Source organism: Heliorestis acidaminivorans (assembly GCF_008933955.1).
Classification (GTDB): domain Bacteria; phylum Bacillota; class Desulfitobacteriia; order Heliobacteriales; family Heliobacteriaceae; genus Heliorestis; species Heliorestis acidaminivorans.
In genome coordinates, this window is sequence record NZ_WBXO01000004.1 from 173,015 (window position 1) to 230,685 (window position 57,671).

The window sequence follows — 57,671 nt, forward strand, 5'->3', positions numbered from 1 at the left end:
AAATCGAGCCCTCAATGCAGACTTGTGGGCTCGATTACTTACTATTAATGAAAAGCATGATGTTGACTATCGTTGGGTACGAGGCCATGCGGGAGATATAGAAAACGAACGTTGTGATGCTTTGGCTACTGAAGCGGCTAGAGGTACTAATCTTCCTAAAGACGAGAGAGAAGAACCAAAATAATATTAAGTAACTGCTCTGTCCTTCAAGCTGAGCTTAAGTTAAGCTGAGAAGAGATTCATACCTTCTCGTTGGAATTGAAGAACTTTGGGAACATAGGCGATCGTTTCTGCAAAAGGCGGGATACCTCCGTATTTTAAGACATTGCCTGGTCCAGCATTATAAGCGGCAAGAGCATATTCTACATTACCATCAAAGCGATCAAGCATTTGACGAAGATAGCGCACTCCGCCATCAATGTTTTGGATAGGATCAAAAGAATTTTGTACACCTAAAGAACGGGCTGTGGCGGGCATGAGTTGCATCAAACCTTGTGCCCCAGCGCTTGATTGAGCTTTGGCGTTAAAGTTAGATTCGGCTTTCATTACAGCCCATATTAAAGAAGGATCTATGTTGTATTTTTGAGCGGCATCTTCAATAAGGTTGTTGAACTGCTTCATTGAAGAAGGCAATTGATTGCTTCGGTAGGCTTCCTGTGCTTTTTGCACTGTCGTTCCCGAACCTACATCTACTGCCAGATGGTTGGCCCTATCTATGTCAAAGCCTAATGATTCTTGAAGTAGCGGCAGAGAAGCAGGGGGGACAAGCTTTTTACCTGGTAAGGCCATGAGAGCTTGGGTTTTTATCGCACTTTCTAAAGTAGCAGAAAAGTTTGCGAAGTTTTCCCTTTTGGGTAACTGAGCACGAATTTGCTCTTCTATGGCCGCAATGGCATTTATGTGCATGCAAAACACCTCCTGCCATAATATAACAGAATGAAATATTTTTGTAAACAGGCTCTAGGTTTCCTTTTGACTAAGCCCTATAAAGCTTGTTCTGGTGGAATGAGCAGATAAGGCGGGAGGCGAAGCTCTGGGCGTTGAAGGACATCGGCAGGATGGGGAACAGGAAGTACGATATCATATATTTCGTTTCCTGCTTCGTCTAAATGTACTTGGATTAAAGACATTTTCAAAAGTAAGTCTAGACAATGGGCAACAGTAGTTGGCATAGGCCAACCTTTGTTGGTACAAAGGTTTTGAAAAAGTAGTTGATTAATTTCTTCCTCTGAGTTATCGGCTGGCCAAGGTTCATAAGGGCGGTCTAAGAGCTCATAGCGAGCAGTAGGACCACGCAAGTCTCCTTCTGCAATGCGGCAAATGGCTCTATAGAGCGAAGTAGCTGATGGTGGCAGGTAGTGAGGCCAACGATAATCAAAAAAAGTAGTAGGAATTCGAACAAGTCCTTCTTGCTTGTAGCCTGGTTCATTGCGAAGGCCAGGGTAAGATGTTGGCAAGGACATGGAAGGCATCAACCTCTTTTCCCAATAAGGATTTTTGTCTTCTTGCACATCTTTACTTTTTCTCGTTTTGATGCGGAAAATCCTGCCGGACAAGATACGATTAAGCTATAGATAGCATATGATGAAGTCACGATAAGGGAAGGTGCGTGAGTAACGATGACTACAAGATCTTTACTGCCCCGCTGTGCGGCCTGTCAGGAAACGCCTGAAGGAGGACTCCATGATGGTCTCTGGCTAAAAGGATTGTTCATCTGTTCTCGCTGTTGTCATCATCTAACTGATTGGTCTAATGACGAAAACAAGTATAAAACACTCCATGAAGCGCTGAAACGCACCTGGGCCTCTAATCCTGCTTGGCGTAAGTATTTGGCTATTGCCGGAAACACGTGATAGAATGATATTATAAAGTCTCCATGGAGGATAAAACTTTGAAGGAAAGACCTTTATGGCAGGCTCTAAAAAAGTATGAACAGGAAAACATAAAAGGATTTCATATGCCGGGCCACGGTCAAGGGCGTGCATTTGCTAAATGGCCTCTTGACAGTGCTCTTGATATGACAGAAGTCCCTGGGCTTGATGACTTACACAGTCCTGAAGGTGCCATTTTAGATGCGGAAGTTCGAGCGGCTGGTGCCTTTGGTGCTGAGAAAACTTTTTTTCTTGTGCAAGGTGCTACAGTAGGTCTTCAGGCTCTTTGTCTTGCCAATTTAAGAGAAGGCGATGAAGTGATTGTGCCTCGCCATTGTCATCGCTCTATTTACGGAGGTCTTGTTTTGTCAGGAGCAAGACCTTCTTATCTATCTTCTATCTTGGAAAAAGAAACGGGACTACCTATAGCTACTGATCTGACTGCTTTACAAAGCTTGCCTATAAGTCAATACGGTGATATTAAGGCTTTACTCGCTTTACGTCCTACTTATTGGGGGACGGCAGAAGATTTGCATAGCTGGCGAGAATGCTCTCAAGCTCTGCAAAAACCTTTGTGGGTTGACGAAGCTCATGGTTCTGCTTATGCATTTTCCTCTCTCTTGCCTACGAGCGCGTTGAAATTAGGGGCTCAGGCTGTTGTTCATGGGAGTCATAAAAGCTTACCTGCTTTGACACAGGCGGCAATGCTTCATCTCGGACAAGCATTGCAGGGCCAAGAGGAAGAGCATTCAAGGCAAGGTATAATGTTACGAAATGCTTTAACAATTCTCCAAACAACGAGTCCTTCTTATTTACTTATGACTTCTCTTGATTTAGCGCGAGCTTCTATGGAAGAAGAGGGCGAGCTATTATGGCAAAAAACTGTAGAGCGAGCTTCTTTTTTACGTAGAGAGCTTAACCAGATCAAAGGAATTTATTGCTGGAGTGAAGAAATAAAGGCCTACTCAACTGTTTCTGAATGGGATCAGACGAGGTTGCTCGTGGTGCTTCGAAATCCTTATGTTACGGGCTATCAATTGCGCCAGTTATTACGGGAAAAAGGTGCTATCGAAGCGGAGTTGGCAGGACCGAATTACTTACTATTTTTACTATCTCCATTCGATCATCCTGAAGCAGATGGTCATCTTATTGAAACTTTTAAGCAGGTTGATTTTTCCTTGGAAGGTACCGGGAAAGAAGACGGACAAGTTCTAGCTGAACTATTTCAGCAGGGACATAGAGAAGCTATTGAAGTTCGTTGCACGCCTAGAGAAGCTTTCTACGGACCTCGACGAATCGTTCCTTTTAAAGAAGCTCTTCATAAAATAGCGGGTCAGTTTATCTGTCCCTACCCGCCGGGGATTCCTTTAATTGCACCTGGTGAAGTGATTACGCCTGCTCTGCTGGAAGTTGTACACGCCCTAGAAAGGGCCGGGGCAAAGTGGCAAGGTGCTATAGACGGTAAGATGGAAAAGATTGCAATCCTTGATCTTTGAATGGTGGTTTTATAATGAAAGGAATTTTGCTTACTTTTGAAGGCGCAGATGGTGCTGGTAAGACGACGCAGTTAGAACTATTGGCCACTTTTTTTCAGTCTAGGGGTCGCGAAGTGATCAAAACTAGAGAACCTGGCGGGACTGTAGTTAGTGAATCTATTCGTCAGCTTTTGTTAGATCCAGCTATGCACTCAATGGTGTCGTCAACAGAGCTACTTCTATATGAAGCGGCTCGAGCGCAACTAGTGTCCGAAGTGATCAAGCCAGCTTTAGAAAGTGGCAAAGTTGTGCTCTGTGATCGCTTCACTGATTCTACGCTCGCTTATCAGGGTTACGGGAGAGGCCTCGACAGAAAGATAATTGAAAAGCTCAATGACCTAGCCACAGGAGGACTTAAGCCAGATAAAACTATTCTGCTTGATTTGCATCCTGAGCTAGGCTTGCAGAGAGTGCAATTAAAACGAGGTGCCGACCGATTAGAACAGGAAGATCTTCTTTTTCATCTTCGAGTAAGAGAAGGTTTTTTAGATATAGCAGATCAAGATAGAGCTAGATTTATCGTTATATCAGCAGAAGAAGATGCTCAGCAAGTACATCAAAAAATTGTTGAAGCGTTACAAGAATAGGTAACGTTTAGAAAGGCCGATTGAGGTGAAACTATCTCAGATAAGGGGTCAAGAGCGAGCAACGGAACAATTATTACGGGGAATTAGACAAGAAAGGGTCGCCCATGCCTATCTTTTTGCCGGTCCTCCTGGTGTGGGAAAGACCATGACAGCTCGAGCTTTTGCTTTGTCTGTTCTTTGTATGAACATAGAAAATGGTGATGCCTGTCTGGTCTGCTCCTCTTGTCAGCAATTTGCCAGCGCCAATCACGCCGCTTTCTATGATCTAGAACCTGATGGGGCCACCATAAAAATAGAGCAAATTCGAAAACTGCAGAAATGGTTGCGTTATCGACCTTATGTAGGCTTATATAAGGTGGTTTTGTTACATCGAGTAGAAGCTATGCAAGATCCGGCGGCTAACGCACTGCTCAAAGTTTTAGAAGAGCCGCCTGGTTATACGATTTTTATCCTTGTCACTCATCGAGGTCATGGTCTCTTGCCGACTATCTTATCAAGATGTCAGCCTGTTTATTTCAACTCTTTGCCAGATGATGTAATTGCCGATTTTCTCCGTGAAAAGGGCCTCTCTAATGATAAAATTGCTCTGTTAACACTATTAGCAGATGGACGGTATGATAAAGCGGCTGAGCTTGCCACTGCAGGATTGCCAGAAAATCGCGATAAAGCGGCCGAGCTTTTGCAGAGAATCGGGCAGATGAGTGATAGCGATATCTTCCGTATGGCTGAACAGTGGGATAAAAACAAAGAAGGTCTGACCGAATTATTTGATTATCTCGCACTTTTATTGCGCGATAAGCTCTTACTCCTCGAAGGAATTGAAAAGCTAGTCATCAATTATGATCAAAAAGAGTATTCTTCGCGATATAATAGGAAGCAATTACTTGAGGCCATGGATGAAGTTTTACAGGGACGGCGCCTCTTAGATAGTAATGCTAGTGGTAGGTTAATATTCGAGGATCGCATGATGAAGATAAAGAAAGTTATGGAGTCCTGAAAGGAGTTGAAAGATTGGTTAAAATAGTAGGCGTTCGCTTTAAGAAAACAGGTAAAATTTATTACTTCGATCCCGGTGACTGGGAGATAAATGTGCATGATCGTTTAATTGTAGAAACAGCACGAGGTATTGAGTTTGGTGAGGCTGTTATTGCGCCACGTCAAGTGCCTGAAGAAGATGTAGTCAATCCGCTCAAAAAGGTACTGCGTGTTGCTACGGAAGAAGATATACATCAAGTTGAAGAGAATCGTGAAAAAGAATCAAAAGCTTATGAGATTTGCCAGAAAAAGATCATTCAGCATCAACTGCCTATGAAGCTTGTAGATGTTGAGTACACTTTTGACTCTTCCAAGATTATTTTCTACTTTACAGCTGATGGGCGCGTTGACTTCCGTGAACTTGTCAAAGATCTAGCGGCTGTTTTCCGCACTCGTATTGAATTACGTCAAATAGGTGTGCGTGATGAAGCTAAGATGATTGGTGGTATTGGTTGTTGTGGAAGAGTGCTTTGTTGCTCTTCTTTCCTTGGAGATTTTGAACCTGTTTCGATCCGTATGGCTAAAGATCAGAACCTTTCTCTGAATCCAACTAAGATTTCTGGTATTTGTGGTCGTTTGATGTGTTGTTTGAAGTTCGAGAACGACTGTTATGGCAAGAAAGAAGGTTGTAAACGGAAAGAGAAAGGCGCGGAAAAAGACGACGAAAGTTTTGAGGGATGTGGAGCTAGCGAGTAGGGAGTGTTTGAGGTGAAAAAGATCACGAGCCGATTGATTGCTCTCGAAGAACAGGTGCGAAAAATACTCGCTGAAATTGAAGCCTTAAAGATGGAGTCTTATGCTTTAGAAGAAGAAAACGATCGTTTGCGAGCAGAAAAAGCGGCTAACTTAACAGTAGAAGCGCTAACGCAAGTAGAAAGCAACGTACAAAAGTTACAGGGTGAAGGATATGATACTTTAAGTCGTCTATATAAAGAAGGCTTTCATATTTGTCATGTTCACTTTGGACAACCTCGAAGCGGAGAAGATTGTCTTTTCTGTATGAGTTTTTTGCATAAAGAATAGTGACTATAGGGAACTTGAGTATTTTAAGGATTTTGGGGGAGGAATTAAGCTGGTCGGGAAACTAAGAGTCTGTGCCACTCCGATTGGCAACCTCGAAGATATTACCTTGCGAGTCTTACAAGCATTGCGAGAAGCAGATCTAATCGCCGCAGAGGATACGCGACATACACGCAAGCTTTTAAGTGCCTATGAGATTCACCGTCCTCTAACGTCTTATCATGAGCATAACAAAAAAGCTAAGGGTCAGGAAATTGCTAACAAAATTGCCGAGGGTGCTACGGTTGTATTAGTTTCTGATGCGGGCTTACCAGGCATCTCTGATCCTGGCGAAGAACTTGTAGGTCTCTGTATTGAAAGAGGTTTACTTGTGGAAGTCTTGCCGGGACCTTCTGCTTCCCTTACAGCCCTTGTACTATCAGGTTTACCGACGAGCCGCTTTGTCTTTGAAGGCTTTCTTCCACGACAGAAAAAAGCTTACCGTGAGCGGCTAGAGGAGCTGGCTAAAGAGGAGCGGACGATGATCCTCTATGAATCACCTCACCGTGTAAAAGCAACACTTCAAGATTTGCAAAAACTTTTAGGTGACCAGCGACCTGTGGCTTTGATCAGAGAGTTAACCAAAAAGTTTGAAGAAGTTCGACGAGGCACGATTGGCTCTTTGCTAGAAGCAATGACAGAGCCAATTAAAGGAGAGTGCACACTAGTAGTCGGTGGTTCTCCCAAAGAGCAAGAGCATCTGATAGCTCAAAGTTATGATGAAGAAAGTCTTTCGGAGCTTTTGTTCCAAGAGATAGAAGCATTTATGGCAGAAGGCATAGATCACAAAGAAGCCTTAAAAAAAGGTGCTCATAAGCTAGGTTTACCTAAACGAGAAGCTTATCGCTTAAAGCTTCTTTATGAAGAGAAAAAAAAATATCAAGGGGACGGGTCTGACCCGTCCCCTTGATATAAAATATTTTAAAGGGCAAAAAGAAAAAATGAGAAAAAAGCCCTTTCTTTTGATTGCTTTGGGAATAATGGAATTATGTAGTCAATTAGCTAGCGTTTTGCGCCATCGTGATAGCACATTCTTTACAGACGATTTTACCTCGAAAGTTTTGAACTTCTACTGCACTACCACAGAAAACACAAGCAGGCTCGTATTTTCTTAAGATAATTTTTTCATGGTCCACATAGATTTCTAGAGCGTCTTTCTCATCAATTCCAAGGGTGCGACGCAGTTCAATGGGAATGACTACACGACCTAGTTCATCTACTTTACGGACAATACCGGTTGACTTCATCTTCCTACCTCCTTTTTTCTACATTTTTCGACATCAAACAAACTGATGATACCAAGCCATAAAGTAACAGGTCAACCCCTTTGTTTCAAAAAAAGAAGTTTTCATATAGAGTTTTCTTATGGACGATTATTTTTTTGGGTGTATGACCTTTTCAAATGATGGCAAGAGAGTAGCTAAAACTAAATAGTATTTTTATGAGGAGGAAACCTTTCGTGACTCAAGGGAAACCAACTTTCTACATTACTACACCAATCTATTACCCTAGTGACAATCTGCATATTGGTCACGCCTACACAACAGTAGCGGCTGATACGATGGCTAGATACAAGCGGCTACGAGGCTATGATGTGCGCTTTCTAACTGGTTCTGATGAACATGGTCAGAAGATAGAAAGAAAAGCAAAAGAAAAAGGACTTAGTCCTAAAGCTTATGTAGACCCAATTGTAGATTCCTTCAAGCATCTCTGGAATCGATTGGAGATTACTTATGATGATTTTATCCGTACGACTGATGAACGTCACATTAAAGGTGTGCAAGAAATCTTTCAAAAGATTTATGATCAAGGCGATATTTACAAATCAGAATATGAAGGTTGGTACTGTACGCCCTGTGAAGCCTTCTGGTTAGATCGCCAACTACAAAAAAATGAAGAAGGCGCTTGGCTTTGCCCCGACTGCAATCGTCCTGTAGAACTGCTCAAAGAAGAAAGTTACTTTTTCCGTCTTTCTAAGTATCAAGATCGTTTGCTCAAACATATTGAAGAGCATCCTGAATTTATTCAACCAGCTAGTCGCCGTAATGAAATGGTGAGCTTTATTAATCAGGGCCTAGAAGATCTTTGCGTTTCTCGTACAACCTTCAAATGGGGCATACCTGTTCCAACGAATCAAGATCATGTCATTTACGTTTGGTTTGATGCCTTAAGTAACTATATTACAGCTCTTGGCTATGGTCAGGCTGAGCAGAAAGACTATCAACGCTACTGGCCTGCGCAAATCCATCTAGTAGGTAAAGATATTGTTCGCTTCCATACCATTATCTGGCCAATTATCTTAATGGCTCTTGATGAGCCTTTGCCTCAAAAGGTTTTTGGTCATGGTTGGGTGCTTTTGGATTCAGGAAAAATGTCTAAGTCCAAAGGCAATGTAGTCGACCCTCATGTGCTGATCGATCGTTACGGTGTTGATGCCTTGCGCTATTACTTGCTACGTGAAATGCCTTCAGGACAAGATATATACTACTCTGAAGAGGCTTTTGCTAGCCGTCTGAATACTGATCTTGCCAACGACCTAGGGAACTTACTGCATCGCTCCCTATCGATGGTAGAAAAATTTTCCGGTGCCATCTTCCATGTGCCTTTGAAAGAAGCTGAAGGTGCTTTCGAGCAAGAAGTACAAGCACTAGCTCAGAAGACTATTGATGATTATGAAGCTTATATGGAGCGCTTTGATCTAGCTAATGCCCACGGTGCTATTATGAAGCTAGTCAGCCGCATGAATAAGTATGTAGATGAAAGAGCGCCCTGGGCACTAGCTAAAGATAGTGCCAAAGCGGAAGAACTTAAAGCAGTGCTTTATCATATGGGTGAAAGTTTGCGTATCGCTACAATTTTAATGCGAAGCACGATGCCCAACGTACCTAGCAAGATTTTTGAGCAATTAGGACTGGCAGAGAGAAAGGACCTACAAGGCTGGGAGGCACTGCGCTGGGGCTTGCTTCCAGAAGGCACGAAGACGCAAAAGGGGCAACCTGTCTTTCCACGTATAGATCTCTCTGCTTTGCGCGCTGAAATAGAAGCGCAAGCTCAAGCGGACAAAGAAGAAGAAGCTGTAGACAAAGAAAAAGAGCTAAAACCGATAGAACCATTAAAACCAGAGATTTCCATTGAGGACTTTGCGAAGCTAGACTTACGGCTTGTTGAGGTCTTAAAAGCAGAAAAAGTACCGAAAACTGATAAACTGCTTCAGTTAACAGTACGATTAGGCGATGAAATCCGTACTGTCGTTTCTGGCATTGCCCTACATTATGAACCAGAGCAGTTGATCGGCAAAAAGGTAGTACTAGTAGCTAACTTAAAACCAGCTAAGTTAAGGGGCATTGTGTCACAAGGTATGATCTTAGCCGCTTCACATGACAACTCTTTAGAAGTCTTAATGGCACAGACCGATCTTCCTGCAGGAAGTCAGGTGAAGTAAGTGAGATTTTTTGATACCCATGCCCATATGGATGACAAAGCTTTTCGGGAAGATCGAGGAGAACTGTTGTGGCAGGCCCACGAAGCTGGCTTAGCCTTAATGGTTAATGTAGGCTTTGATCTACTTTCTTCCCAGAGGTCTATTGCTCTAGCTGATGAATATCCTTTTGTATATGCTTCTGTAGGCATTCACCCTCATGATGCGAAGACTGTTACTGATGAGACTTATGAGAAATTAGAAAAACTAGCTTCTCATCATAAGGTTGTAGCTATTGGTGAAATGGGTCTCGATTATTATCGCGATTTGTCTCCTCGAAATGTGCAAATGCAAGTTTTCAAGGAGCAATTGAAATTAGCTCGTAAGCTGAAGAAGCCTGTCATTATACACGATCGTGATGCTCATGGTGACATCATGGACATTTTAGACAAGGATACCAAAGGTATGACGGGGGTACTGCACTGCTTTTCAGGCAGTTGGGAGATGGCGCGCTTTTGTTTAGAACGAGATTTTTATATCTCCATAGCAGGTCCTGTTACTTATACAAATGCCCGTCAACTGCTAGAAGTAGCTCAAAAAGTTCCCCTTGAACGTTTGCTGGTGGAAACAGATTCTCCTTATTTGTCACCTCATCCTTTGCGTGGTAAGAGAAATGATGTAAGTAAAGTTACTATGATTATTCAAAAAATTGCTGAGCTTCGTCAGGAAGATGCTGAAATGGTGGCAGAACAGTGTCTCCAAAATGGTTGTAAGCTCTTTGGAATTCCTCAGCCTGCTTAAGCTTCTACCTAAATACTTTTCCTATATGCTCAGAACCCCCTTGGGTTTGATGGATTTAAGTCCATCTGAACTAAGGGGGTTCTTTTTTTATGCATTTTTCCATAAATATGGAAAGGTAGGCGCAGTTTGTCCTTGCTTAGGGCAACAGATGGTAGAGGAGGTTCTAAGTTGATCAAAGAGGAGTCTAAGGAAGAAAAAAGGGCACCCTTTTCTTTATCTTTTCGAACAGGAATTTTTATAGTTGCAGTATTGTTTCTCACAGCTCTTTTTCCTTATTGGACCTACGGGCAGCAAACGAAAGAAGTTCAGCTAGTTTTAGAGGGCTTGGCGTCACCTTACCAAAGCAAGGCAAAATCAGTAAAAGCCTTTTTGCGTGAACAGGATATTGATTATGGGCCTCAGGATATGATTATTCCTGATCTAGCTATGCCTTTAGAGAACGGAATGGTTGTGGAAGTACGAAAGGCAGAAGAAGTAGAAATTCAAGTTGGTAACCGTAGCTATAATGTGATGGCTTACAGGCCTATTGAAGCAGGAGCATTAAAAAAGAATTTAGCAGAACAAGGTATCTACGTAACGGCAGAAGATCGAGTCGAACCTCTGCAAGACGATAAGATATGGGAGTTTGTAAGGGTACAGCGTCTGATTGAAAAGAGGGAAGAAAAGATACCTTATGAACAAGAGGTTGTCCTAGATAGTACTCTTCCTGCCGGAGAAACAAAAATCTCTGTGCCTGGGAAGGAAGGCCGATTGATCTTAGAAGAAGAAGTTATTCTTGAAAATGGTCAGTTAGTGGAACGAAGGATTATATCGGAGCAATTATTGACTGAGCCTCTCAATGAAGTGATTGTAAGAGGAACGGGCCATCAAGAAAGAAGGACTACTATTGCCTCTAGAGGTGGTACTAGGGAGCTAGTCAATGATGAAAAAATCAAGTCTATTGAGGCTATGACAGGTTCATCTATTGCTCAAACTAAGCATGTAGAATCAACAGCTTATACGCACACAGGAAACCGAACAGCTTCAGGAAAATGGCCTCGCGTAGGTTTAGTTGCCGTAGATCCCCGAGTTATTCCTTTAGGAACTAAGCTTTACATAGAAGGTTATGGTTTAGCCGAGGCCGCTGATACAGGAGGAGCTATCAAAGGTAACATTATAGATGTTTTCTTTGATACGCGAGAAGAGTGCATTCAATGGGGTAGACGTCAGGTGGTCATACATATTCTAGAGTAGGATATTTTATTGAAGGCTGAGCATCAAGTCCCCCTTTCATTAGTTAAAACCTCGTCATAGGAAATAAAAAACATTAATGGCATTCTTTATCTTTGACAAACTTTTCCTATGAAGATACAATGTAAAAGTCCAGAGAGCTTGGACTTGTTTGAAAGGGGGACCTGTCATGCCTGAGGAGGCTACCGGCCAGGCCGATCAACAAGGAGAATCTTTATCTTGGATAGAGAAATGGAATCAAAAGTTAGATAAGAATGCAAAAATCGGCACGATACTAGGAGCGGTCGTAGTATTTTTTCTTTTGACCTTTGGCGTCTACTCCTGGCTAGAGAATGAAGTTACCATTCATGTTGATGGCGAAGAAGTTATTGTGAACACATTTTCAAAAACGGTGTCTGCTTTGTTGGCAGAAGCGTCCATTGATTTAGGTGAGATGGACAAGGTAGAACCAGCACTGAGTGCGACGATAAGTGATGGTATGGTTGTACATATTGAAAGGGCCTTTCCAGTTACGGTTATAGCTGATGGTGAGAGTCATTCCTTGTTGACAACAACAGTTGCTGTAGAAGATTTATTGGAACAATTACAGATTGAGTTAGGCACTTCTGATCGAGTTGAGCCACCTCTTGTTCAGTTGGTCACAGAACCAGAAGAAGTTAGGGTTATTCGAGTTACTTTTGAAGAAGTACGTGAAGAACAATCTATTCCTTACACAGTTGAGCAGACTGCAGATCCTAACTTAGAAAAAGGACTTCGGCGAATCGCTTCACGTGGACGTAATGGGGTAGCACAGTCTGTTGTTCGTGTTACATACGAAGATGGACATGCTGTACATAGAGAGGTACTATCTCAAAATATTGTTCGAGAGCCTGTGAATCAAGTAGTCGCTATGGGAACTATTGATCGTGTTTCTCGAGGTGGCATGAATTTCCGCTTCCGAGAAGCTCGTCAGATGCAAGCGACAGCTTATACGCATACAGGCAGAAATACAGCTTCTGGTGTCTACCCTCAAGTTGGCATGGTTGCTGTAGATACTTCGGTGATTCCAATGGGTACAAGGCTTTATGTAGAAGGCTATGGTTTTGCTACTGCCGCTGATCGAGGAAGTGCTATTCGAGGCGATAAGATCGATCTATTTATGGAGACCCATGCCGAAGCTCGACGCTGGGGCATTCGGACTGTGAAGGTTTACGTACTAGAGTAACTTAACGCACTAGAGTAACTTAACGATATAATTACCCCGTCCTATAGGGCGGGGTTTTTCGTGTTATAATGGTAATAGACCCAGAGGCTTGAGGAGATGAAAAGGTTGCCAAAAGAAAAAATTGCTGAAGTAATTGTAGTGGAAGGTCGCGATGACTTAATCGCTGTCAAAAAAGCTGTCGATGCTCAAGTAATCATTACACAAGGACTTGGTCTTAGCCCCAAAACGCTAGCCTTAATTCAGGAGGCTGAAAAAAGATGTGGCCTTATTGTTTTTACTGATCCCGATGGACCGGGCGAAAGAATTCGACGGTGGATTACAGACGCTGTTCCAGGTGCCAAACATGCTTTTTTGCCAGTAGCACAAGCTAGAGAAGAAGCAAAGGTTGGCATAGAACACGCTTCTACAGAAGATATACAAGAGGCTTTGCGACAAGTCCGTTCTCCAGGAAGAGAACAGGGCTCTTTTACTAAAGAAGATATGCGGAACTGGAAGTTAGAAGGACATGCAGAAGCTTCCTGGCGTCGCCATGCTCTTGGCGAAAGATTGGGAATCGGTCAAGCTAATGCCAAGCAGTTCTTACAGCGGCTTAACCACTTTGCCCTGCTTAGAGAAGATGTGGAAAAAGCTCTGCAAGAGATAGGAGAGAAAAGGTGACAAAAGAGATAAGAGAACGGCTTCAACGGTACGGAATACGTGCCAAAAAAGGACTGGGTCAAAACTTCTTAGTTGACTCTAATTATATAGATAAAATTTTAAGAGCGGCCCAGTTAAAAGAAGGCGCTGTAGTCGTAGAAATAGGACCAGGACCGGCTACACTAACTCCCTTTCTAGCTGAAGCAGTAGGCACTTCTGGCAAAGTTATTGCTATTGAGGTAGACTCAGCATTGCAAGAATTATTATCAGACTTGGCTCGCCAATATAAACAGGTGGAGATTCACTGGCAAGATGCACTTCAAGTAGATTACGATGCTGTCACGAAACCTTACTTGCCAGCAGACGAATCTTTTGCACTCGTAGCTAATTTGCCCTATTATATTACTACGCCCATTATCATGCATTTGTTAGAAGGCAAGTTTAACTATTCTCATCTTGTGGTGATGGTGCAAAAAGAAGTAGCGGAACGGATTGTGTCACCACCAGGAAACAAAAGCTATGGTGCTCTATCGGTAGCTGTACAGTATTATTGTCAGGCCGAGATAGTTACGACTGTGCCGCCTGGAGCTTTTGTTCCTGCACCAAAGGTAAGTTCTGCAGTTCTACGTTTACAGCGTCGAGCGGTAGCACCAGTAGAGCTTATTGATGAGCGCCTTTTCTTCCAAATTGTGCGCGCCGCCTTTAACCAGAGGCGAAAAACTTTACTCAATGCTTTGTCAGCTTTAGAGCACAATATCTCAAAAGCTGAATTAGCTACGATGTTGACGAGATTGGAAATTGACCCTGTTCGTCGGGGAGAAACGCTGACGCTTGCTGAGTTTGCTCGTATTGCCAACGCTCTCGTAGAAGAGAGGAAAAAAGTTTTGAAATTAGAAAAATAGGGTATTGCCAAAGTCTGAGAGAATCTCTATAATAAAAGCAAGACAGAGACGTCTGGTGCATAACATCGCATCGACTTCTCTGTCTTTTTTGTTTTCTGATGACAGTTCTTCATCAATGCTGGGAAGGTTCAAAAGGTGGTGATAGCACTGTCTACAGAGTTAGGAGCATCTGTACTTACAGAACTCAATATACTGAGAAGGGGTGAGGATGTTGAAGAAGATAGAGGCTATCATTCGTCCAACCAAATTGGATGACGTGAAGGAAGCTCTCAATCAGTTTGGAGTCCGTGGTCTTACTGTAACGCAGGTTGCCGGCTGTGGTTTACAGAAAGGTAAAAAAGGTTTTTACCGCGGTTCCGAGTACACTATCGATTTACTACCTAAGATCAAGATTGAAGTTATCGTGCAAGATCATGTGGTAGAAAATATTGTCAAGATAATTACCGATGTTGTGCGAACTGGTGAGATTGGTGATGGGAAGATCTTTATCTATCCTGTAGATGATGTGGTTCGCATTAGAACAGGAGAAACGGGCGAAGAAGCTCTTTAAGGACTTATAAGGCTTTATTAAGGAATTGTTGGTTCTGTAGTTTTTGCCGGGGGAGCAAAGAAGCTCTCGAAGAAAGCGTTTTGCGTGCTTTCTTCGAGAGCTTTTTGTTTTTGTTTTTTCAATTAGAAGGAGGAGAAATATTATGATGATGAGTAGAGTGAGGAATCGTATAAAAAAAGCCTCATGGTTTACATTATTTTTGGTTAGTACTTTCCTGTTGTTAGGACTTTTATCGCCCTTAACAGCTATGGCCGCTGAAGAAACTGCTCTGGCTATCGACACAGGTGATACAGCTTTCATTATTATTTGTGCCGCTCTCGTTATGTTAATGACACCAGCCTTAGCAATGTTCTATGGCGGTATGGTACGTAAGAAAAACGTCTTAAGTACTCTAATGCATGGTTTTATAACTATTTGCGTTGTTTCCATTATCTGGGTTCTCTATGGTTATTCTCTCGCTTTTGCGCCTGATGTCGCTGGCATTGTTGGTAACTTAGACTGGGCTGGATTTATCGGAGTTGGACTTGACCCCAATCCCGATATTGTAGAAACTATTCCACATCAGCTTTTCGCAGTCTTTCAGTTGATGTTCGCTATTATTACAGTAGCCATTATTAGCGGTTCTTTTGCTGAACGGATTCGCTTCCCTGCTTTCTTGCTTTTCATCGCTATCTGGGTCACTGTTATTTATGCACCTCTAGCTCACTGGGTGTGGGGTGGCGGCTGGATTGATGAAATGGGCGCTCTTGACTTTGCTGGTGGTACAGTCGTTCACATTAGCTCCGGTGTCACAGGTCTAGTACTCGCAATATTATTAGGAAAACGTCGTGGTTGGGGTGGTAGCAACGGTCATACCATGGCTCCTCACCAATTGCCTATGACTGTATTAGGTGGTGCCTTGCTCTGGTTCGGTTGGTTCGGCTTTAACGCAGGAAGTGCCTTAGCTGCTGATGGTATTGCTGTAGCCGCTTTTGTGACAACTAATACTGCTACGGCGGCTGGTGCTTTAGGCTGGATTGCTTATGAATGGATTCGTCAAGGTAAACCAACAATGCTCGGTGCTGTCTCTGGTGCTATCGCTGGTCTAGTAGCCATTACTCCTGCCGCTGGCTTTGTAACTCCCTTGGCGGCAATTCCAATGGGCTTTATTTCCGGTATCATTTGTTATCAGGCTATCTTAATGAAGTCACGCCTTGGTTACGACGATTCTCTAGACGCTTTTGGTATTCATGGTGTGGGCGGTATCTGGGGCGCTTTGGCCACAGGCTTATTCGCAACTACTATGGTAAATGCCGATGGAGCTGACGGTCTTTTCTATGGCAATGCTGAATTACTTTTAATTCAAACAATTGCTGTAGTAGCTACAATTATCTTCGTAACTATTGGAACCTTTGTTATCTACCACATTGTTAACTCCATTGTTAAGATGAGAGTTAGTGCTGAAGATGAAGAAATCGGTCTTGACATTAGTCAACATGGTGAAGAAGCCTATCCTGATTTCATCAGCCCCAGCGGTGTTGCTACATCTTCAAGCATAGCTACTTCCAGTTCCCCAGTTGTTCAAAAAACAATTCCAACACAGTCTTAATCACCAAGGTTAGGAGACAGACCTGAGAGAGATGCTTTCAGGTCTGTCTTTCATTTGTTTGTCACAATTTCCTCTATCTGCACAATCTTTACTGCGATCATCTAATCACCCCCCTTGTTTTTTTCTCATACTGATAATACTGACGCAGATGTCGACGAGTCTTCGATTATTATTGGGGGAGATGTAATATATGGAGGAACGACGAGTCGGAACGATTGTGACCCGGAACTCCTATGGCAATGATATCTTTTTTCGTATTGTCGCTATCAGACCAGGGGAGGAAGAACCTGAGGCGTTGCTAGAAGGTTTAGATATGCGTTTGCAGGCTGATGCGCCTTGCAGTGATCTTGATGAACCACCATTACTAGAGATTTTTCGATATAAGCAAAGATTGTTAGTTCGTCATCACAAACAAATCTCGCAACTACTTCAGGAGCATCATGCTAAGGGCTTGTTAAAAGGAAAGTCAGAACAAGAAGTCTTTACATGGCCCGCTCAGGCCAAGCCAGGCACTGTATTACACATTGATGGAAATGAAGAATATTTAAATCTTTGTATGGACACTTATAAACAACTTCAGATTGAAGCTGTAGGAATACATGGGAAGGAAGAGGACTTTCCCAAGGTCGTATCAGAACAGTTGAAGCAAAAAAACTTTGATATTCTAGTTATCACAGGTCATGATAGTTTGCTAAAAAATAATTGCGATAAGGAATCGGTAGACTCTTACCGCAGTTCTCGTTATTTTGTTGATGCTGTTCGGGAAGCGCGCAAAATTATTCCCGATCAAGAAGAACTAGTTATCTTTGCAGGTGCTTGTCAGTCCTATTATGAAGCTATTGTAGATGCTGGTGCTAACTTTGCTACTTCGCCAGAACGAGTGATGATTCACGCCTTAGATCCTGTTTTTATTGCCGAAAAAATTGCTTACACGCCAAGAGAAGAATATGTAGAAGTAAAAGCAGTTGTTGATGGCACTATTACAGGAGCAGAGGGGATTGGAGGCATTGATACGAAAGGCTGTTATGGTTAAATAGAGGAAGTCTAAGTAAAGGCTAGATAAAGGCTAGATAAAGGCTAGGTAAAGGTTAGGTATAGTTAAACCCTGCTATCATCAGAGAAGATGAAGCAGGGTTTTTTGTTAATTTAGTCTTGTACATATATACTGTCTTGGTAGGTTCGATCAAGCCAAGCACGAAAGCGTTCTTTGCGCGAAACTTCTTTTGGGATAGCCGCTAGATAAGGATCTAGGTAGGACAAGATAGTTTGGATCACTTCTACTGTTGATAGGAAGTGTGCAACAGGAATAGCTAGAGAAGGTATTCTGCCTAGTTTGCCGCCTATGAGCAGTGTCCAACCACTTTTACCTTTATCTAGTGTACCTGTAGGGCAGGCATCAATGCAGTGTCCACAGGCTAAGCATTGTTCCGAAATCTGTGGGCCTTCTGCTGTTAATTGCACAAAACCTTCAGGACAGGCCTTAAGACAAGCTTGACAAGAGTTACAAGGTTGATGAGTAACTATAGGCTCTACTCTCCCTTGCAAACCAAAATCACGTATCTGTGGTTGCGAGCAACTGTTCGGACAACAGGAGAGGGCAAAACGAATCATCTTGTGATAGCTAGATACACTTTGGCCTTCCAAGCGCTTTTGTAAAGCTTCTTCTAGCAAAAGAATAGTTTCTTCAGGATCAATCAATTTGTAGGGGCAGTTATTCCTACCACGACAAATATCTATGTGAAAGGGTGGTAAGGTTGACTTGCTATTCATGGCCGTCCCTCCTCCATAAGTGATGAAAATACAGCTGTCTCTAATTTCTTTATTTAATTATAATAGAGGGATTGTCTAAAGGATGTGAGCGTAATCATAGCTTTGTGCTATTGTGCTTCTTATAAAGCTAGTTAATTGCGCATGAAAGTTATGGAAGTTGAAAAAATTACATAGATGGAAGCTATTTTAAGTTAAATAGATGAACTTTTATCTGTCGAAAAAAGGAGAAAGGCTGTAGTTTGCGGAATATTCCTAAGCAGAAAAACCTTGGGAAGAGGTGGGCTCTATTCTGCAGAAATTGGCTCCAGCAAAAATAAATCTTTCTTTAGATGTTCTTGGGCGAAGATCGGATGGCTATCACCAAGTAGAAATGATCATGCAGACGATAGATCTGTTCGACAAAGTCTCTGTGCGTAGGCGAGATGATGATAGCTTTTGTTTGTATGGTGGAAACGATGAAGCGCCACCAGAAGCATCAAATCTTGTTTATAAGACAGCTCTACTGGTAAAGCAAATAAAAGGTCAGCAGAGCGGACTAGATATTTTTCTGGACAAAAAGATTCCCGTAGCGGCAGGTCTAGCTGGAGGAAGTTCTGATGCCGCAGCTATGATGAAGCTCTTAAATAAGTTGTGGAATCTAAACTGTTCTGCCCAGGAGATGGAGCTTTTGCTCGCCAAACTTGGATCGGATATTCCTTTCTTAGTACAAGGTGGAACGGCTTTGGCTACAGGAAGAGGGGAAATCTTGCAAGCCCTTCCGGCGGCACCGGCTTTCTGGGTTATTTTAATTAAGCCCTCTTTTGGCGTTTCTACACCAAAAGTTTATCAAGCACTGCAAGCACCCTTATGGGTTGAACAGTCTCACACAGCTTCTGGGGCAATTCGAGGAGCACATACGGTTGCTATGCTGAAAGCTTTAGAGCAGGGCTCTTATTCAGCTATGATCGCGGCATTAGGTAACGAGTTAGAAAAGGTCACTATAGAGTGGCATCCCCAACTAGAAGAGTATAAGCAATACTTGCTAGATCAAGGTTGTGATCAGGCTCTCATGTCTGGAAGTGGGCCCACCATTATGGGCTTTGTTCAGCAAGAAAAGAAAGCGCGCGAGATTGCCAGTTCCATAGCAGAAAAAGTAACAAGTCAGGGCTGTAACATTTTTGTAGCTCGGTCACTAGTAAAGGAGGAAGAGAAAAATTGGAACGTCGATTCGTACCCATCAAGTTAGATAATTATAGGCCTTTACGAGATATAGTTTTCGAAAGCTTGCGGGAAGCAATTATTGAAGGAGTATTGAAACCGGGAGAACGGTTAATGGAGATTCAACTAGCTGAAGAAATGGGCGTAAGTAGAACTCCTGTGCGCGAAGCTATTCGTAAGCTTGAATTAGAAGGTTTTATTGTAATGGTGCCACGTAAGGGTGCTTATGTAGCTGGTATTTCGGTTAAAGATATTACTGATGTCTTTGAATTGAGAGCGGCCTTGGAAGCGTTGGCGGCAGGGCTAGCGGCACAACGTATTACAGAATCTGAGCTAGAAGAATTAGAGCGCTTACTCGTTCATACTTCATCTTCTACAGAGCCGATGGATCTAGATACACTAGTAGCTGGTGATATCTCTCTCCATGATATTATCTATAAAGCCAGTCGTAATCAGCGATTAGTTCAGAACATTAATCATCTCCGTGAACAATTACAACGATTACGTACTACTTCTCTAGCCCATCCTGGTCGAATGAGAGTAGCCTGGGAAGAACACCGCAAAATTGTGGAAGCTATCTCAGAACGTAATGTGGCTTTAGCTCAGACTCTTGCTTGGGAACATATTGAAAATGCAGAAAATAGTGTATTGGAGGCTATGGGAGTCGTAAAAGAAGAGCTTCATAATGAAGTGGAATAATTATGTTTAGTGGGAGGTCAAAGAGGTGGATGCAATTATATTGGCGGCAAGTCCCAACGATAGTTCCTTAAAAAAAAGCCATTCTGCATCCAAGGAAGCCCTCATACCTATAGGCTCTCGACCTATGGTTGACTATGTTGTTCAAGCCCTCTTAGAATCTTCAAAGATTACAAGAATTGTTCTTGTAGGACCAACGGAAGTAGAGGGTTTGTATAAGAACAATGTTCTGGTGCAAGTCATAGAAGGAGGGACTGACCATCTTGATAGTTTGCAAAAAGGATTATCAAAGTTAGCTAACCCCTCCGAAAAAATTCTAGTTGTAGCTGGTGACATACCTCTGCTGACAGCTCCAGCTCTAGAACGGTTTTTGCTTAGCTGTTCAGATCAAGAAGCTGATCTTTACTATCCTTTGATTAGAAGAGAAGATAGTGAGCTCAAGTATCCTGGTATAAAACGGACTTTTGTTAAGTTACAAGATGGAGAAGTTACAGGTGGAAATATTCTATTATTTAGAAGAGCCATCCTTGACCGTCTTGTATGGAAAGGTCGAGAATTTATTAAACTTCGTAAAGATCCCTTAGGTCTAGCTGGGTTATTAGGCTGGCGTTTTCTCTTCTCTTTCATAAGAGGTTCACTACGAATTGAGGAAGCGCAGGTTAGGGTATCGGATCTGCTAGGGATTAGAGGTCTGGCCATTATTGCCGATGACCCAGAAATAGGATTTGATGTAGATAAACCAGAAGATCTGGCTCTCGTTAGAGCAGTTTTATCTAGGCAACAGAATCGTGGAGATAAGTAAGCCGAAAACATCCTAGGCTACTGATTAGTGATTAATGACTAATCAGTAGCTTTTTTTTCACCGATTCTCTGGCAACTTCATACAATGGGGTAGAAAAAGAACCTCCCTCTTTCTTTAAGAAAGAAGAAAAGGAGGCTCACCGAATTACAGGCTTTGTCATATTATGTGGCGAGCCGTTATGGATTCGAGGTTCAAAACTTGTTGTAGGCTTATGTTATAAAGAAGGAGGATGTTCATGGATATCAAGAACGGCACCATCGAGTTGTTTGCCCAAGTCGTGGTGGCCAAGAACGTTCAGAAGGATGAAGCCATTTTATTTGATGCGGCCCCTCATTGTCATGTGGGACCTAAAGAAGTCTGCTTGGAGAACATTGATGGATCACCCATCGTTGCCATTGAAAACATTATCTTTGACTTTGATCGCCGTGATCCAGAAGATCTTGTAGTTAATATGAACGGTAATGTAACTGTTACCTTGAACTACGATCTCGTTTTTCTAGTGAAAGATGCCAAAGGAGAGCGAGCCGTTCGTGTTTGCCCTGGTACTTTCACCAAAATCATTCAACTACATGAGTTTTGCCCATCCTTAACACCTGCAGAATTGGCTGAAGAAGTAGAAGATGCGGAAGTCCTTGTACGTAATGTTCGTTTTGATGTTGTCTTACGTCGTAATGAAAAGTGTAAAATTAAGCCAGACGGTGAAGGCACACCTGTTGATGTGCTCGTCTTTGCAGATATTATCGTAAAACTTACGCGCTTTACCGACGTCATTGTGGTTGGCGAACTAGATACACTCATCGATAAGGACTGTTAGCAAAAAGCCTCTGTAAAAGGGAGCTTGGCCATCCCAAGCTCTTTTATTTTTGCCTATGCAGGAGGTGACTTCCTGAAAGAAAAGGAGGCACTACTTGATGGTTCGTACGAAAGAAAACATTCTAAAAGCATTGGTTTATGAGCAAGCGGCTTATTATAACTATCGAAAATTTGCAGAAGAAGCCAAAAAAGAAGGTCTTCCAGAAGTGGTTGAGGTTTTTCAAGAATTAGCCGGCCAAGAATTAGAACACAAAAATAAATTGCTCAGTCAGCTCAAAAAATTGGTCCCTCCCGATTTAACACGTGGTAAAAGACGTTTATCTGTTATACCAGGTCCAAATAACTCTTAGGAGTTCAGCGTAAGCTCTCTGTTTTAATTAAGACAGAGGGCTTTTTTGTGGGTGCATAGAATGTGGCTAAATATGGAAAAATGCTAGATAAGTTAGCAATTTCAGGTAGATGAGGTGCTATGTGATGGAAGACCAAAAAATTGCTTTTGAAGATATTGAGCGAGCGGCTCAGAATTTGATTGGTAAAGTGCGCTATACACCACTGCAGTATTCTCGCAGTTTTAGCGAACTAAGTGGAAGACAAGTTTTATTGAAATGTGAAAACTTGCAAATTACAGGCTCATTTAAGGTTCGTGGAGCATTTAATAAGCTTTTAAGTCTTACTGTAGAAGAACAAGCAAAAGGAGTAGTCGCTGCGTCTGCAGGCAATCATGCTCAGGGAGTAGCTTTAGCTTCTGCTATGAGCAATGTTAAAGCTACTATTGTAATGCCGCAAGGTGCACCTATTGCCAAGGTAGAAGCTACTAAAGCTTATGGTGCTGATGTAATTTTGCATGGCCACAGTTACGATGAAGCTTATGAGCATGCCTTGGCTATACAAGCTGAGAAAGGCTCTGTTTTCGTGCATGCCTTTGATGATCCGAAGGTTATTGCTGGACAAGGCGTTGTAGGTTTAGAAATATTACAACAATGTAAAAATCTAGACGGGATTGTTGTTCCTGTAGGCGGTGGAGGTTTGATTGGTGGTATAGCTTTAGCTGTAAAAACTTTATTCCCACAAGTAGCTGTTGTAGGCGTTCAAACCTCTGCCGCGCCTGCTATGGTGGAATCCAAAAAAGAAAAAAAGCATAAAACAGTAGCTTGTAAAGGGACTATTGCTGATGGGATTGCTGTAGCTTGCCCTGGACAATTAAATTATGGACTTGTGGAGCAATTAATAGATGATATGGTAGCTGTGGATGAAGATGATATTGCTCGTACTGTTGTGCTGTTGCTGGAAAGAGCTAAGCTGGTGACCGAAGGGGCTGGAGCGGCGGCTCTCTCTGCACTGTTAACAGGTCAAGTAGGGAAGCAGGGAGAACGATGGGTTACTGTTTTGTCGGGAGGCAATATGGACATTACCACTGTTGCCAAAATCATTGAGCAAGGGCTGGTACGAAGTGGTCGTCGTTGGGAGTTTCGAACAGTTTTACCAGACCGCCCTGGCGCTTTGCAAAGCTTGCTAGCTGAGGTAGCCCAGGGAGGTGCTAATATTATTGCTGTTAATCATGATCGCTTGCGCCCAGGTCTTGCTTTAAGTCAGGCGGAAGTGCTGATTACCTTAGAGACTCGTGATCAGGACCACATAAAAGAATTAATTGCCAGATTAGGCCAAAGAGGTTACATTACAAAGGAAGCTAATTTTAGCTAGCATAGTGTCTATATGAACTCACATTTTTTACAAAGCTTAGAAATAAACTAGACATATTTTTTGCACAAAAATTAATCTTCCATAGAAGGTATTAACTGCCAGAGGTCGAATAATGATCTAAAGACAACTAGGTTTAAGCATGGAAGGTGGTGAAACCGTGAATATCACCGACATCCGCGTCAGAAAAGTTAATCTTGAAGGGAAAATGAAAGCGATAGTGTCTGTTACTTTTGACCATGCTTTCGTTATCCATGACGTTAAAGTCGTCGAGGGGCAGAAGGGGCTATTTGTAGCTATGCCCAGTCGCAGAACGCCGGAAGGTGAATATAGAGATATTGCCCATCCTATCTCGGCAAATGCCCGCGAGATTATCTCAAAGGCTGTATTAGATGCTTATAAAAATGCAATGGCTAATGCCATTGCCTAGACTCATTATAGGCTCCCCCAAAAAAGAGATGCCCAATGGCATCTCTTTTTTCTGTGCTTTTATAGTCTGTCTTTATTGACTGTCTTGATCAATAAGCCAGCTTTCGCGAAGATCTATATCTTCAACCCATTCCTGGGATTGGTCAATCATTTCCCATAATGGTGTGATGGAAGAGGAAAGCTCTCCATATAAGGGTGTTTTCTCTAAATCTTTACGAAGCTGTTGGCAAAGAGGTCGGAAGAAGTCTTTGTCGCCTCGGTAAAAGGCTCTACAGGCTTCCGGGTTAGAGAAGTAATCTTGAGGCAAATAGTCGGCATAAGCGGCCACAATTTTGGCTAAACTCAGTGCCGCTAAAGTGATTTTGGGGGAAACTAGCCAGCTTCCAGGAGATCGGTACTCGAACCGACCTGGTCCTTTGATGCGAATGTCGCCAAGATAGCCGTAGTAGCGGCGTCTTTTGATAGCTGTGCTTTTGTATTCTACGAGAAATAAGGGTATGAGTAGATAGTTATCAAGAGCACGCATCAACTGAAAAGAAAGACCTATCCCACCAAAATGAATGTGTCCACCAATAGGAAAATGGCGAAATGGTTGTGAGCCAGCAAGTAAACGAAAGCGTTTACTTTTGACTTTACTAGATGCTTTACCGAGTAAAGAGCGGATAGATTCTGTTAGCTCGTAAGGGGAGCTCTTAGGTGCTGGACGTAGTTCGCCAATAGAGCGGCGATTATCGCAACCAACTGTACCCTGAAGAGGAAAAAAGCGACTTGCGGGGATTAGTTTATCGGTGCGGATATTTTTGATCATAAACTCTGGATCAGCGCCTAGTAAAAAATTTTTTCCAGATGGTAGTATAGCAAGAGAGCGTCTCGATTCATCAATAAGGGAAGTTGTTGTCTTTTTAGCGATATATTGTGTAATGGCTTCTGCATAAGCTTTGGCAAGAGCAGGTGTTAGATTAGGGGCCGAAGTTACTTTGGTAATTTTGACCCTACCTCTAGGCGGCACAATCAGTTTCACTGCACCTAGATCAAGGCCTGTTAAATAGAGGGCTCGTAAAGCCGCCGCAAGTGCCCGCTGGCGCTCATACTTACTGAACTGTTTGGCACTTTGCGTGGCAATAATCTGACCATCAACAATATGGATGGTTATTTCACGGGAATCGCCGGCTTGAGTTCCAAAGGGCAGGCGATGAAGCTTATAGAGGCTTGCAAGATTTTTATGACGCAGTCCCAAAATGTTCTGTCTTTTATTAATGGTTAAGAGGCGTCCCTCTTCACCTTGACTGCTTCCAAAGCGAAGTAAAATATCTGGAGGTGATTCAGGAAAGGTGGTTTCTTCTTCACATTGAAGTGCCTTAGCTAGACGGCGTGCCGACAAGCGATTCCTGTGTAAAACAAGTAAACTCAATAGATTCACCTCGCCGACAAAATTTTGTCGGATAAAAAGGAAACGACGCGTAAATGTGGAATAATAGACGAAGACTTGCCGGCTTTTGCACTTATTTGCAAATGCGAAAGCATGTGAGGTAATGAGCGACGACTGTACGGGAGGAGCTAGGATGAAAAAACGGACGGCAATCGTCCTCGCTGCGGGGAAAGGAACACGGATGAAATCTCAGCATCCCAAAGTTCTTCATGAGATTGCTGGTGAGCCTTTGATTGCCCATGTCGTTAAGACGATTGGTGCTTGCGGAGTAAAAAAGCCTGTTGTTGTTATTGGTCATGGTGGCGAAGAAGTGCAAGCTTATCTGGGTGAAAAGGCTCTATATGCCTGGCAAAAAGAGCAGTTAGGAACGGGCCATGCAGTAATGGTGGCACAGTCTGCCCTTGATTCTGATGAACAGACTGTAATGGTTATCTGTGGCGATACACCACTGCTTACGCAGGAAACTCTAGAGGCTCTTTTTTTGGCCCATGAAAAAAAGAATGCCTTAGCAACAGTTCTGACAGCACGGGTAGCTAATCCCAAAGGCTATGGTCGGATACTTCGGGATGACAGTGGTGCTGTGCAGGCTATTGTAGAAGAGAAAGATGCTACGGAAGAAGAAAGAGTAATTAAAGAAATTAACGCAGGGACCTACTGCTTCGATAAGGAAGCTTTGGAAAAGGCATTGGAACAAATAAAGCCAAATAATGCTCAGGGAGAATATTATTTGACTGATGTCTTAGCAATTCTGCGCCAGCAGGGTATTGTGGCGGCTTTCGAGATGGAAGATGCTCGTGAAGTCATGGGTATCAATAATCGCCAACAATTGGCTGAAGCAGAAAGGCTTATGCAAGAGAGACTGAGAGCAAAGTGGATGGATGCAGGGGTAACCATGGTCGATCCCAATTCTGTGTGGCTTCATGGCTCTGTAAGCATTGAAGAGGATACGATTATTTACCCCCAAACGTTACTGGAAGGTTCAGTTACTATTGGTAGGGGCTCTGTCATCGGTCCTGGTACACGGATCAAAGATAGTCATATTGGTGCAGAAGTAATCATTCAGAACTCTATTGTTTTGGAGAGTCACATTAGTGATGGCTGTACCGTCGGTCCTTTTGCTTATCTCCGACCGGGAACCCGGCTGGAAGAAGAAGTTAAAGTGGGAGATTTTGTTGAGATTAAGAAATCTCACATTGGAAAGGGATCGAAAATTCCTCATTTAAGTTACGTTGGAGATGCCTTAATTGGTACTGATGTGAATATCGGCGCTGGTACGATAACTTGTAATTACGATGGGGAAAATAAACATCTAAGTGTTGTTGAAGATGGTGCTTTTATTGGTTCTAATACGAACCTTGTTGCACCAGTTCGGATTGGTGAAGGTTCTGTGATTGGAGCAGGTTCAACAATTACCAAAGATGTACCTGCAGGTGCTCTTGCTGTAGAACGAAATCGACAAATTATTAAAGATGGTTATTGCAAAATAAGACAAAAAGATTGTCATACTAAAAAGTAAACGTAACCGAAGCCCTCAGGAGGTGCTCAATGTCTTTTTTTAACAAGAAACTCAAAATTTTCACAGCGAATGCAAACCCTGCTCTGGCTGAAGAAATTGCCGAGTATTTAGGGGTTTCGGTAGGATCATCACAGATTAAGACTTTCAGTGACGGCGAGATTCAAGTTGAGATTGATGAGAGTGTTCGCGGTGCCGACGTTTTTGTGGTACAGCCGACTTGTCAACCTGTTAATGAACACATCATGGAGCTTCTGATTATGGTGGATGCTTTAAGACGAGCTTCCGCTCGTCGAATTACAGCAGTCCTTCCATATTACGGATACGCAAGGCAGGACCGGAAGGTGCGTGCTCGAGCACCAATTTCTGCTAAACTTTGTGCAAATATCTTAACGGCCGCTGGTGCTCGAAGAGTTGTCACCATGGATCTTCATGCAGGACAAATTCAAGGCTTTTTTGATATACCAGTAGATCATCTGCCTGGTGTACCAATCCTAGCCGAATATTTCTTGAATAAAGGCTTACAAGATATTGTAGTTGTGTCACCTGATTTAGGTGGTGTTACACGAGCTCGCGACCTAGCAGAGCGCATAGGTGCTTCGCTGGCCATTATTGACAAGCGTCGTCCTGAGCCTAATGTATCTGAAGTTATGAATGTAATCGGTGATATTAAAGGCAAAACGGTTGTCATAACTGATGATATTATTGATACGGCTGGTACTGTTGTTAATGCAGTTGATGCCCTGTTAGAGCGAGGGGCTCGAGATGTTTATGCTTGTGCAACTCATCCAGTCTTATCAGGACCTGCCATTGAGCGCATTGGTAAATCACCACTCAAAGAGCTCATTGTGACGAACACTATACCTCTTGCTGATGAGAAGAGAATTGATAAAATCCGTGTGCTTTCTATAGCTCCTTTGCTAGGTGAAGCAATTATTCGGATTCATGAAGATTTATCGGTCAGCAAGCTATTTGATTAAGCCATAGAAGGGAAGGGGCTAGTAAGCCTCTTCCCTTCTTTATTATTGAACAGGGCGCTTTTCTTGCTCTGCGATCTGTTCTTGCTCCTTTTCATCTCTCTCTATAGTAGATGTAGATTCTGTTGCCTCCGATAGTGTTGCTTCTTTTTCTTGTTCTTGTGGTTCTATTATTTCTTGCTTTTTGATTATTTCTGTTTTTTCTTCATGCTCTGGTAGCGCTGTTACTGCTACTTCTGTAGAAGCTTGTCCTGAAAGTTCATCTTCTGCTAGTAGTTTCTCATTTTTTGTTCTTTTATTGTAGATCTTATCCCATGATTGACTGAGCTTCTCATTCCATTCCTTGCTTGTTGTCAGGGTAGAACCCCAGAAGCTTTCTGCTTTTTCCGTTACTATTTTCATTGTTTCTTCTAGGGGGCTTTCTACAATAGATAGTTGGTCTAGGGAGCTTTCTTCCACGAGGATCATTTCCTGACTAAGTGTGCGTACTGTTCTAGCTGGCAGTACAGCTTTATTTTGGAACCAGTTATCACCGAAGCTTCCTCGTATTTCAAGGGTTAAGATTTTTCCACTAAAGCGATCAATATAGTACTCTTCCACAATGCCTATTTTTTCGCCTTCTGTTGTAAGGACTTTGTTGCCAATAACGGTGGTCTTTTCTTTGAATAGCTGAAAGAGCTGGGGAAGATTAGTTGCTTTTTGTACTTGCGTTGCTTTATCTACAATAATGGCCGCTTCACCAATAGAATGGACTTTGGTAAAAGGGATGACTTTTTGTTCTCGAAACAGGCCCTTCTGGTCCACCTGTAGAGCAACAACTTCCATCGCCTTGGGGTCCACAATCAATCCTCGGACAGTGCCGATTTTTTGTCCTTCCTCTAGACTAACAATCGGTCGGGTTAGTAAACTTTTGCTGGCTAACATGAGGTGGGGGCCTCCTTTTTAGCTTCTTTTCTGTTCATTTTTATGCCTCTAAGGATCGAGAGATGCCCTTTTTTCTCTTGTTATAGATGCCTTTGTGATTGTTATCTTTTCTCTTCGGTCATACTAGGAAGTGGAAGAGTCAATATGTAAATGCAAAGGTGGTTCTACTCCATGGATGTAATTTCGCTAAAAGTACAGAAAAGAGAAAAAGGCAGTCGTAGCAAGCTCAACAAGATGCGCAGTCAGGGACTTACGCCGGCTGTCGTTTATGGCAAACAGAAAGATGAGTTGCTCCTCTCGGTGCCGGTAAAAGATCTACAAAAGATTCTTAGATCGGAAGGCGGCCTCAATGCCATTATTGCTCTGCAGGTAGAGGGAGAAGAAAAGGACGAAAAACATACTGTTGTGGTAAAGGATATTCAAAAAGATCCTATTGAGCGCACTTTTAGTCATGTTGATTTTCAAGAGATCAACATGAATGAAGTCATTTCTGCAGAAATACCTCTGCATCTTGTCGGTGATTCTGTAGGTGTAAAGGCTGGTGGTGTCATTCAACATGGCATCTGGACTATTCAAGTAGAAGCTCTGCCTGCTAGTCTACCAGGTCGAATTGATGTGGATATTGCTCACCTTGATATTCATGACAAGCTTTTTGTTAGAGATGTAAAAGTTTCTGAAGGTATTGAGATTATTTCAGATCCAGATCAAGTTATTCTATCTATTGTTGCTCCTCGAGCAGTCGTAGAAGATGATAAAGCTGAAGTGGCTGAGACTGAGGAAGGAACAGAAGAGACTACAGCAGACAATCCCGATGAGGAGAAAGCTGAAGAATAGCAAAAAGAAAAGCCGTCCCATTTCAGGGCGGCTTTTTTGTACATAAGGAGCTTGTCGTCTTTGTAATTTCTGATGTCCTAGTTAGTTAGGAAAAGAAGGGGTATGACTTAGGAAGCAAGAATTATTGCCCGAGGAGGCGATTTATAGTTATGAAAGCAATTATTGGCCTAGGTAATCCCGGGAGAGAATATGAAAAGACACGCCATAATATAGGTTTTATGGTCCTCGATGAGATAGTGAGTCAATGGGGAGATGGAAAGTACACCTCTAAGTTTCAAGGAGCTTTTGCCGAGGCACGCCTTGGTTCTGATAAAGTACTGCTTTTGAAGCCACAAACTTATATGAACTTAAGTGGACAGGCTGTAGGTGCGCTGGTGAACTTCTACAAAATTGACTTGCAAGATCTACTTGTTATTTACGATGATCTTGATTTGGATCTAGGGCGTCTGCGCTTAAGGTCTCGCGGTAGTAGTGGAGGTCATAATGGAATTAAGTCGATTATTAGTCAGCTTGGTAGTGACAGTTTTCCACGTTTGAAGATGGGTATTGGGCGGCCTCCTGCTGGTCGTTCTGCCGCTTCTTATGTTTTAGAATCTTTTGCTACGGCTGATGCCGATAGTTTAGAGAAAATGATCGATGAGGCTTGTAAAGCTACTGCGCTCTGGGTGGCCGAAGGCACTACCGCGGCGATGAATCAGTTCAATGGAAAAAGCTAAGGCGCACTTCTTGACGAACTCTTTCTTCTAACCAACTTTGTGTCTCTTGATCAACAGGTAAGCTTTGATAAATTTTTGCTAAGGGCTCTATGCTTTGTAGTTTCTGTTGCAGGTACTTATCAATCTCTTTATGCTGTAGGTCGCCATTTTTGAGTGCTCTTAAAGGCGCCTGTTCTTCTTCCTTGTACCAGAGAGCTTTGGCAAAATTCCACTCGTAGCTTTCATATCGTTCAAGTAGATCTAGCAGTCGATAGGCGTGTAAGGCTTCTTTAGTATCATAGCCTTTTTGGAGAACTAGGGCCTTAGTTGTGGCTGTTCCTTTGCGAAGATTTTTCATTTTTTCCTTGCTATGACCGAGGCAAGCGCGAAACAGAGCGGGGCGATTCATTGATGCCAATTTTTCTCTCTGCATAATGAGTTGCTTTCGGAAGTCATCATGGTGCTCTGTAGCGTATACTTTGATACTGAATAAGATTTCTAGAAAATAAGGATTGCCTTTGCACAAAAGTTGACAAAATCGTCTGAGGTCATGAACTGTGAAATCTTGACTTGGTGAGTTGCAAGCATGAGCATAATAGATACCGTCGTATAAATCATCGAAGGTAGGTAAGATAAGATACTTCCAATCTTCATCAGATGTTGCTGTGTTGAGGTTGTAGTTGTGAGATCCAACTAGAGCGGCTAGCGCTACTTGGCGGCTATTAAAGTGGTGAATCATCAAGGGGAACTCCTTTTTTTAACAAATTTAGTCAGTGAGGCCGCTTCCTGCTTGACCGAAGAAGTTTCCTCACTCTATAATGGGAACGAATTGAGCACCCCTATACCCATGTCGGGATAGGGGTGCTGTTCCCCTGCCATAAGAGTGCTCTAGTAGTGGTCTGGGGAAGAGAGGAGAGAGATAATGATCCAGGAGTTGCTACGAGGCAACCTCTTTGACTATATGACCGAAACGGCAGAATTTCAGCGCTTATGGTCTTTGTGGGCAGGTAGGACAAAAGCTTTAAGCGTTGTAGGTCTTTCTGCCAGTCAAAGGACTCTTTTAATGGCTTCCATGGGGCGTAAGTCCGGTAGACCGCTGTTCGTTATAACTCATTCACCTTATCAGGCGAAGAAAATCATGGAAGATTTGCAGACTTTTTTACCTGATGAGGAGATTTTATTTTTTCCGGCGACGGAAGTTATGCCTTATGAAGTGCTTTCTGCGAGCCATGAACTGTCGGCACAACGCTTAACAGTCTTGACGCGATTAGCTCGCAAAGAGCCTATAACTGTTGTAACGACGATAGAAGCTTTGCAGAAAAAGTTAGTGCCTCCATTTGTTATGGAGAGAAATTTGCTTTCTTTTGCTTGCGGACAGTCAACGTCGGTTGAAACTCTTGTTACAGAAATACATGGATTAGGTTATGAGCGTGTGCCTCTTGTGGAAAGAAGAGGTCAGTTTTCTTTGCGTGGCGGTATTTTAGATATTTTTCCTTTAAATCAAGAAGCGCCAGCAAGGATTGAATTTTTTGATGATGAAGTTGATACGATCCGTATTTTTGATCTTGACTCACAGCGATCGCAGGAAAAAGTGGAGTCTTATGAAGTAGGCCCAGCCCGTGAATTGCTTATGTCTGCAGAAGTACGTCAAGCAGGGCAAGAGCGTCTTGCAGAGGAGACGGCAAAAGCAAAAGAACGATTGTTAAAGAATAAACAGCAGGAAGCGGCGGCTCGACTTCAGGAAAAAATGGATTCCTATGTAGCTCAATTGCAAGCAGGCATTTGGGTCGAGGGCATGGAACAGTTCCAGAATTTTTTCTATCCCGATCAAGTTACCTTGCTTGATTATCTACATCCTGAAAGCTTACTTTTCTGGGACGAGCCAATGCGTCTAGAAGAGTCAGCGGAGGCAAAACGGAAGGAAATCGAAGAAACTTTTGTGCATTTACTAGCCTCCGGAGGCGTTTTGCCGATACAACAGGAGAATTATCTTACTTATCAAGATATCATGGCGCAGTTAAAGGAGAAAGCGCTTTTCTTTCTTTCCTTATTGCCTAAGAAGATTGCTGGTGTAGCTCTGGAAGATACCTTGCACTTCACTATGAAGTTGATGCATTCGTACATGGGCAAAATGAATATGTTAGCGGAAGAACTAACCGCTTTTCGTCAAAGAAAGTACACGATCATGCTGTTAGCGGCAACGAAGGCTAGGCAGAATCATATTAAGCAAGTACTGAGAGATTATGGTGTAGAGAGTAATGCTGTAGATAGAATTGATGGGCCTTTAGAGCCTGCTACAGTGATAGTTGCTGTCGGTTCTATCGAAAGTGGCTTAGAGTTGCCTCAGAGCAAGCTGGTCCTGATCACAGACAGTGAAATTTTTGGTCGCGAGAAAAAGGCCAGAAAGACGAAGAAAAGTCAAGAAGGTGCCAAGATAGACTCTTTTCTCGACTTATCGGTAGGCGATTATGTCGTTCATGTCAATCATGGAATTGGTCGCTATGTAGGTGTAGAAAAATTAGTCGTCGCTGGCTTTCATAAAGATTATCTGGTTATAAAGTATGCTGGAGAAGATCGGCTCTATGTACCGACAGAACAAGTGCACTTAATTCAAAAGTATGTCGGTTCAGAAGGAGTGTCGCCGAAGATTTATCGACTAGGCGGCAACGATTGGCAGAAAGTAAAGAATAAAGTCAAAGAGTCTGTCCGTGAGATGGCGGGAGAGCTGTTGAAGCTTTATGCGGCTCGTGAAAGTCTACAAGGTATTGCCTTTTCTCCCGATACGACTTGGCAGAAAGAATTCGAAGAAAGTTTTGTCTATGAAGAGACGCCTGATCAACTTCGCTCTATTGAAGAAGTGAAGAAAGATATGGAAAATCATAAACCTATGGATCGATTACTTTGTGGTGACGTAGGCTACGGAAAAACAGAAGTGGCTATTCGAGCGGCTTTTAAAGCTGTTTGCGATAACAAACAGGTAGCTATCTTAGTGCCTACGACAATTTTAGCGCAACAGCATTACAACACTTTTCGTGAACGGTTCCGCAATTATCCTGAGATTCAGGTAGAGATGCTTTCTCGCTTCCGTTCATCTAAAGAGCAAAAAGAGACTATTGAGGGGCTGAGAATCGGCACTGTCGATGTAGTTATTGGAACTCATCGTTTAGTTTCGAGCGATATACGCTTTAAAGATTTGGGTTTATTAATTATTGATGAAGAACAACGATTTGGTGTGGCCCACAAAGAAAAAATCAAACAATTGCGCACCAACGTTGATGTATTAACTTTGTCAGCTACTCCGATTCCGAGAACATTGCATATGTCTTTAGTGGGTCTTCGCGATATGTCTACTATTGAGACACCTCCAGAAGATCGTTATCCTGTGCAAACTTATGTGGTTGAGTATAACTTTGATATGATTCGTGAAGCCATACGAAGAGAAATAGGTCGGGGTGGTCAAGTTTATTACGTCCGTAATCGCGTAGAAGATCTAGAACGTATTGTAAGGGATCTTAGTAAGCTTGTTCCGGAAGCTCGTGTAGCTTTAGCGCACGGGAAAATGAGAGAAGATCAACTCGAGCAGATTATGATGGACTTCCTTGGAGGGGAATATGATATTTTAGTCTGTACGACCATTATTGAAACAGGTCTTGACGTACCTAATGTGAACACATTAATCGTAGATGGTGCTGATCTGATGGGTTTGTCACAGCTGTATCAGCTGAGAGGACGTGTAGGTCGATCTAATAGATTGGCTTATGCTTACTTTACCTACCGTAAAGATAAAGTTCTCACAGAAGTGGCGGAAAAGCGATTACATGCTATCCGTGAGTTTACAGAGCTTGGCTCAGGCTTCAAGATTGCTATGCGTGATCTAGAAATTCGAGGTGTAGGTAATTTATTAGGACCGGAACAACATGGTCAGATGGCCTCCGTAGGCTTTGACCTTTACTGTCGATTGCTGGAAGAGTCTATTCAGGAGCTTAGAGGAGAGAAGAAGGAAGAAGAGCCTGAGGTCTTCTTAGAGCTCAAGGTAGATGCTTTTATACCTGATAATTACGTTTCTGATTCCGCTTCCAAAGTACAAATATACAAGCGTCTGTTAGCCATGAAGACTTTAGAAGAATTAGATTCTTTAGAAGATGAGCTCATTGACCGCTATGGTGATTTACCCGATCCGGTACACAACTTGGTGCTGTTGAGCAAAGTAAAAGTTCGCGGTAATAAGGTGGCTGTTACATCTATTCAACAGTCCAAAGATGAGCTAGCTATACGTTTTCTACCTCATGCTCGCCTAGGAGGCTCTGCCATTATGGAAGTGCTTAAGTTGGAGCGTAAAGTTAACTTTTCCAATGGTGGCTACGAGATGATTGTAAAAACAACAGCAATGACCGGTCGAGAAATATTAAAGTATTTGGAAAAATTACTAGATGTTTTGCAAAAGGGTGCTCAGAAAACAGAAAAGGTAGAAGCTAGTTTAGCAACTACGGCTATAGTAACTAAAGCTATGCCCAAAACTAACACTTCTCTAAGGGTTTGGCCGCCGCCACGATAGCAAATTAAGTGGGACCATTGAGGAGCTTTTTCCATAGAATGAACTACCATTCTCTGGAAGGGGATCGAAAAATGTGGCATCACTATGGTAAAGGCATTTATTTTAGAGTGTTAGAAGAGATTATCTTCTGGAAACGACAAGAAGAGGAGCATACGTCGGTTATTCAAGCTTTGGCAGAAAACCGTTTAGAGTCTGCTTTTGTGCAGGCCTTGAACCGATATGCTCGTGAAGCTAAGCGTTTAAGAAAAGTGGCAGAACAAGTGCTAGCTCAGCTTGAGAGCAGGGGTGGCCAAAGCGATTTACATCTCATCTCTCAAACGAGATGGTTGATAGCCCAATCGTCAGAGCAAAGCAAAGATTTTATCGCTTTTCTAGAAGATATGAAACAGCAAAGTCGCCTAGGGCGGCAACATCTTTTTGTTGTCGTTGTAGACCATATTATTCGAGAATCACAATATTTTCTGACAGTACTCAGGAAAATTCCGGCTATTTAAGCAGTAAAAAACACCCTCCACTGGCTGGGTGTTTTTTACATTTTGCTTGCCCCTCTATCTTTAGAGTGTTATAATCGTTCTAATAGTGAAGAAAGGGGCATAGAACTTGAAAAATCATTCTAGACTTTTGATGGGTGTCTTTGTGGCACTTTTATCCATTTTTCTATTGGCCGGTTGTTCAACTAGTGCTGTGGTCGCTACTGTTAATGGTGAGGACTTGAATAAAGGTGAGTTGGACAAGCGCGTAGATCGTTACAAACTAGAGCTTGCCGCTCGTGGTGTTACTGCTGATAATAAAGACATGCTTTCTATGATTGAAATGCAAGAATTAGAACGCATGATTGATGAGAAAATTTATGAGCAAGAAGCGAAGAAATTAAATATTCAGGTTAGTGATGAGCAGGTAGAAGAAGAACTAGCCTTAGAGAAGATGCGTTTTCAATCTGAAGAAGAATATCAAGAAGCCCTTAAGCATGTGGATTTGACAGATGGCGAATTCAGGGAAATCATTCGGACAGGCATCATGCTCTTTGAATTATTTGAGCATATTACGGCCGACATAGAAGTTGCGGAAGATGAAATGAGACAGTATTATGAGGCTCATCCTGAAAGATTTATTCAAAAAGAACAAGTAGAGGCTTCTCATATCTTAGTGGAATCAGAAGAAGAAGCCATGGAGATAATTGCCCGCTTACAAGCAGGCGCAGATTTTGCAGAATTGGCTTTTGAAAAGTCAATTGATCAAGCTTCTGGCCAACGAGGCGGTTCTCTTGGCTACTTTGTAAGAGAAGATATGGTGGAAGAGTTCGCTGATGCTGCCTTCTCTTTACCAGTTGGCCAATTTACTCAAAAACCTGTTCCTTCTCTTTTTGGCTATCATATTATTCTTGTCCATGACAAAGAGGCTGAGAAAAAATTAACTTACGAAGAAGCGAAAGAGCAGTTAGTTATTGATTTACCAACAGAGAAAAAAGTAGACAAATTTGAGAGCTGGTTCGAAGAGGTTAAGTCTAACGCTGATATTGATAGAAAAATAGCTTAGTTTTTTTATCCCCAGATAATTTTTAGAGTTATCTGGGGATATACTTTTTATGGGGTAATTTTTGTATCGATCATAGATTCGGTGAGGTGCGGTGATGGCATCTTAATGGAAAAAAATGAATAACCCTTTGAAGTGAGATATATACTATCACTGAACCTGCACCCCGAGAAAGGCCCAAAAAGGAGGGATGGGAAAGGGATGAAAGCAACAGGCATTGTACGGCGAATCGATGATCTCGGTCGCGTTGTAATTCCGAAGGAAATACGTAGAACTTTACGTATACGTGAAGGTGATCCCTTAGAGATTTTTGTTGATCGCGAAGGTGAGGTCATCTTAAAGAAATACTCGCCCATTGGAGAATTAGGGGATTTTGCAAAGGAATATGCTGACTCCTTAAGTGAGGCCACGGGGCATATTGCTTGTATCGCTGATCGAGATAATATAATCGCTGTAGCTGGGGCTCCGAAAAAGGAGTTCTTAGGAAAACCAATCGGCCCCGCTGTTGAGCGAGTCATGGAAGAGCGTAAAGCGGTGCTCATCCATAAACCTGGCGAGCATACACATTGTAAAGGCTGCCCTTCTACGGAAGAGGAAATGGATTGTAAATTCACAGCCGAAGTAATAGCGCCTATTATTGCGGAAGGCGACCCAATTGGTGCTGTTCTGCTAGCTTCGAAAGATCCTAATGTCAAAATGGGAGAAATGGAAATTAAGCTAGCTGAAACTGCCGCTGGTTTTCTAGCCAAACAAATGGAACAATAACTTTTCTGTGTGCGGGAAAAGTGTAGTAAAGCATAACCGTCCGGTTATGCTTTGCCTCGTTATAGGGGGTGATGCCCATCAGCTCATGGTGGACTTCAGCAGGAAGCAAGCGTTTGTTAACAGGTGCCTTGTGGCTCACAGCTGCAGGTGTAATTAGTAAATTTTTAGGTGCTTTCTACCGAATTCCCCTGGCTAGAATTTTGGGGCCTGAAGGTGTAGGACTATACCAGATGGCCTATCCGCTCTATACGATGGTGCTTAACCTAGCAACAGCAGGATTACCTGTAGCCATCTCGGTGCTCGTCGCTAGAAAGTCAGCGCAGGGGGATCATCGCAGCGCTTTGCGTATATTTAAAGCTTCCTTTTGGCTTCTCTTTGTACTTGGTCTCGGTGCTACATACTTGCTCTTTTTCTATGCCGAAACTTTGGCGCTCACTATCTTAAAAGATGAAAGGGCTATATACTCACTTTGGGCTGTAGCGCCTGCTATCTTCTTAGCCTCTATGATGGCGGCAATCCGAGGTTACTTTCAAGGTTATCAACAGATGATGCCGACGGCTCTATCTCAAGTTGCCGAACAGCTGGTACGAGTGGGGACTATCCTGTTCTTAACGATGTTCTTGATGGATCGAGGCATAGAACTTGCGGCAGCTGGTGCTACTTTTGGAGCAGTGACCGGTGGCTTAGCTGGCTTAGCTTTGTTGATCTTTTTATTCTATCGGTGGAAAAGCAATTTATCTTTTCGTAGAAATGCTTATAACGAAGAATTGATGCGAGAAGTGGCCATTACGAGTACGGAAGGGTTGCCGAAAAATTCTAGCTATCTAACTTTGTGGAAATCACTACTGTTTTTGTCGATGCCTATCGCTCTTGGTGGATTAGTTACGCCAGTTATGCAAACAATTGATGCGGTACTGATTCCACGAGGCCTTCAACTGTCTGGTTATACAGCTCGAGAAGCTGCCGCTTTGTTTGGCGAGTTTTCCGGAATGGCTACGGTGTTAATTTTTTTGCCAACTATGGTTACGGGAGCTGTTGGTTCTAGTCTCGTACCAGCTATTTCTAGTGCTTGGTCTGCTGGTAATAGTCAGCTAGCTCGGGAAAACTATTTAACTGCTTTACGGCTAGTAACGATTATATCCTGGCCTGCTGCTATTGGCCTTGCTGTACTAGCTCTTCCTATCTGCACGTTGCTTTTTCACGCTCCTGGTGCGGCAGATTCTCTCATCTGGTTGACTCCTGCTGTTGTCTTTACAGCTTTTTATCAAGTAGCTACTGCAGGTTTGCAGGGTATGGGAAGGACTTTCTTTCCTGTTATTGCTTTGATGTTAGGTGCCGCAATTAAAGCTGTTTTTAATCTCTGGGTTTTGCCTCTTTACGGATTAACAGGAGCGGCTATAGGTAGTAACGTAGCTTTCGGACTAGCGGCGTTGATGACAGTAACCTATCTGAATTGGCGTAGTCGTTTTGGTTTTCCTTGGTTAGCAACCTTGCTGAAACCGGCTATTGCTGCTACAATTATGGGAAGTTATGCCGTCACTGTCATGCCTTCCCTAACAGAATGGATGGGCTCCTGGCTAGGGTTACTTTTTGTTGTTTTTTCCTCGGGGGTTCTTTATGTACTGGCACTGCTTGCTGTAGGGGGGCTTAACAGTGCTGATGTGGCGGCTTTACCCAAAGTAGGTCCTAAATTAGCACAGTGGCAACGTAAATTCTGGGGTCGTTAAGTCGCTGTTATATATGCCTTCAAAGAGTTTGCAGGGGAGGACGTTTTACTATGGCTCCAGCAATAATAATTGTTGGGTTGGGTGCAGGTTCACCTGGACATATTACTTTGGCCGGCTGGCAGGCCTTGTGCTCTGCTCGCCGTCTTTTTTTGCGAACTTCCATTCATCCTACTGTTAAATTTCTTGAGCAAGAAGGTCTCTCGTTTCGAAGTTTTGATGATCTTTATGAAGAGGCCTCTTCTTTTGAAACTTTGTATCACCAGATAGCAGAGATTCTTTTTCAAGAGGCTTTGGAAAGCCCTATAACCTTTGCTGTGCCAGGTCATCCTTTTGTAGGTGAACGAGTCGTTACTCTGCTAGTTGAAAAGGCAGAGCAAGAAAATCTAGAAGTGCAGATTATCGGTGGTACTAGCTTTTTGGAAGCCTTGTATCCGTTGTTAAAGCTCGACCCTTCACGAGGATTGCTTTTACTAGATGCTTTGGCCATGACGGAGAGAGACTTACTAGCTACGAAAGAAACGATTGTGACACAAATTCACTCTACGCTTGTAGCTTCTGACGTAAAGTTGACACTTATGGAAGTTTATCCTGATGACCATGAAGTAGTAGTAGTTAGAGGGGCGGGAATTGAGGAACTAGAAAAAGTTGTCAAGCTACCTTTGTATGAGCTTGATCATCTTGCTTGGATTGATCATCTCACGTCTCTCTATGTTCCTGCCTTGCCTCAGGAGAGCTTAGCAGTTCAGGGAGCGGTCGGAGATAGCAGTGCTAGGGGTAAATACTCCAAGGCCTCTCTTAGCCCTCTAGTAGACGTTATGGTTACCTTATTAGGGCCTGATGGCTGCCCCTGGGATAGAAAACAAACTCATCAGTCCCTGAAGCCTTATCTGTTGGAAGAAAGCTATGAAGTTTTAGAGGCTATAGATCAAGGAGATCGACAGAGTTTACAAGATGAACTAGGTGATGTACTGCTACAAGTAGTTTTTCATAGTCTGCTAGCAGAGCAAAAGGGTCACTTTCAAGTGGACGATGTAATTCGCTCTATAACGGAGAAGATGATTCGACGTCATCCTCATGTTTTTGGTGATGTGACAGTTAACAGTGCTGACGACGTAGTCGTCAACTGGGAAGCTATAAAAGCAGAAGAAAAGGCCAAGCAAGGTTTGGATGGTAAGGCAAACACTATTTTGGATGCTGTATCTTTATCTTTACCGGCCTTAATGCGGGCAGAAAAAGTACAAAAAAAAGCCTCTACAGTAGGCTTTGATTGGGAAGAGTGGCAGGGAGCACGTGATAAAGTAGAAGAAGAGTGGCAGGAGTTACTAGAAGCGATCGAACTTTCCAGTGAAGATGCAGTTCGTGAAGAGTTAGGAGATTTACTTTTTGCAGTCGTTAATTTGTCGCGCTTTTTTAGAGTTAACTCTGAAGAAGCATTGCAAAGGACAACTGATAAATTTGTTCGTCGCCTTCAATTTGTCGAACAAGCTTGTCGAAAAGAAGGAAAAAATCTCACTTCCTGCACTTTAGAAGAACTAGATCGGTTCTGGGAAGAGGCAAAAAAAGGTGAAATGTGACCAAATAGTATTTTTTTGCCATCAACAACTACAGAATAATCGCTTCTTGAGGAATATCTTTCCTGAATATGTCGAAAATATTGATAAACCCTGAAGGAAAAGAGGGGTTTGCAGCGAATACCTGTTACGAACAATTCAAAGCTAGGAGGGGTTTGGGTGAACAAGACCGAGTTAATCAGTGCGGTCGCTGAGAAAACCCAACTATCAAAGAAAGACACAGAAAAAGCAATCAATGCTTTCTTTTCCGTTGTGGAAGAGGCCTTAAAAGCTGGTGATAAAGTTCAGCTTGTTGGGTTCGGTACTTTCGAGACGCGCGAGAGAGGAGCTCGCACTGGTAGAAATCCGAGCACAGGCGAGACAATTACTATTGATGCTTCTGTCGTTCCTGCCTTTAAAGCAGGCAAAACACTGAAGGATGCTGTTGCATCCAAATAAGTGCTCAAGATTTTTTCTTGAGAATCTGTGTCAATCAGGTTTCCCGAGGGAACCTGATTTTTGATCGCGAGGGATTTTATTGAGGATTGATAAATTTTTAAAAGTATCTCGAATTATTAAGAGGCGTACTTTAGCTAAAGAAGTTTGTGAGGGTGGTCGTATTCAGGTAAATGGTCGTCCTGCGAAAGCTGGTACGGAGGTAAAGCCTGGCGATCGTGTCTCAATTCGTTTTCCTCGCAAACTTTTAGAAATAGAGATCAATACTATCAAAGAAAACGCTTCCGTTGCAGAAGCACCGACGCTTTACGTAATTCTAAAAGAAGAATATATTGCTGAAGAATCATAAGTTCTATTTGATAAGCCTGCCCACATATTCATGTTGGGGAGGCTTATTCATTGGAAGGGGGGAAAGTGGTGACCAAGGAGGTAGTAACAAAACATAATTTTTCTGTTTCTGAGCGGAAAAGCATTCGCGTTGAAGGTGTTACCCAGGTAGGTGCTTTTGATGAGGAAGAAATCTATATGGTTACACTGGGAGGTCCTTTATTATTAAAAGGTGAGGGTTTGCAAATTTCGCAACTGAATTTAGATGACCAAATCCTTACTGTGGAAGGCTATATAAAATCAGTACAATATTTAGATGAAAATTCCCCCCAGAACTTCAAGCAGAAAGGCAAGAATATCATTAGCAGGTTGTTACGATGAGCTTTTGTTTTGCTGTAGAGGGCGAGGGGAGGGATTGAAGTGACGCCCCTAGCCCAGCAAATTTATGATTTTTTGTTGTCTGCCGCAGGGGGATTAATGATAGGCGCCGGCTTCGATCTCTATCGTACTTTGCTTCGAGTGGGCCACCGTCGTTGGTGGGTGGCTATTACTGATGTAATTATTTGGCTTCTAGGTGCGGTGCTCTTTTTTTTATTTTTGTTCTGGGGAAACTGGGGAGAAATTCGGATTTATATCTTTCTTGGCCTTGCAGTAGGTTTGCTTCTTTATTTTCGCTTTCTTTCAGGTGAGGTTCGTGCTTTCTGGGAAGGTATGTTAGAATTAATCTTGCATATTCTGCGCACGATTTTCTATGTAATTACCTTTCCTTTTATCTATCTCTATCAGATTATGAAACGACTGGCTCGATATCTGTTGAGAAAGGGACAAATCTTTGGGCACTGGTATCAGCGTCGTCTAGGCCGTCCCTTTAACAATTGGCGAAAAAAAATGCAGACCACTTTGCGAAAGTACGCTCTTCAAGGACGGCAGAAAATGAAAAAATGGCTACGTCGCCCTCCTCAAGAGCCGCCAAGTAACTAACAGATTTTACAAAATGTTAAAGGATTTTTTGGTCCTTTGTAGAAAAACAAAAGTAGATAGCATCGATAGTGGGGTGGCCTTTTTGAGGAAGCCAAGAAAGAAGCCTTTTTTAACTTGGAAGATGATCATTTTCTTAGGGCTCGTCTTTCTCTTTTTGCTAGCTTCTTTACCTCCTTATCTGCAACAGCGTCAACTAGCTCAAGAGGCTGAAGCGTTGAGAGCTGAGATAGAAGCACTCCGTCAGGATAGAATTCTTTTAGAACGGCAAAAAGAGTGGCTCTCAACAGATGAATATGTTGAGCAGGTAGCTCGACAACAACTTGGCTTAGTGAGACCAGGTGAAGTTGTGATTATAAGGGCTAATGTTGGCCAAGGTGAATAATAACAGCAACAATGCCCCCGAAAGCATTTCTGCCTTGAAGGTAAGGTGGAAATGCTTTTTCTATAAAGAAAGGGTTGATTCAATTTGTCAGATGAAGTGAAACGCTGGGGTGCTATTGATATTGGTTCGAATTCTATTCGCTTTCTGGTAGCCACAGTTAGGAAGAGAAAGCTAGAGCCAATCTGGACCGAATTGGAAACAACTCGTTTAGGACATGCCGTAGGCCTTAGTGGTTTGCTTACAGCAGAAGCTATAGAAAGAACTATGATTGCCTTACAAAAAGGCTTAGCGACTATGGAAGAGCTGTCTGTTTCAATTGATCGGGTAGCGGCTTTTGCGACTAGTGCTGTTCGGGAAGCGAGCAATGGTCTAATTTTTTGCCAAAAAGTGCAAGACCAAATAGGTCTTACTATAAATGTTTTATCCGGTGAGCGAGAAGGTCGTCTCAGCTATGAGGGTGCTCTTGCTTTAATGGACTCGGAAGTCACAGATAATAAAGTTCCTGTCGTTATCGATATTGGCGGGGGGAGCGCTGAAGTTGTCTGGTACGATCAACGTTGGTGGAGAAAAAGCTTACCCCTAGGAGCTCTGCGAGTAACAGAAAAAAAGTGGTCAAAAGAAGAGATTGGTCAGATCTGGCATCCTGTTACGTCTTTGATTCATGATAGTAGATCTGAAAAAGCAAAGACCTTGATTGGGGTTGGTGGTACGGTCACCACTTTAGGTGCAATGATACTTGCTTTACCTGTTTACGATCCTGATCGAGTCCACGGTACGATTATTTCGCAAGACCAGACAAAGTATTATGCTGAAACTTTATCTGCTATGGATGGAGAAGAACGAAAAAAAATAGCCGGTCTTCAGCCTACGAGAGCTGATATTATACCGGCCGGTCTTACTGTACTTGCTCAGTTTATGGAGCAAGCAGGTTTTAATTCTATTGTGATTAGTGAGACAGATCTACTACATCAAGCGTTGTTAGAAAAAGCTATGGGCCGTTGGACTTAGGAAAAGCGCTTGATAATTGCTTGGTGAGCTTTTTGCTCCCAACAATCTGGTAATGAGTCGATTTGACTACTACCGAACCGTCGCTCAAGAGCTTTGGAGAGAAGCCAGTCAGCTAGGGCGGGATTTTTTGGTAGTATGGGGCCGTGAAGATAAGTGCCAAGGGCGTTTTTATAGACCGCTCCTTCGCTTTTGTCTTGACCGTTATTGCCATGACCGCGCAAGACTTTAGCCAGCGCGGTGGTGCTTTGCGATGAACCTAGATAAGTTCTGCCGGAGTGATTTTCAAAGCCGACGAGAGTCGTCTTCCCACCTAACATAGGAACTTGTGCAATTACGTTGCCGATAAGTCGACTTTCTCCTGCTTCTGTCCATGCATCAAATAAACCAAGTCCTGGCATTTCATCGCCATCGTGAGTCTTGTAATACTGACCTAGTAATTGATAACCACCACAAACGGAAAGGAGCGGAAGACCTTCTTCGGTTGCTTCTACAAGGGCAGGTCCTTTATGTTCTTTGAAATCTTGAAAAAGAAGTGTCTGTTCTCGATCGGATCCGCCGCCCATAAAAACAAGATCGATATTAGCAAAGTCAACTTTGTCACCAAGTGAAGCTTCTGTAATGGCAAGTTCGATATTGCGCCACTGACAACGCCTTTTCAATGTGATAATGTTTCCTCGGTCACCGTAGAGGTTCAGTAGATCGGGATATAGATGGAGTAAACGCAGGGAAGTTACCATGGTACACCACGCTTTCCTTTATTCTTCCCAGTACTTAGAAGAGTAGCCGAGGCGGGTTAAGGTTGTTTTGGCCGCTAATAAGGCTGTGTAAGTAGGAAGGATGTATAAAGTTTCGCCAGTTTTTGTCGCTTTGATAGTGCTACGGATGGCTTCATCTATGTTAGCCTTGTGCTCGATTTGTTGTACTGGTAGACCTGCGTAAGTAAGCCGCAAAGCCATGTCTTCTCCCCGTAACCCAGAGGTAGTCAGACTTTGTAATTGTGAGGCTACTTTCTCGAGGCTTTCAAAATCAGCATCCCAAAGCCAAGATATATCACGACCATCAGCAGCATTATCTTGGATCATGATGAGTAGTCTTTTAGGTCCTTCGTTTTGTGTAATTGTTCGAATAACTTCATCACAACCAGTAGGATTTTTAATTAATGCCAAAAAGGCTTTGCGACCCTCGCCTATTTCTAAGCGTTCCATCCTGCCAAAATTAGTTTTGTAGCCTTCGAGACCGAGACGGATAGCTTGATCTGCTACTTTCGTATGCCAGGCTACGGCAACGGCGGCTAGTGCGTTGTAGATGTTATAAAAGCCTGGTGTAGATAAGTTGATGAGCCATCGATTCTCTTGTGTTTCTACGTAGAAGGAAGAGCCGTCCTCGCCTTTTAAACTAATATCCCCGATGGTTATATGAGGCCTAGGTCGCTGGAAACCGCAGTGGTGACAGCGATAATGACCTAACTGACCAAAAAAGTACCAGTCATAGTCGAGAGAATGGCCACAAAGACGACAAAAGCGAGTCTCTGCTGACTGGGTCATCTCTCTGTTGCCGTAGGAGCGGCTTTCTATGCCATAATAGATAACCCTTCCGGTATACTTAGCTCCTAGTGATGCTACTAAGGGATCGTCAGCATTTAAGATGATAGTCGATTGGGGAGGCAGTTTTTGTATGGCTCCATTGACAAGGTCAACTGTTTTATCAAGTTCACCAAAGCGATCTAATTGATCACGAAAAAAGTTAGTCACAACAAGGACTCTAGGCTTAACCTCTTTAGTTAAGGGAGGAACGGTAGCTTCATCAACTTCAATGATTCCTAGATCGCTTTTTAATTGTCCTCCTGCAGAAGCTGAATGGATGAAAGCTGTTGTAATGCCGCTAATTAAGTTGGCTCCAGCTCGGTTATGGGTGAGAGTGAGTCCGCCTTTTTCCATAATGGCGGCAATCATTTTTGAAGTTGTCGTTTTACCGTTAGTGCCAGTAACGACTATAGCACCTTTTTTTAATTGACTGGCCAAAGTAGACAGCACTTGCGGAGCAATCTTTCTACCAACCATGCCAGGCAGTGAAGTTCCCCCGTGTCCAATATGACGATTTATTGATATGGCTACTTTGCCAACCCAGAGGGCTGTAAGAAGTCTAGGAGAAGGGAACAAAAAGTCACCTCCTAATTGAATTAACAAGTTTAGATTCAATATAGTAAAAGTCGTACTTGTATTATGATATTATATCACTTTTTCTATTAGACAAACGGAAAGGCGATTCTAAAAAGGATTTTACTACATAGATAAAACAAAGACAGAAAAAACATTATTAATATTTTCCTAATAGTCTTCCATCACGATGAAGTATTTAGTAAAATAGGTACAAGCGATATGGATTCCTGACCTAACTTACATGGCACTGCACATTGTTCCTGGGAAAGCATTGGCGTAGGGTAGAAAAAATACCTCAATGAGAGGGTGGAGCCATTGTTTATCCTTGTCGTTGGACTTAACCACAAGTCGGCAACTGTGGAAGTCCGCGAGAAGTTATCTTTTTCAGAAAATGAAATATGTGATGCCTCTAATCAGTTAACAGAAGAAATGTCCATTGAAGGTTGCTGTATTTTATCTACCTGTAACCGCACAGAGATTTACGCAGCCTGTACAGATCTCGAAAGGGGGTTAGCCTCTGTTAAGCGGTTCCTCTTAGAGCGAGGGGAGCTTTCGAGTGAAGAATTTAGTCGTTACTTTTATGTACACACATTGTATGATGCCATACGCCATCTTTTCCGTGTAGCGTCAGGTTTGGATTCCATGGTTCTCGGTGAAACACAAATTCTAGGTCAAGTAAGAACAGCTTACCAAAGAGCTTGCAGTGAAAAGGTTAGTAATGGAATTATTAATACTTGGTTTCAGCAAGCCATTACAGTAGGAAAGCGAGTTCGTACTGAGACGGGAATTGACCAATTACCTGTTTCCACATCATATACAGCTGTTGAATTGTCTCGTCAAGTACTTGGCGACCTTTCTGGTTGTACAGCTCTTGTTTTAGGAGCAGGTAAAATGAGTGAGCTTACACTCAAACATCTCGTAGCCCAGGGTGTGCAGAAAGTTATCATTGCCAATCGCTCTGTAGAAAAGGCTCAGGAGCTAGCATCTCGTTGTGATGGTGAAGCAATTCCTTTCACAGAAGTCTACAATCGTATGGAAGAAGCCGACATTGTTATTTCCTGTACAGCGGCAACTCATTATGTGATTCGTCGTTCTTTTGTTGAAGAAGTAATGGACAGGCGAGGTAGTAAGCCCGTTTTTATGATTGACATTGCTGTACCTCGCGATATTGATCCTGAAGTTGCACAAGTGCAAAATGTCTATCTTTATGACATTGATGACCTACAAAATGTAATTGATCAGAATCTGGAAGCTCGACGCAAGGCGGCTATTGAGGCGGAGAAGATTATCGATAAGGAAATTCATCAGTTCCTCCGCTGGCTGAACTCATTATTTGTTATTCCTACTATTATCGCCTTGAAAAATAAAGGTAACCAGATAAAAGAGAAGGAATTAGATCGCGCTCTTTCCAAATTGAAGAATCTTTCAGAGAAAGAGAAGAAAGTAGTTGGCTCCTTGGCCAACTCTATTGTGAATCAACTTCTTCATGATCCCATTACACAGATTCGTCAGTATGCGGCAACGCCAGAAGGACATCTCTATTCTGAAATTTTGCAGAACATGTTTTGTCTCGATGTACCAGGACAACGGCAAAAGAAGGGAACAAGTCGCAAGCAAGAATATGTGGAACAAGTACGTTGTCACGGCTAAGAGAGACGTACTTTAGGCAAAAACATACTTTTGGCATGTGGAAGAAAGTGCTTTGCTATCTTCCCTTATAAAGGTTTTACACTAACTAATTAGTACCCCTATCCTACTTTGAGATTGTAGTAACTGTATCATGAAAAGTGTTAACAAATTGTAAAAATACTATTAACAGAGATGTACTAGCGTATATACTCAAAAAAGGGCTTTATTTTAGCGAAAATCGCTCTAGAGGCTATTGACGTCTTGCAAAGAAAGTATTTACAATTACAATTGAACTATATAGAGGGGGTGAAATAGTGAAAAAACTACAACTTATCGGTCTTACTGGTATTCTGGGTCTATCCATGGTAGCCCTAACAGCTTGTGGTGGTTCCACGCCAGCACCTGCTCCTCAAGAAGATGAAGAAGTAATTGAGGTGCCAGTAGAGGATGAAGCTGCAGAAGAGACTGCTGAAGATGAGGCAGTTGAAGAAGAAGCATCTGAAGAAGGTGCTACACAAATCTCTGCTGCTGACCTAGAGAAAGGTAAAGCACTTTACATGGGTAGAGCGGCCTGTATCGCTTGTCATAAGTTAGGTGACGAAGGTCTTGTTGAGATTGGTCCTAACTTAGGTGATATCGGTGCTAAGTTCAACTCTGAAGAGCTTGTTCAAATCCTTGTAGATCCTTCAGGTATGGGTCTGGATGCTTCAATGCCACCAGCTCCAATGTTGAATGATGAAGAGAAGCAACAGTTAGCTGACTTCTTAGCATCCTTGAAATAGCTTGCCTTCCTCTCAATTGTAGCGAGGAAGTACATAGCAGCATGTTAGTATAGGCAAAGACGCCCCTACGGGGGCTCTTTTTTGTGCTCTGAGAAAAGTGGAAATATAATCCTTAAAAATCACTAGGCGATGAAATACAACCGCTAAAGGCCTAAAATATACAACATGCCATGAAGCACTTTTGTTAATGGTCTATACATGAAATAAATAACGTGTTATTATACCAACGCGGGAATTATTTATCTCTTACGCATATCATCACCAATTTTAATGAATCAAGTTGCTGAACCATTTCAGTAACAAATTTCACTATTCAAAAAGGGGGGGCATCATGAAAACACCAGATTCTAAGGCAGGTACGATCAATATGATCATTCTTTCTGTCATAGCCCTGGTACTATTGGGGCTAATGTTCCGGAGTTTCATGATCGGTGACTATGATGGAGCTACGATCTACATGGGCTTTTTGTTCATTAACTTCGGACTAGCTCTATACACTTTCCGAGTTGCTGTTTTTGATGGTACTGGTTATAAGGAGGTCAAAGACTAATGGATAACAATGTATCTAGGAGGAAGTTCTTAGGTGGCTTAGTTGCTGTACCAACAATGGCGGCCCTGGCGGCTCCTTTGGCGGCCGTAGGAGCCTATATCTACCCTCCGGATTCATTTCTACAACCTCCAGCGCCTAAAAAGGTTGGTAACATTAACGATCTGAAGGCCTGGGATTATATTCCCTTTGGTTACAACCAAGCGCCTGCTATGGTTATAAAGACAGATACAGGAGATATCCAATCTTTCTATTTGAAGTGCACTCATCTGGGTTGTACTGTAGAAGTACCAGAGGGTAATTTGGATGGCAAGCAACTAGTCTGTCCTTGTCATGGTGGTTATTTTGACCCTCTAGGGAACAACACAGGTGGTCCACCGCCTACGCCTCTAAAACAATTGGCCGTTACCATTGAAGAAAACGGCGACATCATCGTTGAAGAAAGGATGGCGTAAGGATGAAGTGGATTGAGGAACGCTTGCCTGGCATTGGCAAAGTAGCGAAAGATGTAGCGGAACATCCCGTTCCCTCACATACACTGAACGTCTTTTACTGTTTGGGCGGATTAACGCTCATCGCCTTTATTGTACAAGTCGTTACGGGTGTTTTCTTGGCCATGTACTATAAGCCAACCCCTGAAGCAGCTTACGCTAGTGTTCAGATGATTACTAATGAAGTTCGCTTTGGTTCTATGATGCGCTCTATTCATCACTGGGCCGCTAACTTTATGGTTATCTTCTGCTTCTTGCATATGCTCCGTGTTTACTACACAGGAAGCTTCAAAAAGCCTCGTGAAATGAACTGGGTTGCTGGCTCTTTCTTGTTTATATTGACAATTGTAATGGCCTTCACAGGCTACATACTCCCTTATGAGCAACTTTCATACTGGGGTGCTGTTATTGGTGTAGAAACGGCCGGATCGTTGCCTGTAGTAGGTGAAATGGCTAAAATCATGATGCAAGGCGGCATTACTGTATCACCAGAAATGCTCAGCCGCTTCTATGTATTGCATGTATTGGTACTTCCAGCGATAACAATTGCCTTCCTGGTAGCTCACTTTGTTATGATTCGGGTTCAAGGCATCTCCGATCCAATGTAAGGGGGGAAGAAAATGGAGAAGCGCAAAAAGTTTACGATACCTTTTATGCCCACACACCTTACGACCGAAGCGGCCGTAACGATGGTTTTTATAGGCTTTCTGCTGGTCATTTCTGGTGCATTCCCAAAATTAATGCACACACCAGCTGATCCTCTCGTAACACCAATGAACTTAAAGCCAGAATGGTATATCTTATGGGGATATGCAATTCTTGAAATGGTACCAAATAAACTTATGGGCGTTTTATTACCTGGTGTAGTACTAGGTCTGCTCGTTGTTGTGCCTTTCTTAGAAAGAAATCCTCATCGTCATCCCAAGAAAAGAGTTTTTGCTGTCTCTGTCTTTACCGGTATGGTCATCCTTATGGCGATTTTGACCTACGTTGGTGCAACAGTTTCGTTTGGTTAACTAGAAAAAAGTACTGTTGGCAGTGATGGAAAAACAAGGAGGATTTAAGTTGGACAACCGTAAAGTTATTATGTTTGCTTCTTCGGCCCTCCTCTTGCTAGGGTTGTTAATAGCACCGACCTTGCAAGCAAAGGGGCAAATGTTCCAAGGCTCTCAGATTTATGCCACTTATTGTTATGAGTGTCATGGTGCTGAAGGTCGCGGTATTGAAGGCTTACGAACAGCTACATTGAACAACGAAGCCTTTTTAGAGGTTGCTGATGATGAATATTGGCATAAAACCATTCGTTTAGGCAGACCTGTTCACGATATGCCAGGCTATGGACCTGAAGTTATTACGGACAGACAAGTAGAATATTTGGTAGAGTACATTCGTGCATGGGCTCCTCAAGTAACAGCTATGGAATATAATGATGATAAAATTGCAGGAGATCCCCTGAAAGGTAAAGAATACTACAATATGCTCTGTATGGCCTGCCACGGTCCGCAAGGAGAGGGTATCTTAGGTCCTTCTCTGACAGATCCTGCATTCTTAGCATCAGCAAGCGATGAATTTATCTTGCAATCTATTGTTAAAGGTCGTCCTGGTACAACTATGCCAGGATATCCTGATTCTCAAGATATTCGCAATGTTGTTTCCTATTTGCGCACTTTTGAAGTAGAGCTAGAAAACGGTCAATTGCCTGAAGATCTAGTGCTACCTGGTCAATTTGTAGAAGAACCAAAGTCTGACGCAACAGATAGCGAAGAGGACGTTGAAGAAGAACAATAGTTTCTTTTGTTGTAGTATTATTAGTTGCAATGAAGCAATAATCAGGGAGGGTTAGAATTATGAGGAAAGTGTTGGAGTTTCTATTGTATTGGAGAAATTTCCTGTTCCTTTTGTTCTATACCCTCCTTGCTGCTTTTTCATTTGATTTGCTTAAATCTTATTTTGGTAGATGGATGCAAGGTGAATCAGATAGCCTCTTCTTTGCTTTTCTTGGTTTAGTTGGCCTTATACTAGGGTTGTATGGGCTTTTACGCTTTCTTTATCATCAGGATAAAAAGCGAGGAAGAACCAAAAGGATCATACGTTGGTTAGAGTAATCGCTATGCCTTAGATGTAAGCAGCTAACGTGCCCGTGTTTTTTTCACGGTATAGACTCACATATCCTGGCTCTAGTTGCACGACTTAATGTAGCACAAAACTACGCGTTAGCGATGTCATGGGGGTCTGAAATGGCTGTAGTGAAAGATCTATTGAAATTTATAGTTGCGACATTGATTTGTCTAGGTGCTAGCTGGCTGGGAGCAAAGTATACGCTCTCTTCCTTTGTTTGGTATCACAACTTGAATAAGCCCTGGTTCAACCCTGCTGCGCACACCTTTGAACCTGTTTGGATTGCCTTGTATTTAATGATGAGTCTTTCGCTGTTCCTTGTTTGGAGGCAAAGTGAAAGAAAAGATGTCCGCTTTGCACTAAGCTTATTCGGTCTTCAGTTGCTCCTAAATGTTATGTGGTCCTGGATTTTCTTTGGATTACAATCGCCCTTCTGGGCCACTGTTGAGATTATGGTTTTAATTGTTGTCATAGGATTTACTATCTATCACTTTTACCGATTCTCCAAGTGGGCCGCTATATTATTAGTTCCGTATTTCTTTAGAACAGGCTATGAAGCTCTTTTGACATACCTGATTTGGAGAATGAATTAATAAAAAAGACATTTAGTTTAACTTTTTTATCAGCTTTGATTACATAACAGGTTGATTAAGCATGGCTTATCTTGTATAATTCAACCAAATGGAAGTGACGGCTCAACCTCAAATGTCGAGGGTGATTGACGCAATATTATGAAAAAATCAAAAATCGGACCTAACTCAATTATTCAAACAATACGAGTACACCGTGAAAAGCATAGGGAAGAAGAAGTCAAAAGACTGTTACATAAAGCAGGTTTAGAAAAGTACATAGAACAGTTACCGACGGAAATGGTTCATGAAGAAGAGTTTAACCAACTAGTGCACGCCTTGATAGAACTTTATGGCTTTGAAGAAACTACAAGAATACTGAAGAAGTCAGGGCAGTACACTGCTACATATTTACTTGAAAATCGCATTCCCAAAGTTGCTCAATGGCTTTTTGGAATAGTACCAAGGTCAACAGGTATGAAGTTGTTCTTAAAAGCAATTAGTCAAAATGCTTGGACTTTTGTAGGAAGTGGAAACTTTACCTACGAAGTAAAAAAGGACAAGGCTTACCTACAGATTGTGAACTCGATAAATGCGAAAGGGCTTCGCTCAGAACAACCTATTTGTACTTTTTACACGGGAACTTTTGAAAAGTTGTTTCAAACCTTGATAGAACGGAATATCAAAGTTGCAGAAACAAAATGCTCAGCCTGTGGAGACGATTTTTGTTACTTTGAAGTGAAATAGTACTTGCATTGTAGTGGTAACTCTGTTGGACAGGTGTTCTAAAAGGACAATGTATGCAATAAACTTCAAACAAGAATGGTCATAGATATATTGAACTAGTCATCGCTTTTACGGATGCGGTGTTCGTTCCTATCAGTATATGATGGAATGGGAGTGCCGATATGAGTGTTGAATTAAAAGAACAAAGTGATTCAGCAAAGTATGCTCAAGCAAAAGATTATCCCACCTATTCCTTATGGGAAATTCGTTTGCAATTGACCAAGCCTCTTACTTGGGTTGGTCCAGTCTGGGCTGTTGCGGTAGGGACTGTTGGTGCCGCTCAAGCCGATTTAAGTATAAGCACTATGCTGTGGTCTTTTGCACTAATGTTTTTAATCGGTCCCTTAGTTCTTGGTATGGGTCAATCAATTAACGATTACTACGATGCTGATGTAGATGCAATTAATGAACCTCATCGACCTTGTGCCAGAGAGCCTAGGTTTAAAGAGTTGGCTTTAGTCAATGTGTTTGTACTTGGTACAGCATCGCTAATACTTTCTTTCTTGTTTTTTCCGAAAGAGATTTTTTACCTCGTTGCCATAGGTCTCTTTGTAGCTTATATATACAGTGCCCCACCACTGAGACTTAAGAAAAATGGTTGGTGGGGAAATAGCGCATGTGCCCTAACTTATGTAAGTCTACCTTGGGTAGCGGCATTATACTTATTTGATAGCTTTTCTACAAACCAACTAATTCTTGCTCTCATATACGCGATTGGTTCTCATGGCATGATGACGCTCAATGACTTCAAAAGTGTTGAAGGCGATATAAAAAGCGGCCTTAAGTCAATTGTTGTCATGTATGGTGTAGAAGGCGGATTGAAAGTGCTACTAGCTATGATGGCCCTGTCACAGCTTCTCGCGGCAGCTTTTGTGGCCTATCATGGTCAATACATAGGAGCAACCATATTAGTACTTTTATGGTTAGCGCAGATTCCTTTTCAGCCCAAGCTGAAAAAAGACCCCAAAGCAATGGCGCCCTGGTATAACGCAACGGCTAATAGCTTTTTTATTATTGCTATGATGGTCGCGGCGTATAACCTTAAACATTTTTAATTTCTGTGACAGCATCGAGCTACCTCAAACTTTATTATGTGAGCAAGAAGCTGTCGGGGTGCAAAAACACAGTAATGTGTAAAGACGGGAGGTGAAAAGAGGGTTTCCTAGTTTCCTTGCCCCCTAAGTGCATGGACATATTTTTTTATACTTTAATTTATTGGCACTTATCTTTCTGTTGGGGCGCAGAACATTGAAAACTTCATACTTGGGTAAAGGAGGTTATTCTATGTCAACTGCTAGTTCGGACTTTAAAGTCCAGGTCTTTGACTGGTTCAAAGACAAAGTACCCAGCTCTCGTTCTGACGTTATGCGTGCGCATACGAACCACCTGGGTATTGTAGCGGGTTTCGTATCATTTTTCTTAGTTCATCATCTTAGCTGGGATAACAGTGAGGTACTGTGGGCACCATCCACATTCTTTTATGCTCGGCTTTATCAATTAGGTATGGATGCTTCCCCACTTAGCGGTGACGCTCTATTTGTTGCTCGTATGCACCTTTTAGCGGCTGTAATTCTCTGGGCCATTGGTCACTTCTATAAGTTTGACAGAGAGCCTTTCGAGAAAGTCACTCTTGGTAAATCACTTGTTGCGCAGTTCCACTTCATTGCCCTGATCGCTACTCTGTGGGGTATTCAGCTGGCCTTCATTGGCGGTTCCTTACGTGACGTCGATGGAACAGTTATGGGTCCCACGGGTCTAGACTTTAATATGTTCGGGGATATAACGGCAGCCAAAATGGCAGCTAACCATATTGCCATAGGTGCCGCATTCTTCCTCGGTGGTATCTTCCACCATTTTGCTGGCTTTGACAAAGGCTACTTCAAACACTTTGATCGTGATTGGGAAGCTGTTCTAGGCGTAAGCTTACAAGTTCTTGCTTTCCACTTCGCAACTGTTGTCTTTGCAATGATCATTTGGGATGACCCAGTTCTCGGATTCGGTTTCATGCAGCAGTACGCAATGTCTGAGTACGCTTCTGAAACAATTCGTGAGCTTTCTACAGGTAACCCTGGTTACTTGATTAAGCAAGTTATCCTAGGTCACTTGGTCATTGGTGTAATGTTCCTCTGTGGTGGTACATTCCACGCTGCACATTACCTCTTCAGAGCAACTAATGATCCTGAATTGGCAGAGCAATTAAAAGGCTACAAGATGTACCAGTGGTGCTTCGATCATGAGTTCCAGAAGAAATTCATGGCTCTCATCATGTTCGGTGCCTTCTTGCCCATCCTTGTGTCTTACGGTATTGCAACGCACAATACTATTGCTGATATCCACGCTAGCTCTACCATTGGTATGTTTGCGAACATGGATTACATCAGCTATGGTACACCACTTCATGATGCTATCTTTGGTTCTCAAGGTAACGTCAGTGACTTCATCGCTGCCCACGCCATCGCTGGTGGTCTTCACTTCACAATGGTTCCATTGTGGCGTATGGCCTTCTTCAGCAAAGTGTCTCCTTGGACACAAAAAGTTGGCATGAAGGCTAAGCGTGACGCTGAATTCCCTTGCTTAGGTCCTGCTTACGGCGGTACTTGCTCCATCTCCTTAGTTGACCAGTTCTATCTGGCTATCTTCTTCTCACTCCAGATCATTGCACCAGCTTGGTTCTACATCGATGGTGCATGGATGGGCTCCTTCGTAGCAACTTCCAGTGATGTTTACAGAAACGTTCTGGCGGCCTACCAAGCTGACCCAACTAGCTACGCTCTCCACTCCGTATCTGCACTGAGCAATGAAGGTTACTTCAGTTACATCATTTCTCAGACAGTACGTATGTTCCGTTACTACGATGGTCACATGATTCAAGCCCTCTTAGGTGCACACTTCATCTGGGCCTTCACTTTCTCCATGCTCTTCCAGTATCGCGGATCTCGCGACGAAGGTGCTATGGTTCTCAAGTGGGCTCACGAGAAGCTTGGCGTAGGCTTTGCTGGCAAAGTTTACAACCGTGCTCTTAGCTTGAAAGAAGGTAAAGCAATCGGTACATTCTTGTTCTTCAAGATGACTGTGCTTTGTATGTGGACCCTCGCAATGGTGTAAACCTCACCAACTTTCACCCCTGCGCCCTAAGGGGCGCAGGGGTTTTTAAGCTCTTAGGCACTTTTTATGAAAATTTGTCTAAGTAAAGGACAGAAAAATGTGAATAAGAACCGAAGTCTGTTATATATGGTTATGCTCAGCAAATAAATCCATCATTTTTTCCTCCATTTCCATAATGGGCAGGCAAAAGAGAGGGTTATTGGAGGTGAATTCCGTGGCAAAAGAATTCGAGCCTTATGGCCAGCAGTCAAGACGGATTAAGGAATATTTTGATGGAGAAGCCTTCAGCCGCTGGGCAGCCATCAGTACTGGAAAAGGCAATAATTTTGCACAACGCAAACTGATCGAGGGAAGACAAGAAATCCACGATTGCCTTATGGAATGGATCGATCCTTTAGAAGGCAAGACTCTTTTAGACGCTGGTTGTGGTGCCGGTTTTTTATCGGACCATTTTGCGCATCAAGGTGCCTTAGTTAAAGGGATCGACATTTCTACCAAAATGATTGCAATGGCCCAAGAAAGAGGGCAGAAAAACACAACTTTTGAAGTTTGTGATCTTATGTCCGAAAATGGCAACTATGATATACTAGTCTCTATGGATGTGTTAATACACTATTCTATAGAAGATATGCCAGAGTTGTTGGCACACGTGCTTGGCCGAGTGAGAGAAAGAGCCTACATATCCTTTGCCCCTTCAACATCTTGGTTTCGTTTTCTAAAAGTGATTGGAGAAAAATTCTCCGGAAGTTCCAAAACTACCAATGCCTACTTACATCCTATTAGTGAAATTGAAAAAATCTTAAACAACCTTGGATATCGAGTTACAAGAAAAAAATTGGTCTCCAACATTATCTACAACGCCGTCTTACTGGAGATTTATCCGACAAAAGACTAGGAGGCTGTGCATGCGCATTCTACTTATTCAACCGAACTATCATTGTGGTGGTGCAGAGATTGCCGGTAACTGGCCGCCCAGCTGGGCCCCTTATATCGGTGGTGCTCTTAAAAAAGCTGGCTATGCAAACATAAAGTTTATTGATGCCATGTGCGAAGATCTCCCCGATGATGTCTTGGGTGAAATTATACGTCGAAATCAACCGGATGTGGTGCTAGCTAGTGCCATTACACCGATGATTTATAAAGCTCAAGATACCTTGAAAGTTGTCAAGGAAATTAACCCTAATACCAAAACTATTCTAGGTGGTATTCACCCCACCTTTATGTATTCCCAGGTACTAAGCGAAGCTCCTTGGATTGATTACATCGTTCGTGGTGAAGGCGAAGAAATTATTGTCAATCTTATGGATACGATTGCCGCAGGCAATGAGATGAAAGATCGTAAAAATGTGCAAGGGATTGCCTATTTAGAAAATGGCCAGTTAGTAGCAACACCAGCACATCCTCCTATTAAAGATCTTGACACCTTAACACCTGACTGGAGTATCCTTGATTGGGACAAGTATATTTACATTCCTCTTAACACACGTGTCGCTGTACCTAACTTTGCACGGGGATGTCCTTTTACTTGCCGATTCTGTTCTCAATGGAAATTCTGGAGAACATACCGTGTAAGAGATCCGAAGAAATTTGTTGACGAAATTGAGATTCTAGTTAAAGAACATAAGATCGGATTCTTTATATTAGCTGATGAAGAGCCAACTATTAACCGTGATAAGTTCGTTGCTATGTGTCAAGAAATGATCGATCGCAAGCTTAATGTAAACTGGGGTATTAATACTCGAGTAACAGACATCTTGCGTGACGCTCATTTATTGCCTTTCTATCGTAAAGCTGGTCTACTTCACGTCTCCTTAGGAACTGAAGCAGCTACTCAAATGAATCTAAACCTCTTCCGTAAAGAGACAACGATGGAAGAAAACAAACGAGCAATTGATATGCTAAAAGCTAATGGCATGGTTGCTGAAGCACAGTTTATCATGGGCTTAGAAAATGAAACTCCACAAACAATTGAAGAAACCTTTAAGCTGGCTTTACATTGGGACCCTGA

62 protein-coding genes (2 of these 62 running past the window's edge) are annotated in these 57,671 nt (G+C 42.6%); 53 read left to right on the forward strand and 9 right to left on the reverse strand.

Annotated elements, in window-relative coordinates; all coding sequences use genetic code 11:
• Positions 1–184 carry the end of a ribonuclease HI gene (gene rnhA / locus F9B85_RS07000; RefSeq protein ID WP_151619665.1) on the forward strand. Its footprint begins 284 nt before the window's first position, so the window shows 184 of its 468 coding nt (coding positions 285–468); its start codon lies off the left edge, out of view; it ends in the stop codon at positions 182–184.
• A 38-nt stretch (positions 185–222) separates the two neighbouring features.
• Here rnhA and F9B85_RS14895 read toward each other — a convergent pair whose 3' ends face one another.
• Both F9B85_RS14895 and F9B85_RS07010 read right to left on the reverse strand, forming a co-directional pair.
• A complete protein-coding gene (locus F9B85_RS14895) occupies positions 223–906 on the reverse strand; it encodes a lytic transglycosylase domain-containing protein (protein ID WP_279237738.1) in 684 nt (227 codons plus the stop codon).
• Positions 907–983: 77 nt separating this feature from the next.
• Positions 984–1,463 carry a DUF6042 family protein gene (locus F9B85_RS07010; protein WP_151619666.1) on the reverse strand — a complete coding sequence of 160 codons (480 nt, stop codon included), beginning with the start codon at positions 1,461–1,463 and terminating at the stop codon, positions 984–986.
• A gap of 156 nt (positions 1,464–1,619) precedes the next feature.
• On the opposite strand from F9B85_RS07010, the gene F9B85_RS07015 reads away from it, so the two are divergent.
• The 7 genes from F9B85_RS07015 to rsmI are packed head-to-tail and all read left to right on the forward strand — an operon-like array spanning position 1,620 to position 6,997.
• Positions 1,620–1,853 (forward strand): sigma factor G inhibitor Gin, encoded by a 234-nt coding sequence (locus F9B85_RS07015; protein WP_151619667.1) that lies wholly within the window; start codon positions 1,620–1,622, stop codon positions 1,851–1,853.
• A 38-nt stretch (positions 1,854–1,891) separates the two neighbouring features.
• The gene (locus tag F9B85_RS07020) at positions 1,892–3,367 is read left to right on the forward strand and encodes an aminotransferase class I/II-fold pyridoxal phosphate-dependent enzyme (protein WP_170270278.1); all 1,476 of its coding nucleotides are present in this window, start codon (positions 1,892–1,894) and stop codon (positions 3,365–3,367) included.
• 14 nt (positions 3,368–3,381) lie between these two features.
• Positions 3,382–3,993: a dTMP kinase gene (gene tmk / locus F9B85_RS07025; protein WP_151619669.1), complete on the forward strand. Its 612-nt coding sequence runs from the start codon at positions 3,382–3,384 to the stop codon at positions 3,991–3,993.
• 25 nt (positions 3,994–4,018) lie between these two features.
• Positions 4,019–4,990 (forward strand): DNA polymerase III subunit delta', encoded by a 972-nt coding sequence (holB, locus tag F9B85_RS07030; protein WP_151619670.1) that lies wholly within the window; start codon positions 4,019–4,021, stop codon positions 4,988–4,990.
• Between the two features lie 14 nt (positions 4,991–5,004).
• Entirely contained in the window at positions 5,005–5,724 is a 720-nt protein-coding gene (locus F9B85_RS07035) for a PSP1 domain-containing protein (RefSeq protein ID WP_151619671.1), read from the forward strand.
• 12 nt (positions 5,725–5,736) lie between these two features.
• A complete protein-coding gene (locus F9B85_RS07040; protein ID WP_207707068.1) occupies positions 5,737–6,051 on the forward strand; it encodes an initiation-control protein YabA in 315 nt (104 codons plus the stop codon).
• Between the two features lie 49 nt (positions 6,052–6,100).
• Complete coding sequence (rsmI, locus tag F9B85_RS07045) at positions 6,101–6,997, forward strand: 16S rRNA (cytidine(1402)-2'-O)-methyltransferase (protein ID WP_207707074.1); 897 nt, start codon at positions 6,101–6,103, stop codon at positions 6,995–6,997.
• An 88-nt stretch (positions 6,998–7,085) separates the two neighbouring features.
• Here rsmI and F9B85_RS07050 read toward each other — a convergent pair whose 3' ends face one another.
• The gene (locus F9B85_RS07050; RefSeq protein WP_151619674.1) at positions 7,086–7,334 is read right to left on the reverse strand and encodes an AbrB/MazE/SpoVT family DNA-binding domain-containing protein; all 249 of its coding nucleotides are present in this window, start codon (positions 7,332–7,334) and stop codon (positions 7,086–7,088) included.
• Positions 7,335–7,528: 194 nt separating this feature from the next.
• On the opposite strand from F9B85_RS07050, the gene metG reads away from it, so the two are divergent.
• The 9 genes from metG to yabG all read left to right on the forward strand — a co-directional run bounded on the left by metG (position 7,529) and on the right by yabG (position 17,449).
• The gene (metG, locus tag F9B85_RS07055; protein WP_151619675.1) at positions 7,529–9,529 is read left to right on the forward strand and encodes a methionine--tRNA ligase; all 2,001 of its coding nucleotides are present in this window, start codon (positions 7,529–7,531) and stop codon (positions 9,527–9,529) included.
• Complete coding sequence (locus tag F9B85_RS07060) at positions 9,530–10,306, forward strand: TatD family hydrolase (protein WP_151619676.1); 777 nt, start codon at positions 9,530–9,532, stop codon at positions 10,304–10,306.
• Between the two features lie 168 nt (positions 10,307–10,474).
• Entirely contained in the window at positions 10,475–11,539 is a 1,065-nt protein-coding gene (locus F9B85_RS14900; protein ID WP_151619677.1) for a 3D domain-containing protein, read from the forward strand.
• Between the two features lie 166 nt (positions 11,540–11,705).
• Positions 11,706–12,740 carry a 3D domain-containing protein gene (locus F9B85_RS07070; RefSeq protein ID WP_151619678.1) on the forward strand — a complete coding sequence of 345 codons (1,035 nt, stop codon included), beginning with the start codon at positions 11,706–11,708 and terminating at the stop codon, positions 12,738–12,740.
• A gap of 96 nt (positions 12,741–12,836) precedes the next feature.
• Positions 12,837–13,397: a ribonuclease M5 gene (gene rnmV, locus F9B85_RS07075; protein WP_151619679.1), complete on the forward strand. Its 561-nt coding sequence runs from the start codon at positions 12,837–12,839 to the stop codon at positions 13,395–13,397.
• Positions 13,394–14,278: a 16S rRNA (adenine(1518)-N(6)/adenine(1519)-N(6))-dimethyltransferase RsmA gene (gene rsmA / locus F9B85_RS07080; protein WP_151619680.1), complete on the forward strand. Its 885-nt coding sequence runs from the start codon at positions 13,394–13,396 to the stop codon at positions 14,276–14,278. Before rnmV ends, rsmA begins: the two co-directional genes overlap by 4 nt.
• A gap of 211 nt (positions 14,279–14,489) precedes the next feature.
• Complete coding sequence (locus F9B85_RS07085; RefSeq protein WP_151619780.1) at positions 14,490–14,828, forward strand: P-II family nitrogen regulator; 339 nt, start codon at positions 14,490–14,492, stop codon at positions 14,826–14,828.
• A gap of 142 nt (positions 14,829–14,970) precedes the next feature.
• Positions 14,971–16,416, forward strand: a complete 1,446-nt coding sequence (locus tag F9B85_RS07090; RefSeq protein ID WP_423245051.1) for an ammonium transporter — start codon at positions 14,971–14,973, stop codon at positions 16,414–16,416.
• Between the two features lie 190 nt (positions 16,417–16,606).
• A complete protein-coding gene (yabG, locus tag F9B85_RS07095; RefSeq protein ID WP_151619681.1) occupies positions 16,607–17,449 on the forward strand; it encodes a sporulation peptidase YabG in 843 nt (280 codons plus the stop codon).
• 113 nt (positions 17,450–17,562) lie between these two features.
• Here yabG and F9B85_RS07100 read toward each other — a convergent pair whose 3' ends face one another.
• Positions 17,563–18,186 (reverse strand): 4Fe-4S dicluster domain-containing protein, encoded by a 624-nt coding sequence (locus F9B85_RS07100; protein WP_151619682.1) that lies wholly within the window; start codon positions 18,184–18,186, stop codon positions 17,563–17,565.
• Between the two features lie 277 nt (positions 18,187–18,463).
• On the opposite strand from F9B85_RS07100, the gene ispE reads away from it, so the two are divergent.
• The 7 genes from ispE (at position 18,464) to spoVG (ending at position 23,822) form a co-directional block, all read left to right on the forward strand.
• On the forward strand, positions 18,464–19,411 hold the full coding sequence (gene ispE / locus F9B85_RS07105; protein ID WP_151619683.1) for a 4-(cytidine 5'-diphospho)-2-C-methyl-D-erythritol kinase: 948 nt from the start codon (positions 18,464–18,466) through the stop codon (positions 19,409–19,411).
• Complete coding sequence (locus F9B85_RS07110; protein ID WP_151619684.1) at positions 19,381–20,082, forward strand: GntR family transcriptional regulator; 702 nt, start codon at positions 19,381–19,383, stop codon at positions 20,080–20,082. Before ispE ends, F9B85_RS07110 begins: the two co-directional genes overlap by 31 nt.
• Positions 20,083–20,107: 25 nt before the next feature.
• On the forward strand, positions 20,108–20,881 hold the full coding sequence (locus F9B85_RS07115; RefSeq protein WP_151619685.1) for an NTP transferase domain-containing protein: 774 nt from the start codon (positions 20,108–20,110) through the stop codon (positions 20,879–20,881).
• Positions 20,882–21,116: 235 nt separating this feature from the next.
• Positions 21,117–21,695 carry a hypothetical protein gene (locus F9B85_RS07120; RefSeq protein WP_151619686.1) on the forward strand — a complete coding sequence of 193 codons (579 nt, stop codon included), beginning with the start codon at positions 21,117–21,119 and terminating at the stop codon, positions 21,693–21,695.
• A 97-nt stretch (positions 21,696–21,792) separates the two neighbouring features.
• Positions 21,793–22,044, forward strand: a complete 252-nt coding sequence (locus F9B85_RS07125; protein WP_151619687.1) for a ferritin family protein — start codon at positions 21,793–21,795, stop codon at positions 22,042–22,044.
• Positions 22,045–22,168: 124 nt separating this feature from the next.
• Positions 22,169–23,395, forward strand: coding sequence for a threonine ammonia-lyase (ilvA, locus tag F9B85_RS07130; RefSeq protein ID WP_151619688.1), 1,227 nt, complete (start codon positions 22,169–22,171; stop codon positions 23,393–23,395).
• 157 nt (positions 23,396–23,552) lie between these two features.
• Positions 23,553–23,822 carry a septation regulator SpoVG gene (gene spoVG, locus F9B85_RS07135; RefSeq protein WP_151619689.1) on the forward strand — a complete coding sequence of 90 codons (270 nt, stop codon included), beginning with the start codon at positions 23,553–23,555 and terminating at the stop codon, positions 23,820–23,822.
• A gap of 72 nt (positions 23,823–23,894) precedes the next feature.
• Here spoVG and F9B85_RS07140 read toward each other — a convergent pair whose 3' ends face one another.
• Entirely contained in the window at positions 23,895–25,232 is a 1,338-nt protein-coding gene (locus tag F9B85_RS07140; protein WP_151619690.1) for a putative amidoligase domain-containing protein, read from the reverse strand.
• A gap of 151 nt (positions 25,233–25,383) precedes the next feature.
• On the opposite strand from F9B85_RS07140, the gene glmU reads away from it, so the two are divergent.
• Entirely contained in the window at positions 25,384–26,766 is a 1,383-nt protein-coding gene (gene glmU, locus F9B85_RS07145) for a bifunctional UDP-N-acetylglucosamine diphosphorylase/glucosamine-1-phosphate N-acetyltransferase GlmU (RefSeq protein WP_151619691.1), read from the forward strand.
• A 29-nt stretch (positions 26,767–26,795) separates the two neighbouring features.
• On the forward strand, positions 26,796–27,743 hold the full coding sequence (locus F9B85_RS07150; protein ID WP_151619692.1) for a ribose-phosphate diphosphokinase: 948 nt from the start codon (positions 26,796–26,798) through the stop codon (positions 27,741–27,743).
• A gap of 42 nt (positions 27,744–27,785) precedes the next feature.
• Here F9B85_RS07150 and F9B85_RS07155 read toward each other — a convergent pair whose 3' ends face one another.
• Entirely contained in the window at positions 27,786–28,664 is an 879-nt protein-coding gene (locus F9B85_RS07155) for a PRC-barrel domain-containing protein (protein WP_151619693.1), read from the reverse strand.
• A 171-nt stretch (positions 28,665–28,835) separates the two neighbouring features.
• Here F9B85_RS07155 and F9B85_RS07160 point away from each other — a divergent pair, with 171 nt between their 5' ends.
• Positions 28,836–29,498 carry a 50S ribosomal protein L25/general stress protein Ctc gene (locus F9B85_RS07160; protein ID WP_170270280.1) on the forward strand — a complete coding sequence of 221 codons (663 nt, stop codon included), beginning with the start codon at positions 28,836–28,838 and terminating at the stop codon, positions 29,496–29,498.
• 149 nt (positions 29,499–29,647) lie between these two features.
• Positions 29,648–30,214: an aminoacyl-tRNA hydrolase gene (gene pth / locus F9B85_RS07165; RefSeq protein WP_151619695.1), complete on the forward strand. Its 567-nt coding sequence runs from the start codon at positions 29,648–29,650 to the stop codon at positions 30,212–30,214.
• Here the strand turns inward: pth and F9B85_RS07170 are convergent.
• Complete coding sequence (locus tag F9B85_RS07170) at positions 30,198–30,932, reverse strand: DNA polymerase beta superfamily protein (protein WP_151619696.1); 735 nt, start codon at positions 30,930–30,932, stop codon at positions 30,198–30,200. The genes pth and F9B85_RS07170 overlap by 17 nt on opposite strands.
• Positions 30,933–31,115: 183 nt before the next feature.
• On the opposite strand from F9B85_RS07170, the gene mfd reads away from it, so the two are divergent.
• The 12 genes from mfd to F9B85_RS07230 all read left to right on the forward strand — a co-directional run bounded on the left by mfd (position 31,116) and on the right by F9B85_RS07230 (position 43,477).
• On the forward strand, positions 31,116–34,748 hold the full coding sequence (gene mfd / locus F9B85_RS07175; RefSeq protein WP_151619697.1) for a transcription-repair coupling factor: 3,633 nt from the start codon (positions 31,116–31,118) through the stop codon (positions 34,746–34,748).
• Between the two features lie 38 nt (positions 34,749–34,786).
• Positions 34,787–35,242 carry a DUF2935 domain-containing protein gene (locus F9B85_RS07180; protein ID WP_151619698.1) on the forward strand — a complete coding sequence of 152 codons (456 nt, stop codon included), beginning with the start codon at positions 34,787–34,789 and terminating at the stop codon, positions 35,240–35,242.
• Positions 35,243–35,348: 106 nt separating this feature from the next.
• Positions 35,349–36,284 (forward strand): peptidylprolyl isomerase, encoded by a 936-nt coding sequence (locus tag F9B85_RS07185; protein WP_151619699.1) that lies wholly within the window; start codon positions 35,349–35,351, stop codon positions 36,282–36,284.
• A 198-nt stretch (positions 36,285–36,482) separates the two neighbouring features.
• Positions 36,483–37,046, forward strand: a complete 564-nt coding sequence (spoVT, locus tag F9B85_RS07190; RefSeq protein WP_151619700.1) for a stage V sporulation protein T — start codon at positions 36,483–36,485, stop codon at positions 37,044–37,046.
• A 71-nt stretch (positions 37,047–37,117) separates the two neighbouring features.
• Complete coding sequence (locus F9B85_RS07195; protein WP_151619701.1) at positions 37,118–38,773, forward strand: putative polysaccharide biosynthesis protein; 1,656 nt, start codon at positions 37,118–37,120, stop codon at positions 38,771–38,773.
• A gap of 50 nt (positions 38,774–38,823) precedes the next feature.
• Positions 38,824–40,347: a bifunctional methyltransferase/pyrophosphohydrolase YabN gene (gene yabN / locus F9B85_RS07200; protein ID WP_151619702.1), complete on the forward strand. Its 1,524-nt coding sequence runs from the start codon at positions 38,824–38,826 to the stop codon at positions 40,345–40,347.
• A gap of 156 nt (positions 40,348–40,503) precedes the next feature.
• Entirely contained in the window at positions 40,504–40,782 is a 279-nt protein-coding gene (locus F9B85_RS07205) for an HU family DNA-binding protein (RefSeq protein ID WP_151619703.1), read from the forward strand.
• Positions 40,783–40,861: 79 nt separating this feature from the next.
• Positions 40,862–41,128, forward strand: coding sequence for an RNA-binding S4 domain-containing protein (locus F9B85_RS07210; RefSeq protein WP_151619704.1), 267 nt, complete (start codon positions 40,862–40,864; stop codon positions 41,126–41,128).
• A gap of 68 nt (positions 41,129–41,196) precedes the next feature.
• Positions 41,197–41,487: a sporulation protein YabP gene (gene yabP / locus F9B85_RS07215; RefSeq protein ID WP_151619705.1), complete on the forward strand. Its 291-nt coding sequence runs from the start codon at positions 41,197–41,199 to the stop codon at positions 41,485–41,487.
• Between the two features lie 39 nt (positions 41,488–41,526).
• Positions 41,527–42,087 (forward strand): spore cortex biosynthesis protein YabQ, encoded by a 561-nt coding sequence (yabQ, locus tag F9B85_RS07220; RefSeq protein WP_170270282.1) that lies wholly within the window; start codon positions 41,527–41,529, stop codon positions 42,085–42,087.
• 82 nt (positions 42,088–42,169) lie between these two features.
• Positions 42,170–42,469: an FtsB family cell division protein gene (locus tag F9B85_RS07225; RefSeq protein WP_170270284.1), complete on the forward strand. Its 300-nt coding sequence runs from the start codon at positions 42,170–42,172 to the stop codon at positions 42,467–42,469.
• A gap of 84 nt (positions 42,470–42,553) precedes the next feature.
• Positions 42,554–43,477 carry a Ppx/GppA phosphatase family protein gene (locus tag F9B85_RS07230; RefSeq protein ID WP_151619708.1) on the forward strand — a complete coding sequence of 308 codons (924 nt, stop codon included), beginning with the start codon at positions 42,554–42,556 and terminating at the stop codon, positions 43,475–43,477.
• Here F9B85_RS07230 and F9B85_RS07235 read toward each other — a convergent pair.
• Positions 43,474–44,214, reverse strand: a complete 741-nt coding sequence (locus F9B85_RS07235; RefSeq protein ID WP_151619709.1) for a type 1 glutamine amidotransferase — start codon at positions 44,212–44,214, stop codon at positions 43,474–43,476. The two genes, F9B85_RS07230 and F9B85_RS07235, sit on opposite strands and share 4 nt — an antisense overlap.
• 18 nt (positions 44,215–44,232) lie before the next feature.
• Positions 44,233–45,636 (reverse strand): Mur ligase family protein, encoded by a 1,404-nt coding sequence (locus F9B85_RS07240; RefSeq protein ID WP_151619710.1) that lies wholly within the window; start codon positions 45,634–45,636, stop codon positions 44,233–44,235.
• Between the two features lie 315 nt (positions 45,637–45,951).
• Between F9B85_RS07240 and hemA the strand changes: the two genes are divergently transcribed.
• The 13 genes from hemA to bchE all read left to right on the forward strand — a co-directional run.
• Complete coding sequence (hemA, locus tag F9B85_RS07245) at positions 45,952–47,286, forward strand: glutamyl-tRNA reductase (protein WP_151619711.1); 1,335 nt, start codon at positions 45,952–45,954, stop codon at positions 47,284–47,286.
• A 293-nt stretch (positions 47,287–47,579) separates the two neighbouring features.
• The gene (locus F9B85_RS07250) at positions 47,580–48,047 is read left to right on the forward strand and encodes a c-type cytochrome (RefSeq protein WP_151619712.1); all 468 of its coding nucleotides are present in this window, start codon (positions 47,580–47,582) and stop codon (positions 48,045–48,047) included.
• 331 nt (positions 48,048–48,378) lie between these two features.
• A complete protein-coding gene (locus F9B85_RS07255) occupies positions 48,379–48,597 on the forward strand; it encodes a hypothetical protein (protein ID WP_151619713.1) in 219 nt (72 codons plus the stop codon).
• Positions 48,597–49,049, forward strand: a complete 453-nt coding sequence (locus F9B85_RS07260; RefSeq protein WP_151619714.1) for a QcrA and Rieske domain-containing protein — start codon at positions 48,597–48,599, stop codon at positions 49,047–49,049. The genes F9B85_RS07255 and F9B85_RS07260 overlap by 1 nt, the downstream gene beginning before the upstream one ends.
• A 2-nt stretch (positions 49,050–49,051) precedes the next feature.
• On the forward strand, positions 49,052–49,693 hold the full coding sequence (locus F9B85_RS07265) for a cytochrome b N-terminal domain-containing protein (protein ID WP_151619715.1): 642 nt from the start codon (positions 49,052–49,054) through the stop codon (positions 49,691–49,693).
• A gap of 12 nt (positions 49,694–49,705) precedes the next feature.
• Positions 49,706–50,101, forward strand: coding sequence for a cytochrome b family protein (locus tag F9B85_RS07270; RefSeq protein WP_151619716.1), 396 nt, complete (start codon positions 49,706–49,708; stop codon positions 50,099–50,101).
• 49 nt (positions 50,102–50,150) lie between these two features.
• On the forward strand, positions 50,151–50,873 hold the full coding sequence (locus F9B85_RS07275) for a c-type cytochrome (RefSeq protein ID WP_170270286.1): 723 nt from the start codon (positions 50,151–50,153) through the stop codon (positions 50,871–50,873).
• A gap of 449 nt (positions 50,874–51,322) precedes the next feature.
• Complete coding sequence (locus F9B85_RS07280) at positions 51,323–51,796, forward strand: TspO/MBR family protein (protein WP_170270288.1); 474 nt, start codon at positions 51,323–51,325, stop codon at positions 51,794–51,796.
• Between the two features lie 138 nt (positions 51,797–51,934).
• On the forward strand, positions 51,935–52,519 hold the full coding sequence (bchJ, locus tag F9B85_RS07285; RefSeq protein ID WP_151619719.1) for a bacteriochlorophyll 4-vinyl reductase: 585 nt from the start codon (positions 51,935–51,937) through the stop codon (positions 52,517–52,519).
• A gap of 161 nt (positions 52,520–52,680) precedes the next feature.
• A complete protein-coding gene (bchG, locus tag F9B85_RS07290; protein WP_151619720.1) occupies positions 52,681–53,613 on the forward strand; it encodes a (bacterio)chlorophyll synthase in 933 nt (310 codons plus the stop codon).
• 229 nt (positions 53,614–53,842) lie between these two features.
• Positions 53,843–55,663: a photosystem I psaA/psaB family protein gene (locus F9B85_RS07295; protein WP_151619721.1), complete on the forward strand. Its 1,821-nt coding sequence runs from the start codon at positions 53,843–53,845 to the stop codon at positions 55,661–55,663.
• A gap of 214 nt (positions 55,664–55,877) precedes the next feature.
• On the forward strand, positions 55,878–56,558 hold the full coding sequence (bchM, locus tag F9B85_RS07300; RefSeq protein ID WP_170270290.1) for a magnesium protoporphyrin IX methyltransferase: 681 nt from the start codon (positions 55,878–55,880) through the stop codon (positions 56,556–56,558).
• Between the two features lie 10 nt (positions 56,559–56,568).
• Positions 56,569–57,671 carry the 5' portion of a magnesium-protoporphyrin IX monomethyl ester anaerobic oxidative cyclase gene (gene bchE / locus F9B85_RS07305; RefSeq protein WP_151619723.1) on the forward strand. 577 nt of this gene lie beyond the right edge of the window, so only the first 1,103 of its 1,680 coding nucleotides appear in the window; it begins with the start codon at positions 56,569–56,571; its stop codon lies off the right edge, out of view.

Bases quoted from the DNA above. Each gene is read 5' to 3' on its own strand.
- bchG (WP_151619720.1), top strand. From the start codon at position 52,681: ATGAGTGTTGAATTAAAAGAACAAAGTGATTCAGCAAAGTATGCTCAA.
- F9B85_RS07015 (WP_151619667.1), top strand. From the start codon at position 1,620: ATGACTACAAGATCTTTACTGCCCCGCTGTGCGGCCTGTCAGGAAACG.
- rnmV (WP_151619679.1), top strand. From the start codon at position 12,837: ATGAAAAGGTTGCCAAAAGAAAAAATTGCTGAAGTAATTGTAGTGGAA.
- F9B85_RS07195 (WP_151619701.1), top strand. From the start codon at position 37,118: ATGCCCATCAGCTCATGGTGGACTTCAGCAGGAAGCAAGCGTTTGTTA.
- F9B85_RS07260 (WP_151619714.1), top strand. From the start codon at position 48,597: ATGGATAACAATGTATCTAGGAGGAAGTTCTTAGGTGGCTTAGTTGCT.
- F9B85_RS07170 (WP_151619696.1), bottom strand. From the start codon at position 30,932: ATGATTCACCACTTTAATAGCCGCCAAGTAGCGCTAGCCGCTCTAGTT.
- glmU (WP_151619691.1), top strand. From the start codon at position 25,384: ATGAAAAAACGGACGGCAATCGTCCTCGCTGCGGGGAAAGGAACACGG.
- F9B85_RS07150 (WP_151619692.1), top strand. From the start codon at position 26,796: ATGTCTTTTTTTAACAAGAAACTCAAAATTTTCACAGCGAATGCAAAC.
- spoVT (WP_151619700.1), top strand. From the start codon at position 36,483: ATGAAAGCAACAGGCATTGTACGGCGAATCGATGATCTCGGTCGCGTT.
- F9B85_RS07155 (WP_151619693.1), bottom strand. From the start codon at position 28,664: ATGTTAGCCAGCAAAAGTTTACTAACCCGACCGATTGTTAGTCTAGAG.
- F9B85_RS07070 (WP_151619678.1), top strand. From the start codon at position 11,706: ATGCCTGAGGAGGCTACCGGCCAGGCCGATCAACAAGGAGAATCTTTA.
- bchJ (WP_151619719.1), top strand. From the start codon at position 51,935: ATGAAAAAATCAAAAATCGGACCTAACTCAATTATTCAAACAATACGA.
- ilvA (WP_151619688.1), top strand. From the start codon at position 22,169: ATGGAAGACCAAAAAATTGCTTTTGAAGATATTGAGCGAGCGGCTCAG.
- tmk (WP_151619669.1), top strand. From the start codon at position 3,382: ATGAAAGGAATTTTGCTTACTTTTGAAGGCGCAGATGGTGCTGGTAAG.
- F9B85_RS07295 (WP_151619721.1), top strand. From the start codon at position 53,843: ATGTCAACTGCTAGTTCGGACTTTAAAGTCCAGGTCTTTGACTGGTTC.
- F9B85_RS07120 (WP_151619686.1), top strand. From the start codon at position 21,117: ATGGATATCAAGAACGGCACCATCGAGTTGTTTGCCCAAGTCGTGGTG.
- F9B85_RS07180 (WP_151619698.1), top strand. From the start codon at position 34,787: ATGAACTACCATTCTCTGGAAGGGGATCGAAAAATGTGGCATCACTAT.
- mfd (WP_151619697.1), top strand. From the start codon at position 31,116: ATGATCCAGGAGTTGCTACGAGGCAACCTCTTTGACTATATGACCGAA.
- F9B85_RS07265 (WP_151619715.1), top strand. From the start codon at position 49,052: ATGAAGTGGATTGAGGAACGCTTGCCTGGCATTGGCAAAGTAGCGAAA.
- F9B85_RS07160 (WP_170270280.1), top strand. From the start codon at position 28,836: ATGGATGTAATTTCGCTAAAAGTACAGAAAAGAGAAAAAGGCAGTCGT.
- yabG (WP_151619681.1), top strand. From the start codon at position 16,607: ATGGAGGAACGACGAGTCGGAACGATTGTGACCCGGAACTCCTATGGC.
- F9B85_RS07270 (WP_151619716.1), top strand. From the start codon at position 49,706: ATGGAGAAGCGCAAAAAGTTTACGATACCTTTTATGCCCACACACCTT.
- F9B85_RS07235 (WP_151619709.1), bottom strand. From the start codon at position 44,214: ATGGTAACTTCCCTGCGTTTACTCCATCTATATCCCGATCTACTGAAC.
- F9B85_RS07010 (WP_151619666.1), bottom strand. From the start codon at position 1,463: ATGTCCTTGCCAACATCTTACCCTGGCCTTCGCAATGAACCAGGCTAC.
- F9B85_RS07280 (WP_170270288.1), top strand. From the start codon at position 51,323: ATGGCTGTAGTGAAAGATCTATTGAAATTTATAGTTGCGACATTGATT.
- metG (WP_151619675.1), top strand. From the start codon at position 7,529: ATGAGGAGGAAACCTTTCGTGACTCAAGGGAAACCAACTTTCTACATT.
- F9B85_RS07255 (WP_151619713.1), top strand. From the start codon at position 48,379: ATGAAAACACCAGATTCTAAGGCAGGTACGATCAATATGATCATTCTT.
- F9B85_RS14895 (WP_279237738.1), bottom strand. From the start codon at position 906: ATGCACATAAATGCCATTGCGGCCATAGAAGAGCAAATTCGTGCTCAG.
- F9B85_RS07050 (WP_151619674.1), bottom strand. From the start codon at position 7,334: ATGAAGTCAACCGGTATTGTCCGTAAAGTAGATGAACTAGGTCGTGTA.
- F9B85_RS07125 (WP_151619687.1), top strand. From the start codon at position 21,793: ATGGTTCGTACGAAAGAAAACATTCTAAAAGCATTGGTTTATGAGCAA.
- F9B85_RS07100 (WP_151619682.1), bottom strand. From the start codon at position 18,186: ATGAATAGCAAGTCAACCTTACCACCCTTTCACATAGATATTTGTCGT.
- yabN (WP_151619702.1), top strand. From the start codon at position 38,824: ATGGCTCCAGCAATAATAATTGTTGGGTTGGGTGCAGGTTCACCTGGA.
- F9B85_RS07090 (WP_423245051.1), top strand. From the start codon at position 14,971: ATGATGATGAGTAGAGTGAGGAATCGTATAAAAAAAGCCTCATGGTTT.
- pth (WP_151619695.1), top strand. From the start codon at position 29,648: ATGAAAGCAATTATTGGCCTAGGTAATCCCGGGAGAGAATATGAAAAG.